At 68.0% G+C, this 56,541-nt stretch carries 52 protein-coding genes (1 of these 52 cut by a window edge); 25 read left to right on the forward strand and 27 right to left on the reverse strand.

What is annotated here, in order from left to right; translation table 11 throughout:
* Window positions 1–245 precede the first annotated feature (245 nt).
* Window positions 246–872 (forward strand): SDR family oxidoreductase, encoded by a 627-nt coding sequence (locus ACFYXF_RS47760; RefSeq protein ID WP_389359880.1) that lies wholly within the window; start codon window positions 246–248, stop codon window positions 870–872.
* A gap of 50 nt (window positions 873–922) precedes the next feature.
* Here ACFYXF_RS47760 and ACFYXF_RS47765 read toward each other — a convergent pair whose 3' ends face one another.
* The gene (locus ACFYXF_RS47765; RefSeq protein ID WP_389359882.1) at window positions 923–1,891 is read right to left on the reverse strand and encodes an NADPH:quinone oxidoreductase family protein; all 969 of its coding nucleotides are present in this window, start codon (window positions 1,889–1,891) and stop codon (window positions 923–925) included.
* Between the two features lie 12 nt (window positions 1,892–1,903).
* On the reverse strand, window positions 1,904–3,133 hold the full coding sequence (locus tag ACFYXF_RS47770) for an NAD(P)/FAD-dependent oxidoreductase (protein ID WP_389359884.1): 1,230 nt from the start codon (window positions 3,131–3,133) through the stop codon (window positions 1,904–1,906).
* An 844-nt stretch (window positions 3,134–3,977) separates the two neighbouring features.
* Here ACFYXF_RS47770 and ACFYXF_RS47775 point away from each other — a divergent pair.
* The 5 genes from ACFYXF_RS47775 (at window position 3,978) to ACFYXF_RS47795 (ending at window position 10,202) form a co-directional block, all read left to right on the forward strand.
* A complete protein-coding gene (locus tag ACFYXF_RS47775) occupies window positions 3,978–5,684 on the forward strand; it encodes a PucR family transcriptional regulator (protein WP_389359886.1) in 1,707 nt (568 codons plus the stop codon).
* Between the two features lie 206 nt (window positions 5,685–5,890).
* Entirely contained in the window at window positions 5,891–6,790 is a 900-nt protein-coding gene (locus tag ACFYXF_RS47780) for a nitrilase-related carbon-nitrogen hydrolase (RefSeq protein ID WP_389359888.1), read from the forward strand.
* A 1-nt stretch (window position 6,791) separates the two neighbouring features.
* Entirely contained in the window at window positions 6,792–7,580 is a 789-nt protein-coding gene (locus ACFYXF_RS47785; RefSeq protein WP_389359890.1) for a thioesterase family protein, read from the forward strand.
* A gap of 23 nt (window positions 7,581–7,603) precedes the next feature.
* Window positions 7,604–9,049, forward strand: coding sequence for an aldehyde dehydrogenase family protein (locus ACFYXF_RS47790; protein WP_389359892.1), 1,446 nt, complete (start codon window positions 7,604–7,606; stop codon window positions 9,047–9,049).
* 25 nt (window positions 9,050–9,074) lie between these two features.
* Window positions 9,075–10,202 carry an alcohol dehydrogenase family protein gene (locus ACFYXF_RS47795; protein ID WP_389359894.1) on the forward strand — a complete coding sequence of 376 codons (1,128 nt, stop codon included), beginning with the start codon at window positions 9,075–9,077 and terminating at the stop codon, window positions 10,200–10,202.
* A 513-nt stretch (window positions 10,203–10,715) separates the two neighbouring features.
* Here the strand turns inward: ACFYXF_RS47795 and ACFYXF_RS47800 are convergent.
* A complete protein-coding gene (locus tag ACFYXF_RS47800; RefSeq protein ID WP_389359896.1) occupies window positions 10,716–11,222 on the reverse strand; it encodes a MarR family winged helix-turn-helix transcriptional regulator in 507 nt (168 codons plus the stop codon).
* A 131-nt stretch (window positions 11,223–11,353) separates the two neighbouring features.
* On the opposite strand from ACFYXF_RS47800, the gene ACFYXF_RS47805 reads away from it, so the two are divergent.
* Both ACFYXF_RS47805 and ACFYXF_RS47810 read left to right on the forward strand, forming a co-directional pair.
* On the forward strand, window positions 11,354–11,884 hold the full coding sequence (locus ACFYXF_RS47805) for an ester cyclase (protein ID WP_389359898.1): 531 nt from the start codon (window positions 11,354–11,356) through the stop codon (window positions 11,882–11,884).
* Window positions 11,885–12,395: 511 nt separating this feature from the next.
* Window positions 12,396–13,367 (forward strand): SMP-30/gluconolactonase/LRE family protein, encoded by a 972-nt coding sequence (locus ACFYXF_RS47810; protein ID WP_389359900.1) that lies wholly within the window; start codon window positions 12,396–12,398, stop codon window positions 13,365–13,367.
* 1,084 nt (window positions 13,368–14,451) lie between these two features.
* On the opposite strand, the gene ACFYXF_RS47815 is transcribed toward ACFYXF_RS47810, so the two are convergent.
* Entirely contained in the window at window positions 14,452–14,976 is a 525-nt protein-coding gene (locus ACFYXF_RS47815) for a hypothetical protein (protein WP_389359902.1), read from the reverse strand.
* Between the two features lie 386 nt (window positions 14,977–15,362).
* On the opposite strand from ACFYXF_RS47815, the gene ACFYXF_RS47820 reads away from it, so the two are divergent.
* Window positions 15,363–15,692 carry an aldehyde dehydrogenase family protein gene (locus tag ACFYXF_RS47820; protein WP_389359904.1) on the forward strand — a complete coding sequence of 110 codons (330 nt, stop codon included), beginning with the start codon at window positions 15,363–15,365 and terminating at the stop codon, window positions 15,690–15,692.
* Between the two features lie 399 nt (window positions 15,693–16,091).
* Here ACFYXF_RS47820 and ACFYXF_RS47825 read toward each other — a convergent pair whose 3' ends face one another.
* Together ACFYXF_RS47825 and ACFYXF_RS47830 are read right to left on the reverse strand one after the other, a co-directional pair.
* On the reverse strand, window positions 16,092–17,018 hold the full coding sequence (locus ACFYXF_RS47825; RefSeq protein WP_389359906.1) for an alpha/beta fold hydrolase: 927 nt from the start codon (window positions 17,016–17,018) through the stop codon (window positions 16,092–16,094).
* A 378-nt stretch (window positions 17,019–17,396) separates the two neighbouring features.
* Window positions 17,397–17,537, reverse strand: coding sequence for a hypothetical protein (locus ACFYXF_RS47830; RefSeq protein ID WP_389359908.1), 141 nt, complete (start codon window positions 17,535–17,537; stop codon window positions 17,397–17,399).
* 735 nt (window positions 17,538–18,272) lie between these two features.
* Here ACFYXF_RS47830 and ACFYXF_RS47835 point away from each other — a divergent pair.
* Entirely contained in the window at window positions 18,273–18,689 is a 417-nt protein-coding gene (locus tag ACFYXF_RS47835) for a hypothetical protein (protein WP_389359910.1), read from the forward strand.
* Window positions 18,690–18,820: 131 nt separating this feature from the next.
* Here ACFYXF_RS47835 and ACFYXF_RS47840 read toward each other — a convergent pair whose 3' ends face one another.
* The 3 genes from ACFYXF_RS47840 to ACFYXF_RS47850 all read right to left on the reverse strand — a co-directional run bounded on the left by ACFYXF_RS47840 (window position 18,821) and on the right by ACFYXF_RS47850 (window position 21,471).
* A complete protein-coding gene (locus tag ACFYXF_RS47840) occupies window positions 18,821–19,663 on the reverse strand; it encodes a polysaccharide deacetylase (RefSeq protein WP_389359912.1) in 843 nt (280 codons plus the stop codon).
* A gap of 6 nt (window positions 19,664–19,669) precedes the next feature.
* Complete coding sequence (locus ACFYXF_RS47845) at window positions 19,670–20,167, reverse strand: MaoC/PaaZ C-terminal domain-containing protein (protein ID WP_389359914.1); 498 nt, start codon at window positions 20,165–20,167, stop codon at window positions 19,670–19,672.
* 77 nt (window positions 20,168–20,244) lie between these two features.
* Entirely contained in the window at window positions 20,245–21,471 is a 1,227-nt protein-coding gene (locus ACFYXF_RS47850) for an NAD(P)/FAD-dependent oxidoreductase (protein ID WP_389359916.1), read from the reverse strand.
* Window positions 21,472–21,802: 331 nt separating this feature from the next.
* Here ACFYXF_RS47850 and ACFYXF_RS47855 point away from each other — a divergent pair, with 331 nt between their 5' ends.
* Genes ACFYXF_RS47855 through ACFYXF_RS47870 form a run of 4 tightly spaced genes read left to right on the forward strand, consistent with a single transcriptional unit; the run spans window position 21,803 to window position 27,816 of the window.
* Window positions 21,803–23,332, forward strand: coding sequence for a class I adenylate-forming enzyme family protein (locus ACFYXF_RS47855; protein WP_389359918.1), 1,530 nt, complete (start codon window positions 21,803–21,805; stop codon window positions 23,330–23,332).
* Between the two features lie 37 nt (window positions 23,333–23,369).
* Window positions 23,370–25,031, forward strand: a complete 1,662-nt coding sequence (locus ACFYXF_RS47860) for a choline dehydrogenase (RefSeq protein ID WP_389359920.1) — start codon at window positions 23,370–23,372, stop codon at window positions 25,029–25,031.
* Window positions 25,031–26,149 (forward strand): nitronate monooxygenase, encoded by a 1,119-nt coding sequence (locus ACFYXF_RS47865; RefSeq protein WP_389359922.1) that lies wholly within the window; start codon window positions 25,031–25,033, stop codon window positions 26,147–26,149. The genes ACFYXF_RS47860 and ACFYXF_RS47865 overlap by 1 nt, the downstream gene beginning before the upstream one ends.
* 47 nt (window positions 26,150–26,196) lie before the next feature.
* Complete coding sequence (locus tag ACFYXF_RS47870) at window positions 26,197–27,816, forward strand: CocE/NonD family hydrolase (RefSeq protein WP_389359924.1); 1,620 nt, start codon at window positions 26,197–26,199, stop codon at window positions 27,814–27,816.
* 96 nt (window positions 27,817–27,912) lie between these two features.
* Here the strand turns inward: ACFYXF_RS47870 and ACFYXF_RS47875 are convergent, their stop codons facing one another.
* Window positions 27,913–30,210 carry a molybdopterin-dependent oxidoreductase gene (locus ACFYXF_RS47875; protein WP_389359926.1) on the reverse strand — a complete coding sequence of 766 codons (2,298 nt, stop codon included), beginning with the start codon at window positions 30,208–30,210 and terminating at the stop codon, window positions 27,913–27,915.
* A gap of 223 nt (window positions 30,211–30,433) precedes the next feature.
* On the opposite strand from ACFYXF_RS47875, the gene ACFYXF_RS47880 reads away from it, so the two are divergent.
* Complete coding sequence (locus ACFYXF_RS47880) at window positions 30,434–33,316, forward strand: FAD-binding and (Fe-S)-binding domain-containing protein (protein ID WP_389359928.1); 2,883 nt, start codon at window positions 30,434–30,436, stop codon at window positions 33,314–33,316.
* Between the two features lie 92 nt (window positions 33,317–33,408).
* On the opposite strand, the gene ACFYXF_RS47885 is transcribed toward ACFYXF_RS47880, so the two are convergent.
* The 7 genes from ACFYXF_RS47885 to ACFYXF_RS47915 form a co-directional block, all read right to left on the reverse strand.
* Window positions 33,409–33,534, reverse strand: a complete 126-nt coding sequence (locus ACFYXF_RS47885) for a hypothetical protein (protein WP_389359930.1) — start codon at window positions 33,532–33,534, stop codon at window positions 33,409–33,411.
* Window positions 33,535–33,579: 45 nt separating this feature from the next.
* Complete coding sequence (locus ACFYXF_RS47890; RefSeq protein ID WP_389359932.1) at window positions 33,580–33,786, reverse strand: enoyl-CoA hydratase-related protein; 207 nt, start codon at window positions 33,784–33,786, stop codon at window positions 33,580–33,582.
* Window positions 33,710–34,114 carry an enoyl-CoA hydratase/isomerase family protein gene (locus ACFYXF_RS47895; protein WP_389359934.1) on the reverse strand — a complete coding sequence of 135 codons (405 nt, stop codon included), beginning with the start codon at window positions 34,112–34,114 and terminating at the stop codon, window positions 33,710–33,712. The genes ACFYXF_RS47890 and ACFYXF_RS47895 overlap by 77 nt, the downstream gene beginning before the upstream one ends.
* 5 nt (window positions 34,115–34,119) lie before the next feature.
* The gene (locus tag ACFYXF_RS47900; RefSeq protein WP_389359937.1) at window positions 34,120–34,950 is read right to left on the reverse strand and encodes an SDR family NAD(P)-dependent oxidoreductase; all 831 of its coding nucleotides are present in this window, start codon (window positions 34,948–34,950) and stop codon (window positions 34,120–34,122) included.
* Window positions 34,951–34,966: 16 nt separating this feature from the next.
* Window positions 34,967–35,140: a hypothetical protein gene (locus ACFYXF_RS47905; RefSeq protein WP_389359939.1), complete on the reverse strand. Its 174-nt coding sequence runs from the start codon at window positions 35,138–35,140 to the stop codon at window positions 34,967–34,969.
* A 34-nt stretch (window positions 35,141–35,174) separates the two neighbouring features.
* Window positions 35,175–36,098 carry a VOC family protein gene (locus ACFYXF_RS47910; RefSeq protein ID WP_389359941.1) on the reverse strand — a complete coding sequence of 308 codons (924 nt, stop codon included), beginning with the start codon at window positions 36,096–36,098 and terminating at the stop codon, window positions 35,175–35,177.
* Between the two features lie 78 nt (window positions 36,099–36,176).
* On the reverse strand, window positions 36,177–37,028 hold the full coding sequence (locus ACFYXF_RS47915; RefSeq protein WP_389359943.1) for a fumarylacetoacetate hydrolase family protein: 852 nt from the start codon (window positions 37,026–37,028) through the stop codon (window positions 36,177–36,179).
* A gap of 130 nt (window positions 37,029–37,158) precedes the next feature.
* Between ACFYXF_RS47915 and ACFYXF_RS47920 the strand changes: the two genes are divergently transcribed.
* The 7 genes from ACFYXF_RS47920 (at window position 37,159) to ACFYXF_RS47950 (ending at window position 43,220) form a co-directional block, all read left to right on the forward strand.
* Entirely contained in the window at window positions 37,159–37,890 is a 732-nt protein-coding gene (locus ACFYXF_RS47920; RefSeq protein ID WP_389359945.1) for a GntR family transcriptional regulator, read from the forward strand.
* An 18-nt stretch (window positions 37,891–37,908) separates the two neighbouring features.
* Window positions 37,909–38,298 (forward strand): hypothetical protein, encoded by a 390-nt coding sequence (locus tag ACFYXF_RS47925; protein ID WP_389359947.1) that lies wholly within the window; start codon window positions 37,909–37,911, stop codon window positions 38,296–38,298.
* Window positions 38,299–38,443: 145 nt separating this feature from the next.
* Window positions 38,444–39,400, forward strand: coding sequence for an alpha/beta hydrolase (locus ACFYXF_RS47930; RefSeq protein WP_389359949.1), 957 nt, complete (start codon window positions 38,444–38,446; stop codon window positions 39,398–39,400).
* 297 nt (window positions 39,401–39,697) lie between these two features.
* Window positions 39,698–40,603: an NADP-dependent oxidoreductase gene (locus ACFYXF_RS47935; protein WP_389359951.1), complete on the forward strand. Its 906-nt coding sequence runs from the start codon at window positions 39,698–39,700 to the stop codon at window positions 40,601–40,603.
* A 143-nt stretch (window positions 40,604–40,746) separates the two neighbouring features.
* Window positions 40,747–41,223 (forward strand): MarR family winged helix-turn-helix transcriptional regulator, encoded by a 477-nt coding sequence (locus ACFYXF_RS47940; protein ID WP_389359953.1) that lies wholly within the window; start codon window positions 40,747–40,749, stop codon window positions 41,221–41,223.
* 251 nt (window positions 41,224–41,474) lie between these two features.
* Window positions 41,475–42,386, forward strand: a complete 912-nt coding sequence (locus ACFYXF_RS47945) for an SDR family oxidoreductase (RefSeq protein WP_389359955.1) — start codon at window positions 41,475–41,477, stop codon at window positions 42,384–42,386.
* 246 nt (window positions 42,387–42,632) lie between these two features.
* Window positions 42,633–43,220 (forward strand): hypothetical protein, encoded by a 588-nt coding sequence (locus ACFYXF_RS47950; protein WP_389359957.1) that lies wholly within the window; start codon window positions 42,633–42,635, stop codon window positions 43,218–43,220.
* A gap of 14 nt (window positions 43,221–43,234) precedes the next feature.
* Here ACFYXF_RS47950 and ACFYXF_RS47955 read toward each other — a convergent pair whose 3' ends face one another.
* From ACFYXF_RS47955 to ACFYXF_RS47975, 5 genes are all read right to left on the reverse strand, one after another.
* Complete coding sequence (locus ACFYXF_RS47955; protein ID WP_389359959.1) at window positions 43,235–44,122, reverse strand: SDR family oxidoreductase; 888 nt, start codon at window positions 44,120–44,122, stop codon at window positions 43,235–43,237.
* A 259-nt stretch (window positions 44,123–44,381) separates the two neighbouring features.
* Complete coding sequence (locus ACFYXF_RS47960) at window positions 44,382–45,491, reverse strand: LLM class flavin-dependent oxidoreductase (RefSeq protein WP_389359961.1); 1,110 nt, start codon at window positions 45,489–45,491, stop codon at window positions 44,382–44,384.
* A gap of 36 nt (window positions 45,492–45,527) precedes the next feature.
* Window positions 45,528–47,252: a CocE/NonD family hydrolase gene (locus ACFYXF_RS47965; protein ID WP_389359963.1), complete on the reverse strand. Its 1,725-nt coding sequence runs from the start codon at window positions 47,250–47,252 to the stop codon at window positions 45,528–45,530.
* A gap of 2 nt (window positions 47,253–47,254) precedes the next feature.
* A complete protein-coding gene (locus ACFYXF_RS47970) occupies window positions 47,255–47,692 on the reverse strand; it encodes a heme-binding protein (RefSeq protein ID WP_389359965.1) in 438 nt (145 codons plus the stop codon).
* Window positions 47,689–48,450 (reverse strand): GntR family transcriptional regulator, encoded by a 762-nt coding sequence (locus ACFYXF_RS47975; protein WP_389359967.1) that lies wholly within the window; start codon window positions 48,448–48,450, stop codon window positions 47,689–47,691. The genes ACFYXF_RS47970 and ACFYXF_RS47975 overlap by 4 nt, the downstream gene beginning before the upstream one ends.
* Before the next feature lie 160 nt (window positions 48,451–48,610).
* Between ACFYXF_RS47975 and ACFYXF_RS47980 the strand changes: the two genes are divergently transcribed.
* Entirely contained in the window at window positions 48,611–49,126 is a 516-nt protein-coding gene (locus tag ACFYXF_RS47980; RefSeq protein ID WP_389359969.1) for a flavin reductase family protein, read from the forward strand.
* Window positions 49,127–49,656: 530 nt separating this feature from the next.
* Here the strand turns inward: ACFYXF_RS47980 and ACFYXF_RS47985 are convergent.
* A complete protein-coding gene (locus ACFYXF_RS47985; protein ID WP_389359971.1) occupies window positions 49,657–50,730 on the reverse strand; it encodes an alkene reductase in 1,074 nt (357 codons plus the stop codon).
* A gap of 259 nt (window positions 50,731–50,989) precedes the next feature.
* Here ACFYXF_RS47985 and ACFYXF_RS47990 point away from each other — a divergent pair, with 259 nt between their 5' ends.
* Window positions 50,990–51,517, forward strand: a complete 528-nt coding sequence (locus ACFYXF_RS47990; RefSeq protein ID WP_389359973.1) for a MarR family winged helix-turn-helix transcriptional regulator — start codon at window positions 50,990–50,992, stop codon at window positions 51,515–51,517.
* Between the two features lie 47 nt (window positions 51,518–51,564).
* On the opposite strand, the gene ACFYXF_RS47995 is transcribed toward ACFYXF_RS47990, so the two are convergent.
* The 4 genes from ACFYXF_RS47995 to ACFYXF_RS48010 form a co-directional block, all read right to left on the reverse strand.
* Window positions 51,565–51,747, reverse strand: coding sequence for a hypothetical protein (locus ACFYXF_RS47995; RefSeq protein WP_389359975.1), 183 nt, complete (start codon window positions 51,745–51,747; stop codon window positions 51,565–51,567).
* Window positions 51,748–51,907: 160 nt separating this feature from the next.
* Entirely contained in the window at window positions 51,908–52,375 is a 468-nt protein-coding gene (locus ACFYXF_RS48000) for a MarR family winged helix-turn-helix transcriptional regulator (protein ID WP_389359977.1), read from the reverse strand.
* Between the two features lie 93 nt (window positions 52,376–52,468).
* Window positions 52,469–54,127, reverse strand: coding sequence for an NAD-dependent malic enzyme (locus ACFYXF_RS48005; protein ID WP_389359979.1), 1,659 nt, complete (start codon window positions 54,125–54,127; stop codon window positions 52,469–52,471).
* A 32-nt stretch (window positions 54,128–54,159) separates the two neighbouring features.
* Window positions 54,160–55,899: a pyruvate dehydrogenase gene (locus ACFYXF_RS48010; protein WP_389359981.1), complete on the reverse strand. Its 1,740-nt coding sequence runs from the start codon at window positions 55,897–55,899 to the stop codon at window positions 54,160–54,162.
* A 155-nt stretch (window positions 55,900–56,054) separates the two neighbouring features.
* Here ACFYXF_RS48010 and ACFYXF_RS48015 point away from each other — a divergent pair, with 155 nt between their 5' ends.
* On the forward strand, window positions 56,055–56,541 hold the 5' portion of the coding sequence (locus tag ACFYXF_RS48015) for a LysR family transcriptional regulator (RefSeq protein ID WP_389359983.1). It continues 431 nt past the right edge of the window; 487 of the gene's 918 nt are visible here — the first part of the coding sequence; the start codon lies at window positions 56,055–56,057; its stop codon lies beyond the right edge, outside the window.

The following is a 56,541-nucleotide window of genomic DNA, read 5'->3' on the forward strand; positions in this document are numbered from 1 at the left end:
CGGGCGGCGACGGAATGCGTCGTTGCACCGACCGTTGGGTCGGCTGGGGAATCCATCGCGGGCGTGGTGAATCAAATGAGATGGGGATCACCCGGCGAGTTGCGCACAGTTAAGAGCCGACGGCGTCCACGAACCATTGGAAGTGTTACGAAAATCCGGCATGATCCTTGGCCGTGGAACCCAGTGACGAGGCAGCGAGATTCCACGTGCGAAGGCAGCGGGACAGCGACTGAAGCGTCTGACGCATGCAGCACCACCGGCATCTGCACTTTTCAACAGATCGAGGAGCAGCGAAGGAAGGTTCGCGGCATCCGCTCGGAATCCCGCCTACGAGCACGGGGCGCATCACTTCGACGGGCCGAGGCGTGGCGACACGGTCGACTCCCGTCAGTGTTTCGCTGAGCCCGGGAATTGAGGCGGCCCCAAGCCCCCCAGCTCGCTCCACACGCCCAGGACGCCAAGCTGTGCCAGGCGGCCTCCGGTGCGCAGCGCCACGGTGGCCTGGCGGAACGAGTCGCCGGCGGCGACGCCGCGACAGGCGGCACCGACTCCACGCCCACTTCGGTCAGGCCAACTACGTCGCAGCGAAGGCCGGCGTGGTGGGCCTGACCCGGGCCATCCCCTTGGAGACCGCGGGGCAACGAATCACCGTCAACGCCATCGCGCCGGGTCTGATCGAGACCCCCATGCCGGCCTCGATGAACGACAAGGCCCGGGAAAAGCTCATCGGCAAGGGCCCCATGCGGCACACGGGGGGACCCACCGACATCTCGGAGGCGGCCGCCTTCCTGCGCTCGCCGACGGCCCGCTACATCACCAGTGTCGTCCTCGATGTCGATGGCGGTATCGGCATCGGCTCCTCCATCCGCTGAGCCATGGGACTTGGGACACGCGCGTGCTCGACGACACCTCGGGGGTGTCGTCAGGCACGCACTATCAACAGGGTCCGGCCGAGAGCTGTGCGCTCGTCCAGGTGCCGCAGGGCGGCCGCCGCCTGTTCGAGGGGGAAGACGGCCGAGATGGGCGGGTCCAGCCGACCGGACTTCAGCAGCGGCAGCAGCTCGTGCCACTGGGCCCGGGCGGCCTGCGGATCCTGCCGCCAGTACTCTGCGACTCCGACGCCGAGCACTGCCGTGTTGGTCAGCAGGAGACGATTTACTCTGACTGTCGGAATGCCCCCGCCCGCGAATCCCAGAACGAGCAGGCGCCCCACACCGCGCCGCAGCGAACGCAGCGAGTCAAGGAAGCGATCCCCGCCGACGGGATCGACCACGACGTCGACCCCCTGGCCGTCAGTGAGGGTCCTGACCTCGTCGAGGAATCCACCGGCCGCCACAACCTCGTGTGCACCCAGGGACCTGGCCAGTTCGGCCTTCTCCTCGTTGGACACGACCGCAATGACGCGCGCCCCGTACGCCGCGGCCACCTGACAGGCCGCGCTCCCCACCCCGCCCGCGGCTCCGTGGACAAGGACGACGTCACCGGCCCGCAGAGCACCACGGCGCAGGAGTGCGAAGTGCGCCGTCAGGTAGTTCAGCGGCAGGGCCGCCCCGCTGCGGGTGTCGACGTTCTCCGGAAGGCGGAAGACCATCGGCGCGTCGACCGCGACCGTCCGGGCGAAGCCACCAGTGACCGACACAGCCGCCACGCGGTCACCGGCCCGGAATCCGCCGGCGTCCGCGCGGACCGTCCCGGACACCTCCCAGCCGGGGATGAAGGGCAGTTGCGGACGGGACTGGTACTCCCCGCGCGTCTGCAGGAGGTCCGCGAAGGTCACACCCGCCCATTCGACGTCGATGAGGACCTGGTCCTCCTTGGCCGCCGGTTCCGGAAGCTCTCGTACGGCCAGGGCATCGGGGCCCTCGAACGCGGTGAGCACCACACCCTTCATCAGTGCCTCCGGCTACCAGGACGGGGCCGCGGCATGCCCGGCCTGGAGTCCGGGACGGTCGACGGCGAGCGCGGCGCGCAGGGGACTCGGCTCGTCGACGATCAGCTGGGCGAGGATCTCGCCACAGGCCGGGCCGCTCGCCACCCCGTAGGAGTGACCGGTGTTGACGTAGATGCCCTCGACGCGGTCCACGATGGGCAGGTTGTCGCGCGTTCGGCCGACCAGTCCCGCCCACAGTCCCGTGACTCCCAGCTCACCGCGCCTGGTGCCGCGGTCCAGCGTCGTGTTGATCAAGGCATGAGTGGCGGACATGCTGATGTGCGGGTTGAGGGAGCCCGTGCCGTCGATGCTGTTGCCGACCACCAGGGCGCCTTCGGTGTTCTGGACGAGCGTGTCGTCGTAGCCGAAGTCGCCGTCCGCGCCGGGCGGTTGGGGCGCGGCAAAGAGCCGGGGGTCGTAGCCGGTGAGGTCGGTCAGCGCCCCGCACCAGGCCACGCCACGCGGGCCGCGCAGGATGGGCCCCGGGGTGTAGGCGATCGGCTGGGTGACCAGCTGGCCCACCCGCGAGGTCTCGATCGGCAGGTCGATGCCTTCCGACCGCAGGTTCACCGACCATGCGCCGGACGCCCACACCACCCCGCCCGCGTGGATGTCGCCGCGCACCGTACGGACGCCGATGACCGAGTCGCCGCGCCGCAGCGTGCCCAGCACGGCGGTGTTCTCGTAGACCCGCACGCCGCGGCGCAGGCAGGCGGCCCCCAGACCGCGGGCGAACGCCTGGGCGTCGATCTGCGCGTCGTCGGCGCAGTGGACGGCGCCGATGGCGGACTCCGGGAGCACCGGGGAGTGTTTCAGGGCCTCGCGCGCGCCGAGCAGTGAGATGTCGAGACCGGCGGCGGCACGGTCCTCGACGTACTCCTTCAGCACGGTCTTCTGCTCTTCCGTCTCGTAGAAGAACAGCCCGCCATGACGGCGGAACTCGAAGGTGGGTCCGAGTTCCCGCTCGTACTCCGCGTAGCGTTCCAGGCCGCTTCGGGCCAGCTGGAGTTCCGTGCCGGAGCGGCGCGTCTGGAGCCACATCGCCCCGGAGTTGCGACCGGAGGCACCGAAGGCGAACATCCGCTGCTCGGCGATGATGACGTCGTATCCGCGCTTGTTGAGCTCGAACGCGGTGCACAGGCCCACGATGCCGCCACCGACGACGACGATGTCGGCGGTGTCGAGGGCTCGAAGCTGGTCCATGCTGTCTCCCTGCACGCCTTTGGTCCGGTGGATCATACGAAGTGCCGTGGGCAGTGGCCACTGCCCGGCGGGCCGCCCTGCTTCCTTCAGCTCGGTGGCGAAGTCCTTGTTTCCCGGGATCTCCTAGGCCACGTCGTGGTCGGCAACGATCCGGGGGCGCCTGGCCGAGGCCGACAAGCAACGATGCCCTGACGCCCACGTCGTTTACGGGGACGTCGCACTTGCCGGGCCAGGCGGTGAACGCGCGATGGATCGCCCCGGACAGCCGCACCAGCTCGGTCCACAGCCGCTCCTCTACAGCGAGGGAACGCAGGATCGCCGCACGCGGGTCCACCTTCTTGAAGGCCGGGTGTCAGAGGCCTGGAATGCGCTGCCGGCGCTCGACCATCGATGCAGCCTCGTCGACGGCGTCCATGTCCTTGCCCGACTCCTCGAAGCGGGCGGGGGCGGAGGTGATGGACCGGGGCGTGTCCTCGGTCGCCGAGGTGTGCTTGGCTACCGCGATGGGCGCCGCGGCCAGGCCGACGACCAGGTTCCGGCTCGTAGCCCCGGACGAAGACCTTCTCAGGTGTCACCTGGCTGACGGCCGACCGCCGACAAGGCTCGAACGCTCCGGGGTGCTGCGGCTCCATCTACGTAGCCATCCCTTTCGGGCGTCTGGGTATTTCACGCCCGACGGTAGCCGGGATCGCGTCTCCGCCCCATTGGAATTCTCATCACTGCACAACAGGTTCTTGAGATATATCCTGATACCACCTGACCGGTCATTGCCTAGCCTGTCCGGAACACCATGGTCCGCTGGTAGGTGGCTGAACGTTCCACACTGACGTAGGGAACCTTCCAAATGACGCATGACGGGACTGGTTGCACGCTCGGCGACCTCCTCGGCAACGAGCGGCTGCGGCTGACCCTGCTCGTGGACCGGGCGGGAGCGGAATCCCGGCCGGTGCACGGAGCACGGCTGGCCTTGGGAGGCGCCGGTCTGACCGAGGTCGGTGAAGACGTCGTCCTTGTAGCCGCGACCCGTCCCGCCACCGGTAGCGATCTGCTCGGCGGTGTCGCCGACGCCCTCGAGCTGCCCGGTTCCAGGGTCATCGCCGTACGGCTGCCGCCGGGCGCCCCGCCCAAGGGCCTGGAGCGCGCTGTGGGCCGCCATATCCTGCTGGGCCTTCCTGATGACGTCGATCCCACGGAACTCATCGCCGAGATCGCCCGCTCGACCGCGCGAGCCGACGAGACACCGACCAGGCGCCTGACGTCACTGCAGCGCTCGCTGACCCAGGCGCTGACCGAACCCGATCCGCTGCGGGCACTGACCGCGCGGGTCGCCAAGATCTGCAACGCGGTCGTCACACTCGTCGACAGCCACGGCGGCGTTGAACACGCCTCGGGGCCCTTGCCCCTGTCGCTGCTCTTCCCGGAGATCGCACGTACCCAGAGCGAGGCCCAGAGGTTCACCGTCGAGGGCTGGTACGGCATGGCGGTCAGGATCGCCACCAGCGCCTCTGCCGGTGAGCGGACCGGCTGGCTCGTCGCGGCCGGCCGTCGACCGGCCTTCCCGGACCAGTATTCCGAGGCCGCGTTGTACATCGCCGCCTCGCTCGCCGAGACCAGCCTCCAGATCGAACTCGCCGCCCAGCGCCAGGAACGGGCGGTGCGCAGCGCCGTACTCGAAGAGGCCCTGGCGCTGCGTCTGGAGCGCCACGACGCCGAGTTGGCGGGACGCATCGCCTCTCTGGGGCTGTCCTTCGAACAGGAGACCCGGGTGGTCGTCGCGGAGCCTGCCCTCGGCGTGACCACCGCCCGGGACGTGGCCGCCCTGGAGTCGCTGCATGCCGGTCTGCAACGCACGCTGGTCGGCGAAGGTCTCCCCCATCTTCTTGTCCTGCGGGAATCCGCCCTGGTCGGCCTCGTGCAGGCTTCTTCGTCCGCCGTCAGACGTGCCTTCGTCAAGGCGGGCACACCGACGGAGGGCCTGGTGCTGGGTATCGGACGGGACACGGCCGGCGTCGGGCACGTGGTCGACTCCTACCACGACGCCCAACTCGCCCTCCGCGTGCTGCGCCGCGACGGCACGGGGCGGCGTCTGATGGCTTACGAGGAATTCGACTTCGCCACCCGTCTGTTCTCAGACGTCGGCCTCGACCGGATGGGCGAGTGGGCGAGGGAACTTCTCCGCCCGCTGGAGGACAACCAGACCATGTTGGCCACCCTCTCCACCTACTTCGAGCACCGGCAGAACATCATGACTGCGGCCGACGCGTTGGCCGTACATCACAACTCACTGCGCTACCGCCTTTCGAAGATCGAATCTGCCCTCGACCTGAGCCTGCGGGATCCATCTGCGGTCTCGTCCCTGTTCCTCGCGCTGACCGCGCTTTCCATGGTGGAGGCGGAGTCCTGGGATCAGCGCCCGATCAGACCTTCCGACCGGGAGGAACAGACCGGAGAGATCCGCGGCGCCGGCGCGACGGGCAGCGTGCTCGCCGACCCGCAACGGGGGCTGGCCCTCTCAGCAGGTTTCGGGGCGGCGCTCGGGCCGGAACGCTGACCACGTCTCCTCATCCGCAACCGCCGAAACCGGCGCAAGGCGGCTTGGAAGGATTCCAGGGAACGTACTCGGCCCTTGTCATAAGTGACGAGTGAGCAGCCGCGACAGAGCCGATACGGTCGGCTTTACGGGCGGCAACGGAGCCTTTTAGGGCAGAGGCCATCGCCCAGCCTCCGGTCATCCCCGGAAAAGGAGTCCCAGAAATCATGGTGTCGCTGAACGTCGCCGTCACCCAATTCGAACTGCGCCCCGAGAGGGATCTCGATCAATTCCTCGCCCACACCGAGGATCTCGTGCGCCGCGCAGCCCACCAGAACGCGGAGGTCGTGCTCTTCCCCGAACTCGCCAGTACCGGGCTCCTCGGATCCATCACCGACCACGACGTGACCACCGCGACGATCCGGTCCGACTACTGGGACGTCCTGCCCACCTTCACCGACGGAATCGTCGACGGCCTCCGAAGCATGGCCAAGAACCACAACATCGTGGTGGCGGGCGGCAGCCACAACCGCGTGCACAGCGACGGCTCGCTGCGCAACACCGCCTTCGTCGTCCACCCCGACGGCCGCGTCGAGTCCCAGGACAAGACCCACCTGACGCCACAGGAACACGCGCTCGGCACCCGCGGCGGCGACGAACTGCTGGTCACCAGGATCGGGCCGTTCACCGCGGGGGTGCTCATCTGTGCCGACATCCAGTTCCCGGAGCTGTCCCGGTACCTCGTGCGCAAGGGGGTCGACCTGATCCTGTGCCCCTCGCTCACCTGGAACCGACGAGGCGTGCATCGAGTCCGCACCGGATGCCAGGCACGCGCCATCGAGAACCAGCTCTACGTCGCGATGTCGCCCCTTATCGGCCACAACGGCCTACCGGCGGACGCGCCTATGCACGCCGCCGGCAACGCCCTGGTCACCGGACCCGTCGACAGGACCGTCGGGATCAACGACGGGGTGCTGGCCAAGGCCGAGTCCTCCGAGGAGGACCTGGTGGTGGTGTCCCTGGACCACGACCTCCTACAGGCCTCGCGGGCGAACCCCGAAGCGCCCGGGCTCGCGCTCCAGCGGCCCGACCTGTACGCGAAGCTCCTGGCGGAAGCGGGAGCCTGACGTGTTCACCCACACGCACCGGGTGCGCAACCACGAGGTCGACACGCAGGGCTTCCTCTTCAACAGCCGCTATCTGGAGCTGGCCGACGTCGCCATGACCGAGTTCTTCCGCGAACTCGGCTGGCCCTACGCGAAGCTGGTCGAGGGCGGAACCGACCCGTCGGTGGTGAGCGCGCGGCAGACCTTCCAGTCACCGGCCCGCTTCGACAACGTCCTCGACGTGGACGTCGCGTGCCGGCGGGTGGGGACGTCCAGCTTCCAGCTCGACATGGCCGTCACGTGTGACGGAACGAAGATCGCGGAGATCGAGCTGGTCTACGTCAATGTCGAAGCCACAGCCGCGCGGTCGCGCCCGCTGCCCGAGGACGTCGCGCAGGCGCTCCGTGACTCCATCGCCGCAGAGCCTTCACAGTCGAGGAGACAGACAGAAATGACCCGCCCCAACGCTTCCAAGCCGGCCTTCGCGCCGGCCGAGGTCAAGCGCTTCGGCCCCGCCGAGATCGAGCATCGCACCGCGGACTCCGGCCTCGACCAACTCGGCACCTACTTCATGACCTTCGACGAGCCGGGGCACAGCGACCCGTGGACGCTCCAGTACGAGGAGACGGTCTATGTCCTCGACGGGCGGGCGGAGTTCCTCGTCGTGGAGGACGGCGTCGACGTCGCGCTGACCGGGGAGGCAGGAGAGCTGATCGTCCTGCCCCGAGGCACCACCGTCCGCTACGGAGCGGTTCCGGGCACGCGTCTCCTCCTGTCGATCACACCGGTCAACTGGCGAAACCAGGCATAACCAATTCACGAGGAGCGGCAACGATGAGCAATCCGATGGCCGAACACCGGAGCGCCGCGGCGGCGTTCGCAGCAGACATCACCGACACCGACGCCGCGGTCGTCGTCGACCCGGCCACCGAGAAGGCGATCGCCGCCTATCGGACAGCGACGGAGGCAGATGTCGACGAGGCCGTGCAGCGGGCAGCGGCGGCCGCGAAGGCGTGGGGGAACACCCCTCCTGCCGAACGCGCTGAAATCCTCCTCAAGATCGCTGACGTGATCCAGGAACGAGCAGAGGAATTCGCCCAGCTCGAGAGCGAGAACGTCGGCCAGCCGATCACGGTCGCCCAGGGGGCCATGCCCTGGGTGTGGGACATCATCCGCTTCAACGCCGGCGCGGCGCGCACGTCTGCCGTTCCCGCCACCGGCGAGTACGCGAACAACAGCACCTCGTGGGTGCGCCGCGAGCCCATCGGTGTCGTCGGCCTGATCACCCCGTGGAACTATCCCCTCCTGATGGCGGCCTGGAAGATCTCTGCCGCCGTCGCCGCCGGCAACACGGTGATCATCAAGCCGTCGGAGCTGACTCCCACCAGCACCATCCTCTTCGTCGACATCGCGAATCAGTTCCTCCCCCTGGGCGTGCTCAACCTCGTACTGGGAGACTCCTCCACCGGCAAGTCCATGGTCGCGCACCCCGCCATCCGGATGATCTCGCTCACGGGAGACGTCGCGACCGGAAAGGCCGTCGCGGAGTCGGGCGCACGGACTCTGAAGCGGATCGGCCTCGAACTCGGGGGCAAGGCTCCGGTCCTGGTCTTCGCCGACAGCCCGATCCGTGAGACCGCGCGTGACCTCGTGGAGTTCGGATACTCCAACAGCGGCCAGGACTGCACGGCCGCCTGCCGCATCATCGTCGAGGACGCGGCGTACGACGAGTTCGTCGACGCCTACTGCGAAGCTGCAGCGAAGCTCCGCGTCGGGGACCCCTCCGACCCGGAGACGGAGCTGGGTCCGCTTATCTCCGAGCGTCAGCTGAACCGGGTCGCCGGCTTCGTGGACCGCGCACGCGACAACGGCGCGACCGTGCGGATCGGCGGACAGCGGCTCGACCGCCCGGGCTGGTTCTACGCCCCCACGGTCATCACCGACGCCGACCAGTCGGACGAGATCATCCAGCGCGAGGTCTTCGGGCCGGTGATCACGATTCAGCGCGGGCACAGCGACGACGAGATGCTCGACATGGCCAACGGGGTCGAATACGGCCTGTCGGCGAGTGTCTGGACCACCAACCTCGCCAGGACCATGCGCTTCACGCGGGAGCTCGACTTCGGAACCGTGTGGGTGAACCAGCAGATCTTCGTCGCTTCGGAAATGCCGTTCGGCGGCTTCCGGAACTCGGGATACGGCAAGGAGCTGTCCCCGCACGGGATCGACGAGTACTCCAAGTTCAAGCACGTGATGGTCAATCCCGAGCTCGCGAAGTAGCCGAGAAATGGACGTCAATCATTCCATGAGTTCCAGTACACAGGTGAACACACCTGCCGTCCCCGCGACCATGCGGGCCACTGTACTGACCGGCCACGGCGGTATCGACAAGCTCGTTTTCCGCGACGACTACCCCGCCCCGGCACCGGCGGAGGGGGAGGTGCTGGTCCGGGTGGGTGCCTGCGGCATGAACAACACGGACATCAACACGCGGACGGGCTGGTACGACGCGGTCGTCGAGTCCGCGGTCTCCGAGGAACTGGGCATACAGGGGAGGTCGGACGGAGCGGCATCCTCGTGGAACAGCTCCACGGTCGACTTTCCGCGGATCCAGGGCGCCGCGGTGGTGGGTCACATCGCCGGCGTGGGGCCGGGGGGAGACCCCGCACGCATCGGTGAGCGGGTGATCGTGGACCCCTCGGTCCGCGACGCCGAACTGCCACTGCACGCACAGCTGGTGCAGTACCTGGGCAGCGAGCGCGACGGCGGCTACGCGGACTATGTGGCAGTGCCCGAGGGCAACGCCCACCGCATCGACTCACGTTTGTCCGACGCCGAGTTGGCCACATTCCCGTGCTCGTACGACACGGCGGAGGAGATGCTGCAACGCGCCCGGCTGGCGGACGGCGAGACCATCGTCGTCACCGGTGCCGCCGGCGGTGTCGGAACGGCGCTCATCCAGTTGGCGAGCCTGCGCGGCGCACGCGTCGTGGCCATCGCCGGCGCCGCCAAGGAAAAGCGGCTTCGCGCGCTGGGGGCCCACGAGTTCGTCGCCCGGGAGAGCGACGACATACTGCGGGAGATCGAGGGCGTCATCGGTGAACGAGGCGCCCACGTCGCCGCGGACGTCGTCGGCGGGCCGGTGTTCGACGTGCTGCTGAAAGCGCTCCGCCGCGGCGGCCGGTACACCACCGCCGGTGCGATCGCGGGGCCCGTCACGAGGATCGACCTGCGCGACCTGATCTACAAGGACCTCGAGATGTTTGGCATCACCAATCCGACCGCGGCGACGTTCTCCCGGCTGGTGGATCTCATCCAGAGCGGCCGACTTCAGCCGCTCCTGGAGGAGGCGTTCCCGTTGCAGGACCTCGCTCGAGGCCAGGCAAGGCTGCTGAAGCGCACGCACATCGGCAAGCTCGTGGTCACGACGTGAGCTGACAGCCGCCGCAGCCGACTGGCCCATGCATGACTCCCCATCAGTCCAGCAACCCCGTTGGCCGCCAGCCCGGTCCATCCCGCCCGCTGACAACACGAGCATCACCGGACTCGTAGCGTGCGGCTTGACAGCCCCAGCCCTCATGGGCGCGGTTGCGGTCCCGACCTTTGAGGTCATCTCCATCGGCGAGTCGGCGGCAGCAGATGGGGGTGCAGGCGGTGGCATCCGCCGGCACCGGGGCGGCTGACTCGCTGCTTAGGCCGGGCCGGAGGTCACTGCCAGCGTGCCGCGCCTGCAGCGATCATGCGAATGAGATGCTTCTTCATGGGATACACACGCCCCTCCTCCGACTTCGACATCGCGGGCACACGTGAGGCGCGCTTCCTCCAGCGAGACACGCTGAACCAGAGCTGATACATCAACTTCCCGTTTGCGTCTCGACGTGCGGCCCAGGCGGGTTGACGACTCGCGTTCTGCCTTGCCCCACAAAATGCGGCGTCTGATCGGATGTCAACCTTGCCGACGCGTGGGGCGGCGGCCGCGGGCGGTGGGCTGTTCCCGGTCCGCAGCGAAGCTGCCAACCGCGCGGGCGAACGCGGCGAGGTCGAGGCCGGCGAGGTGGTCCATGACGTTGCTCCTCACGCTGGCCAGCGCGTGCGGGTAAGCCTCCTTGAGCCGACGCAGCCCAGCGTCGGTGAGGACGGCCATCAGCCCACGACCGTCGGTCTCGGCCGACCGGCGCTCCACGAGTCCCTGCCGGGCCATACGTTCGACCACGCGGGTCGTGCCACTGGTGGACAGGACCGACTCGGCTGCGAGTTCGTTCATGCGCAGGGCCCGTCCGGGGGCCTCGGAGAGGTTCACCAGAACGACGTATTCGACCAGGCTCAGCCCGCACCCGGTGAGCAGGTCGGCCTCCAGGACTCGTGGCACGACCAGCACGGCCCGGGCAAAGGCCCGCCAGGCGGCCTCTTCGTCGACATCGAGGGGGGTTGTCCGGTCCGGCAGCTCAGTCACTGACACATCCTACGGACACGCCGGAAGTAGTTGACGTAACAACCGAGCGGGACTATTTTGTTGCTGCGACAATAAAATCACTGTGAGTAACGACTCGCATGTGACTTCATGTTCGGCATCAGGAGGAAGTCATGGTCAGTCGCCGTTCGCTCCTCGGCACCGGCGCCGCCGTCGGCGCCGCATCGGTCTCCGGGGCCACCACCAGTCACGCCGCCACGCCCCCCAAGCGCCACGGGAAGAAGACAGAGGCCAACAAGCAACTCGTGCGGGACTACACGGCACAGGTGTTCAACGGTCACCGGCCTGAGCTGGCGGCCAAGTTCATGACGCCGGACTTCGTCTGGCACGGCGGCTTCATGGGCACTGTCTCGGGGGTGGAGGGCCTGGTGGGCTTGATCGGTTCGTTCGTCGACTCGATGCCCGACCTGAACGCCGAGGAGCTCGACATCCTCGCCGAAGGTGATCTCGTCACGGTGCGGTACCTCGTGACCGCGACGGTGCGTGGCTCCCTGCTGGGCGTTCCCGCCGACGGCAAGCAACTGAGCTGGGAGTCCGCGACCATCTGGCGGATCACCGACGGGAAGATCAGCGAGGAGTGGGCCTTCGACGACACCGCCTCGGCCCTGGTCCAGCTCGGCGTCCTGGCCTCTCCCACCGCGTGACCGGGCCAAGGCGTCTGCGGCGGCGGGTTGGGATCATGCGGCGTGCCGGTGAACGGTGCCGACGTGGGAGGCGGTCCTCACCTTCGCCGCCGACCCGGCGAACAGCGGCGCGGGTTGACACATGGTCAGGTCGGTGCGGCAGCGGACCGCAACCAGCAGCGCCACTTCCACCAGCAGCAGGCTCCCTGGCCCCGCTCACCGCCGGGGCGGTTGCCGCTCCGCTCCAGCATCACCCGTAACCAGCATTCGAACTGCCACATCCGCGGTTACGTCATCGACGGTGGCCCACTCCGGGCCACTTGCCCCCCCCTCGCAGCCCTTGGCCGCTTCCCGGTCCACGGCGACCGTCGGCCTGATCGGACCTGGGGAGTGGCTTGCCCCGGTGCCGGCCTGTACGCCCGCCACCGTGTCCCTCTCCGCCGACGCGGGGCATGGCCTGTCCCTGCAGATCCCTGTCGACGTGCGCCGGAACACCGGCACACGCCAGTCCAATGTCAACGGAGAAGAATCCATGCAAAACCGTCGAGCATTCCTGGCGACCCTCGCAGGCGCCGGTGCGGCTCTGACCGCAGTCGGCGTGGGCACCTCGCCGGCAGCCGCCACACCGTCCCAGCCGCCGAAGGGCTCCAGCCTCTTTCCCGAAACCATCACGCTGCCGACCGGCTTCTTCCCCGAGGGCATCGCGATCGGCAGCGATCCCACCGCGTACATCACCTCCCTGGCCAACGGCGATGTGTACCGCCTCAACCTGGTAACCGGCGCAGGTCGGGTCCTCACCCCCGGACCGGGGACGGGTGCGGTCGGCATCACCTTCGACGCCTTCGGGCGCCTGTTCGTCGCGGGCGGGCAGGCAGGCACCGCCAGGGTGATCAACCCGGCCACGGGGCGAGTCGTCACCACCTACCGGCTCGGAGCCGAAGGCTCCTCGATGATCAACGACGCGGTCATCACCCGCGACGCGGCCTATTTCACCGACTCGTTCATTCCCGTGCTCTACAGGCTTCCCCTCGGCCGCCGAGGCGCCCTGCCCTCGCAGGCGGACGTGGTCCCCATACCCCTCAGTGGTGACATCGCGTTCCAGAGTGGGTTCAACGCCAACGGCATCGCGCGAACCCCGGACGGCAAGGCGCTGCTCGTCGTGCAGAGCAACACCGGGCTGCTCTTCCGCATCGACCCCCTCACCGGCATCGCCACGAGAGTCGACCTCAGCGGCGACGACCTGACCTTCGGCGACGGGATGCGCCGCGAAGGAAGCACCCTTTACGTGGTGCAGAACCTGAGCAACACCGTCGCCGTGGTCCAGCTCAACAAGGCAGGCAGCGCAGGCCGTGTCACCGCGCACCGAACCGACCCGCGCTTCGACACTCCGACCGCCATCGCGCGCTTCGGCGACCGCTTCTACCTGCCCAACGCCCGCTTCACGATCCCCTCGCCGGTGAACGCCGAATACACCGTGGTATCCATCCCCGCCCAGTCCCGGTAAGAGGGCATTCAACGTAGGCGACCCGCCGTCTATTTCCAGCTGGTTCTTCGCCATCCAGGAGTTGCCGGGGAATACGGCGCCTGTCGCATCGCGTCTACTCCTGCCGCGGGATTCAACCGGACAGCGCATGGGATGACGTGTATGAAAGGCGCGGACCGGCGCCTTCGCACATCTGCTTGGGGGTAGCGGAGAACCAGCGGCGGCAGGCGCGGGTCAGTGCCGACTGGTCGGAATTGCCGACCGCGCCCCGCGGACAGCACGGCGACCCGGGCCACGGGGATGTCGGTCTCGCGCAGGAACCCGGTCCGCCGCCCCTCGGTACGCCTCGCCGCGGACGGTCTCGAAGGTCGTTCCCTCGTCCTGCAGTCTGCGTTGCAAAGCCCGCGGATAACGCACGAGAAACGAGGCGATCTGCCCCGCGGTGCCGTGGTGGGCTCCCGCCGTGGTGACGAGCGCGCGGGCAATTCGATCCGACAGCGACGGGGTATGCGGCCCGCCTCGGAAGATGCGGTCGACGGCGGCCGGCCGCGGCAGCGGCGTCATGAGCACGAGGTCCATGTCCAGGTCGGCCTCGGGGAAGTGAAATCCGGCGTAGGGCTGTCGGCCCATTGCAGTGCCCGATCCGTCTTGCCACGGGCTCCGAGTCTGCGGAGGGTCAGGTGGCAGGCACCCGCTGGAACACCTGGCGCTTGGGACCTGTTTCTGCCCCACTTCCGACTCTTGAATGTCGACTCCCACCAGTAGCGCGTGCGGCCGCCCGGCGGTGGTAGTAAGGCCGCCTACTCCATCCTTGGTCGGCGCCCCCTGCAAGGGCCCCGCCGGCCCGGCTCCGCGGAACGGCAAGTGTGCCGAGGAGATGATGCTGGACCGCGCCCCGCTCTCGCCTCGCCGCTTCGGCTTCCAGTACCGACATGATCCACCGGTAGTCCAGCGCGAGGACCACGCCGGTGAGTCGCAGACCCAGCACCGACGGCATCGGCCACGCCCCCGAATGACGGCGGATTCCTGCGTGGGTCCGGTAACGGAAACGGAACGTCAGGCACCAGGCCGGTCCCCGGTCTTCGCGGCTTGGCCGGCGCAACGGTCAGGCGGCGCGGAGGAGCATCGCGAGGGCGGCCGGGGCCGAGGCACGGGCCACAGTCGCGTGCACGGGACGAGCCGTACGGACGGGGACCACGGCCTGCGAGCGGTTCCGCGCAAAAACGACCAGGCGCAGCACCGCGAACCGCGCGACACCGGCGAGTGCGGAGGCGGAGAGGTAGACAATCTGTTGGAGTACCGCACCAGGTGCCGCCACCAGCAGTTGCAGGACGAGCATCGCCACGGAGGTCACCGAATACGCGGCCACCGCGGACCCGGCCGACTGCAGATGCTGGCGCCGGGTCGCGCGCCCGCCCGCGCCGAAGGTGAAGCGCGCGTGCAACTCGGTGGCGAGGAGCGTGGAAACCACCGTGATCAGGGCGTTGGCCAGGGCCCAGGAAATCCAGGAGGCGAGGGCCGCCACGGCGAAGCTGGAGCCGAGTCCCACCCCGCCGCCGAAGAGCACGAAGCGGGCGAAGGCGATGAAGGCACTGGGTGCCGCCTGTTGCCGACTCTGCACTGTCTCCATGACCCACGCCCCTTGGTTGATGCATCATCTTTATATGTGATGCATCAACTAGTTGTCAATCGGCGCCCGGCTCATGTGCAGATCCAAGGTGTGTGTTCAAGGACCTGTCCAGTGACTGTTGCCGGCGCTGAGCCCGATGGGACCAAGGTGTGCGAACTGTCGCTCGCGCCCCGGCGGCGGAAACCCGGGCGGACAGCCGCGGGGCATACCGGCCCGGGAGAGGCTGCTGCTGGACTACGTGTACGTCTTCCGAGCCCTGTCGATGTCGCGTCTGGGGCGGAAGGCCGCTCTCTGGCACCTGCGGCTCTTGTCGCGTGGCGGGCGGACCTCGACTCCTGACGGGCTCCGCGATCCACAGGGCGGCCTGGGCGGGAGTGAGGTGCGGGGTGTCGCCGACCTCCCGCACGTTGCAGGAGTGCGCGCCGGAGGACTCCAGGGTCTGCACGCGACGGGCGGTACGGGCAGTGCTCCAGCCGGTGAGTTCGACGAGCCGCGAGTGGGGCGTGCGGCCGTCCTCGGCCGGCGCGCCGAGGAGTGGGGTGTCCTCGGCGGCGGGCGGGAGGAACGGTCCGGCGGGCAGGGCATGGACTGGCGACATCAAACGCGGCACGGCACTTGACCGGCGCATCCGCACCGGCACCGTCGACATCAACAGCTCCCGCATGGGCAGCGCCACACCGTTCGGCGGCTGCAAAGACAGCGGCCTGGGCCGCTAGAACGGTCTCGAGGCCTGATGACCTACTTCCGGTTGAAGTCCCTCCTCCCGCCCGTCGCCGGACAGGTCCTGACGCGCGCAGCCAGGCACCCGGCGGCCTTCCTTCGGATTCCGCCGCCACGCACGGCGAAATCCGAAGGAAGGTCATCGCCCTCGCAGGGCGGCACAGCAGCGACTACCCGGCGCTATGGTGGACAACCGTCCAGTGGACCCTGGGACGAGAGGAAACCGCGTGTCGAGTAGAACCCGGGGCCGAGGCAGGAGGCATGGAGCAGACACGCGAGCGGATGCTGCGCTGAGCGCTGGAGCTGTTCACAGAGCGCGGCTACCACTGCGCGTCGAGCTGCTCTCAGACGGCGCACAGTGGATCACGCCGAGACGCCCCCGCCGAGTGAGCTGTTCAGCGGAGGAAGTCGAGCAGCGCCTTCACGACGGCGTCCGGCGCTTCTTCGGTCACGAAGTGTCCCGAGCCGGGAACGACCAGTCCGGTCACGTCGGTGGCGACCTCCCGCATGACCTCTTCGACGCCGGCGCCGGTCGAGAACTCTGAGCCGATCGCCAGCACCGGGATGTTCAGTGGCCCGTCCTTCTGCCAACCCGAGATCAGCGGTCCGTTGTCAGCACGGTAGAACTCGAAACTCGCGCGCAGCGCGGCCGGGTCGCGGAGAGCCTCGACGTACAGGTCTACGGCGTGCGGCGGAATAGCATCGAGTGAGGCGGCCTTCGAGGCGAACTGGTGGCCGAAGTAGATCTCCTCGCGACCGGCGACCATGCGTTCGTTGATGTCCTCCAGACGGTTGAAGGCGAAGTGCCACAGGAACTCGTTGGTGGCCGCGTCCGAGAACAGCGGCGGGGACGGTGAGATGCCCGGCAGGATCGCCTCGGCAACCGCGAGGCGGGTCACGCGCTCACGATGTCTGGCGGCGAGTGCGTAGCCGCTAACCATGCCCACGTCATAGCCGGCGACGTCGTAGCGGCTGTGGCCCAGGGCGGCCATCAGTCCCGCCAGTTCGTCGGCCAGGGTGGCCATGTCGTAGCCGGTGGCGGGCTTGTCGCTGGCGCCGGTCCCGCGGTGGTCTGCGGCGATCACGGTGAAGTGCTCGGCGAGCGCCGGCATCACCAGTCGCCAGGCGTACCAGAACTGCGGCCAACCAGGGAGCAGGAGCAGCGGCGGGCCGTCTCCGCCGACGACGGCGTGCACCGCGATGCCGTTGACGTCAACGATGCGGCTGGTGAAGGTGTCGGTGAAACCTGCGGGCAGGTGCGGCACGGCGTCGACGGTGTTCGGCAGGGCGTCTTTGCGGGGGTGCGTCTGCTGGCTGGGCATGGGTCCTCTCTCTGTTGACGTGGTCCTCACATGACGAGGGCCTGTTGATCGTGGTTGTTTCCGTGCCGTCGGGATCAGCGGTGGCCAGGCGCGTGGTGATGTCCAACCCGCCTCTCGCATGGCCCCCTCGCCAGCCGCGACAGGGGGCAGTCAGTGTCGGTTCGTCGGGGCCAGGTCGCTGCTGAGGTCGGCGCCCGGGGTGCGGCTCCGCATGGACGGGTGCAGGCCCCGCCCGCACCTCGGCCGTGATCGGCTGCACCACACGACGGAACGCCATCGACGGCACGTCGGCGGCAGGCGTTCAACGACGCCCGAGGTCTGGCACGCCCCCCACTCTGGCGCCGCGCGTTCACGGGAGGAGTCAGGATGGCGCAGGTGTCAGATGGCGTAGACGCACGGCAGCGGTCTGCCCTTCTGCACGTCGGACGGGATCCAGAAGTTCGGCGTGACCGGTGAGCCTGTCCGGAAGTCGAGTGTGATCTTCAGGTTCTGGCCGCCCTTCTGTTGGCGAAGTTGCACACACGATCCAGTCGAGGGGTACCCGGCTTGGGCCTGTCCCGACGTGACCGGGCCGCCAAGGGAGGCCGCTCGCGGTGCGGCCGCTGCCGCGGTGCTCTTACGGAAGGCCTTCATGCTGATGTTGTCGCTCTCGTGGTCGGAGAGAGGGATTGCGATGGGAGCTTCCGCTGTGAAGCGCATGCGTGATGGGTGTCAGCTGAGATGAAGATGATACATCAATGGTTGACGCATCAATCCACCTCCTGACTATTCAACGCTTGGCGCACCGGGGACAGGGCTTGGCCAGGTTCACCTGTCGGATGTGATCGAGCCGTTCGCACGGAAGGATCAGTTCGGCGGGGTGGGGTGCATCTGCGGAGACTGCCGCTGGACGGACATCGCAAACCGGTGGAGCCGCCGGCCACCCGGCCGGGCGGGAACGGCAACGGCCACACCCTGGCCACTTGTCATCACCAGCCCGTGGGGCGCGGGGTATCTGGGGGCCCGGCCCGCATGGAAGATGATCGCGGCAATCAGACCCACCGCACTGATCAATAACGATGCGGGCCCCCAAAAGAGGCCATGACTGCGAGCGTTTGCACCCTCGCGGCGTCACGCTGTTCTCGCACCCGGGAGACAGTCAAGGAGCCGAGAACTTGACACGTCAATCGTTGACGTGTCATCTTTATCTCGAACTTCCCCCGCAGAACTGAGGAGACTTCAGAGGGGGCCCTATTCCCGTGGAGGAGCGACCCCATGTCCCACAAGAACTCGCAAGTGAAGCCTCCGGTCAATGAGCGCGTGCTCGCCATCGGCATCCGCGCTGATGCGTTTTCGCCGGACGATCTGCCGCCGCAGTTCGCGACGGTCGAGGAGCTGGCCACCGAGATCGAGCGTGGCTGGGCAGCGCTCCAGGCGGCAGGCATCGACGGCGAGATGTGCGGCATCGGCATGGACCCCGACGAGGCTGAGGCCGAGCTGCGCCGCCAGTTCGACGGGAGCTCGTTCGGCGTGGCGCTCATCGGCGGCGGCATCCGGAATGTCCCGGAGAACACCGTCCTGTTCGAGCGGATCGTCAACGTGCTCATCGACCTCCAGCCGGGCATCCGGTTGAGCTTCAACACACATCCGAAGAACGGGCTCGAGGCGCTGCAGCGCTGGCTCGACCGATAGAAGGTCGATGACGATCTCGGTGAGGGGCTGTCCGGTCGTCAGGCCGGACAGCCCCTCCGGCCGTGCACCGGCTGGTGCGATGTGCCAAGTGCCACTGGTGTGAGGGAGACCGAGGCACCCGCGTCGGTTGCTCAGCCGTCTTCCCAGCAGTCGAAGAGCTCCGAGAGCGTGGGGAACCAGACGTCGTCGTAGGACGTGACGTGGTCGAGGAATTTCTCGAGCATCAGTAGGTTGTGAGCCCTGCCGATGGTCTGCGGATGCAGCGTCCAGGTCGCGACCCCGCCCGGGCAGCGCTCGTGGGCGAAGTCGAAGCTGTCCTTCCAGCGGGCGAGGACGACTTCGTTGGCCTGCATCAGGGCGTTGCCCTTGAAGGACTCCAGCTCCGGGAAGTCGTCGAGGAACCAGGAGACGGGGAACTCCAGGACCCGGCTCTCGGGCCCGAAGGTGTTGCCGTTCTCCTGGTCGAGTTCCGCGACCATCCGTGGCCGGTAGGGCGTGAAGTCACGTCCCATCAGGGACGAGTCCCAGTCGAATCCGAACTCGGCCAGCAGATCGAGCGTGTCGTCCGTGACGTCCAGGGCCGGCGAACGGTAGCCCCGCGGCCGGGTGCCCAGCAGCTTCTCGTGCTGATGCAGCTGAAGTTCGAGCAGCCGCCGTTCCTCGTCCCGGTGCAGTGCGGGGACGTATTCGTGATACACCCCGTGCGCTCCGATCTCGTGGCCGTCCTCGATGATCGCGTCGACGGCAGAGCGGAACGTCTGGATCGTGTGTGTCGGCACGCACCACGTGGTGGTGATCCCGTAGCGGCGGAACACGTCCAGCAGACGCGGAGCCCCTACCACGGCACCGAACTCGCCTCGTGACAGGGCTGTCTGGGACGTGGACCGGAACGTCCCCATCCATACGCTCTGGGCGTCGAAATCCGGGCTGAGACATACGGCGAGCCGCTTTCCCTCGGGCAGTCGTAGCGTCACGGCAGATCACTCCGATCGGTCGGGACGGCGCGACAGCAGCACGACCCACCTGCCCTCCTGGCACACGTCCCCCTTCTGGTTCAGGACCCGGACGTGTGTGGTCACGACGCCGCGATCGGGCTTGCTCGCGGAGGGCCGGATCTCGACGATCTCCTCGCTCACCTTGATGGTGTCCCCGATGCGCACCGGCGCGAGGAGATTCCAGTCCCGGATGCCGAGGAAGGCGATCGCCGACGGGTTCTTCCACCCCAGGCCCATCTCCAGGCCGAACGCGATGGCCAGGACTCCCGGGCCGTGAAAGAGACGGCCACCGAACTCAGTCTGCTTCGCGAACTCCTCATTCATGTGGAGCGGATGCATGTCACCCGACCAGGTGCCGAACGTGACGACATCGGTCTCGGTGATCGTCCGGCCGTGCGTCACCCAGGTCTGCCCGAGCTCGATCTCGTCGAGGTATCGAACGGACTCCGAAGTGTTCGCAGCGCCGAGAGTGTTGGTGGTCAATTCATGCTCCTCAGAAGCTGATGGGGACAACGGGACGTTTTCCGCCCTCGTCGGGATGTTCTCTGCTCTCGGCGAGTTCACCAGCGGATCACGCCGTCGGAGTCCTCGCGAAGTGCCGGGCGGTCCAAGGCCATTTCTTCGATCGGCAGGCCGAGTTCCTCGCCCGAGATCAGCTCGGCCACGAGCTGTCCGGTGATCGGCCCGGCCAGGTTCCCGTACACGTGTCCGGTGGCGAGGACCAGGCCCGGTGCTTCGTCGACCTCGTCCACGATCGGCAGTGAATCGGCGGTGGCCGGGAGGAGGCCCGTCCAGAAACCCTCGACGCCGAGCCCCCGGTAGTGCGGGAAGGTCTCCAGAACGGCGTCGATGGTCATCTTCAGTCCGCCGAGCGGCATACGGTCGTCCAGTTGCTCGGGGTAGTCCATCGGACACCCGACGAACAGGTTGCCGTCCTCCGTCTTGGCGACACACTCCAGATGCTCGATCCCGAGTGCCGAGTCCTCGTAGGGCGCCGTGAAGTACTCGTCGCGATAGCTCGGGAGACTCCGAATGTGCCCGTACTGCTTGGCGGCCAGCGGACCGTTGAGGATCTTGTCGAGGTGCTCCTCGACCGGAGCGAACAGCACCGCGCCGAGCCGCTCGGGCTTGATCGGCACGCGGATGCCCTCTGCTTCGAGCATCCGCGACCAGACCCCCGTACCCCAGACCACCCGGTCCGCGTGCACGTCTCCGCCGACGGCCCTGACCCCAGTGACCTTCGCCCCGTCGCGCGTCAGTCCGAGCACGGGCGTGTGCTCATGGATGCGTACGCCGAGGCGGCGGCATTCCTGGGCCAGGGCGCGGACGAACTTGGGGGTGCGGATCTGGCCGTCCTCCGGACAGAACGTGGCGCCGATGACGGTGGGCGGCAGGATCGGCGCGGCCTCACGGGCCGTCGGTCCGTCCAGCAGCTCCATGGTGAAGCCGTGCTTGTTGCGGTCCTCGACGAATTCCTTGTAGACCCGGCGCTGGTCGTCGGTGAAGAAATACGTCATCGCGCCGTTCGCGCGGTACTCGAACGCCGGGCCGAGCAATTGAGAAAAGTCGTCGTACAGAGCGCGGCCAGCCCGGGAGAGCGCCAGAGAGAAATCTCCGTTCCGGTTGTGCATGTGGAGAAATCCCATGTTCCGGCCCGAAGCGCCATACGCGATTTCCCGCTGCTCCAAGAGGACGACGTCATGTCCCTTGGTCGCGAGGAAGTACGCTGTCGACACGCCGACGATGCCCCCGCCGACCACGACCACATCCGCCTGGTCCAGTTTCACGTTGCGATCTCCCTGCCGTCGGTCCGTCGGTTCGGCATGTAACCGGTTGTCCGAACATCCCTCGGAACTATCTCTCCGCCGACCTCCGGACCGCATTGGAACTTCCCAGAGGATCGGCACGGTCCATCAGAAGCTCCACAATGGGTGGCCGCCGCGGAACGGCGGACGTGATCCCGCCGGAGTTTCTACGGTACGGAGCGCGGGAGCCAGTGAGGATTTCCAATTACCACCGGTGGCCCTACCGCCTACGTTGTGGCCCATCGCCTGGCGCCCGACCACTCACTGGGCAGGCTCTTGCACAGCCTCACCCGATCAAGGAACTGGAGCTTTGATGGCGTTCCCGCCGGCCACCGTGCGTGGCGACTGCGTGTCGGCCTTCGAGCACATGGCTCGTGAGCACCCCGACCGCACCGCCGTGATCGACAACAATGCGACGATCACCTACCGCGATCTGCAAACGGCGGTCGAGCTCCGCACGACAACGTTGCTCGAAGCCGGGCTCCGCCCCGGATACCGGGTGACCCTGGTCGCCGAGAGCTCGGCGGAGTACCTGATGACCGCCCTCGCCGTGTGGCGCGCCGGTGGCGTCCTCGTCACCGTCTACCCCTCATCGGGCTCGGGCGACATGCGGTACGCCATCGAGACGAGCGACCCCTCGCTGATCGTCGTCTCCGCAGGAGTCGATCGCGAGGCCGTCGAGGCCGGAGCGCCCGGAACGCCCGTCGTGGACATCGTGTCCTTCGGCGTCGGCGGAGTCCGTCACGACCGCTCCCCCAACCCCGAGAACCTGCGGGAGCCACTGTCCCTGATCTGCTTCTCCTCGGGCACGACCAGCCGACCGAAAGCGATCATGGTGTCCGCCACCGCGGTCTTCAACTGCGCGGACACCTACGGTGAGGTCTGGCACCTCTCCCCCGACGACAGGGCGATCATCTGCCTGCCGATGGCATGGCTGTACGGCCTCGCGAGCACCTCGCTCGCGGTGCTCCTCCGCGGCGGCACCGTCATCGTCGTACGGCGGGCACGTCCGGAGTTCATCGCTCCGGCGATCGAGCGACACCGGGCCACGTTCGTGGCCGGCGTCACAGCCACGTTCGCCAAGCTCGTCCAGCATGCGGGAGATCCGGCCCCGGGTACGCGCACGTTCGGGTCGCTCCGTCTGTGCATCTCGGGGGGCGAACCGCGCAACGAGGCGGTGTTCGACCGCTGGACGGCCCTGACCGGCGTCTCGGTGCTCGACGCGTACTGCGCATCGGAGTGCCTTCCCCTCGTCACCTACGACCCCTCCACGGACCCGGCCCCCAGGCCTGGCTCGGCCGGGAAGCTGGTTCCCCGCGCCCGGCTCAGGATCCTCGGCCCCGAGGGAGCCGAAGTCCCGCCCGGCGAGGTCGGCGAGGCGTATTCGAGCGGCCCCGGCCTGATGCTGGGGTACTGGCGGGACGAGCAGCTGACACGCGAGGCGCTCACCGACGACGGCTGGTACCGGACGAAGGACCTGGTCAGGGTCGACGAGGACGGTTACGTGTACGTCGTCGGGCGGCTGTCGGACCTCATCATCCGCGGGGGCACCAACATCTCCCCCTCGGAGATCGAGCGCGTCCTCAACGAGCACGAGGCGGTCGGCGAGGCCGCCGTCGTGGGCCTGCCCGACGAGATCTACGGCCAGCGCGTGGTCGCCGCGATCGTGCCCAGTACCGCCTCGGGCGTGGACGAGGCCGAACTCAGGGCGTACTGCAAGACGCGGCTGTCCTCCTACAAGGTGCCCAGCGCGTTCGTCGTGGTCGACGCCCTCCCGGTCAACGCGACCACCGGAAAGCTCAACCGGAAAGACGTCGCCGCGTTGCTCGCTGACGTGAGCTGAACAGCATGACACAGGAGCCTCGGAAGAAGGATCTTTCATGAAGCACGACGGCTACGACTACATCATCGTCGGCGGCGGTTCGGCCGGTTGTGTGCTCGCCAACCGTCTGACCGCCGACGGCCAGCACCGGGTCCTGGTCCTGGAGGCCGGTCGGCGGCACTCCAGATTCGACTACCCCGTGCGGGTACCGGCCGCTTTCCTCTTCGTCATGGGCCACAAGCTCTACGACTGGCAGTACGAGTCCGAGCCCGAGCCCGAGCTCGGCAACAGGAGGATCGCGCACTACCGGGGCAAGCTCATGGGCGGCTCCAGCTCCATGAACGGCATGTTCTTCCAGCGCGCCAACCCCCTGGTCTACGAGGGCTGGGCTGCGGCTCCGGGCATGGAGACCTGGAGCTATGCCCACACCCTGCCCTACTTCAAGCGTCTCGAACGCCTCGTCGGCAGTGATCCGCGCGATGTCTACCGCGGCCATTCCGGCCCCATTCCGGTCCACCGGCACCAGGCCCAGAACCCGCTGTTCGGCGCGCTCTTCGAAGCCGCGCGCCAGGCCGGTCACGAAGTGGTCGACGACGTCAACGGCTACCGCCAGGAGGGGTTCGCGCCCTTCGACTGCAACATCGAGAACGGCGAGCGTTACGACGCGGCCCGCACGTACTTCGCGCCGGTCCGCGACCGGAAGAACCTGGACGTGATGACCGGCGCGCTCGTCAGCCGTGTCGTCTTCAAAGGCAAGCGCGCGGTGGGCGTCGAACTCGCCTCGCGGCGGGACGGCAGGACGGTCGTCCACGGCAAGGAGATCATCCTCTGCGGCGGAGCGTTCAACTCGCCCCAGCTCCTGCAGCTCTCCGGTGTGGGAAACGGCAAGGAGCTGAGCCGACTCGGCATCGACGTGGTCGAGGACCTGCCCGGGGTCGGCGAGAACATGCAGGACCACCTCGAGGCGTTCGTCATGTACGCCTGTAGGCAGCCGGTCTCGATGGCCGGCATCCTCAAGATGAAGTCATGGCCGGGCATCGGGGCCAAGTGGCTGCTCAAGCGTGAGGGCCCTGCCGCCACCAACCACTTCGAGGCCGGCGGATTCGTCCGCTCCAACGACGACGTGCCGATGCCGAACCAGATGCTGACGATGCTCGCCCTGGGCGTGCGCAATGACGGTACGCCCGCGCCGACGGAGCACGCCTACCAGATCAACCTCGGACCGCAGACGCCCCAGTCGAAGGGCCATGTGAAGCTGCGCGCCAACGACCCCCTCCAGGCCCCGGTCCTCACCTTCAACTATCTGTCGACCGAACAGGACCGCCAAGACTGGGTCGACGGTGTCCGCGTCACGCGCGATCTGCTGAACCAGCCGGCGTTCGCGCCGTTCAACGGCGGCGAACTCTCACCAGGACCCGACGTCAGGACCGACAAGGAGATCCTCGCCTGGGTGGCCCGCGACGCCGAAACGACGTACCACCCCTGCGGCACGGCCAAGATGGGCACCGACGACCAGGCCGTGGTCGATCCGCAGACCATGCGGGTGCACGGTCTGGACGGGATCCGCGTCGTGGACGCCTCGGTGATGCCCATCATTCCCAACGCGAATCTCTACGCCCCGGTCATGATGATCGCCGAGAAGGCCGCGGACCTGATCCTGGGCAAGGAGCCGCTGGCTCCCGAACACGTCGACTTCTACCGCCACGAGAAGGTTTCCTGATGCAGACCGATGTGACCGAAAGCCTCGGCATCGAACTCCCCCTCTTCGCCTTCTCCCACTGCCGTGACGTCGTCGCGGCCGTCACGAAGGCCGGAGGCATGGGCGTGCTCGGCGCCGCATGGATGACTCCCGAAGAACTCGACATGTCGATCGAGTGGCTGGAGAGGGAGGTCGACGGCAAGCCCTTCGGCGTGGACCTGGTCTTCCCCGGCACGGCGATGGACGACGAGAGGACTCCCGAGGAGTACCTGGCCTCGATCCCGGACCGCTACCTGGCGTTCGTGAAGGACATGCTGGACGGCGGCGGGCTGAACGACCTCACTCCCGAGGACCGCGACGCCTACATGGTCGAGAACGCCAGGAAGATGGCGATGACCAACAGGAAGAGCCGTGACCAGCTCGATGTGACGCTGGCCCGCAGCTCGGTGAGCCTGGTCGTCGGCGCCCTCGGTGTCACACCAGACTGGGTGGTGAAGGCGGCGCACGCCCGGAACGTCCAGGTCGGGGCCCTCGTCGGCACCGCCCGGCACGCGGTCAAGCAGCGCGAGGCGGGGGTCGACCTCATCGTCGCGCAGGGCACGGAAGCGGGCGGCAGCGTCGGCACCGTGGCGTCGATGGTGCTGTGGCCGCAGGTCGTGGAGGCGGCGGCGGGCGTTCCGGTGCTGGCCGCCGGCGGTGTGTCCCGCGGCTCGCACCTCCTCGCCGCGCTGTCCCTGGGCTGTCAGGGCGTGTGGACCGGGTCGCTGTGGCTCGGCACCGCGGAGAGCGAACTCAGCCTGGAGATGCGGGAGAAGCTCTTCGCCGCCGAGTCGGAGGACGCCCTTCTGGCCCGCGTCATGACCGGCAAGCCGGGGCGGATGCTGCGTACGAAATACATCGACGCCTGGCAGGCTCCGACCGCTCCCGCCCCACTGTCCTGGCCGATGCAGTCGATCCTGAACGGCTACTCCTACAAGCGGGCCGAGCACGCACGCGACCTCGACTACTGGACCTACGCCGTCGGCCAGGTGGTCGGCGACATGAAGGGCCACACCACCGTCAAGTCCGAGATCACACGGCTGCTCAACGAGTACGTCGACGCACTCGATCGTCTCCAGCAGGTCACGGACGTCAGCTAGTCCGACGCGACTACCGCCGCATACGACAGAGGCAGCAGGAGGAAGCAATGGCAGGCGTGACGATCGAGTACGACGTGCCGGTCCCGATGCGCGACGGTGTCGTGCTGAGGGCGGACGTCTACCGTCCGGAAGGACCGGGACCGTGGCCTGTCATCGTCTCTCGGACGCCGTACGACAAGACGGACAACTACGAGCTGCAATTCCTGGACCCCCTGCTGGCGGCGCGGCGCGGGCTCATCGCCGTAGTCCAGGACGTACGAGGGCGGTTCGCCTCCGAGGGGGAGTTCGTGCCGCTCGTGAACGAGGCCGCCGACGGCGCCGACACCATCGAGTGGGCCGCGCAACTGCCCGGCTCCAGCGGCGCGGTGGGCATGTGGGGCATCAGCTATCTGGGCAACGTGCAGTGGCAGGCGGCGGGCCTCGATCCCACGGCGCTCAAGGCGATCGCACCCTCGCTGACCTTCCGCGAAACCGACAACGGCCTGGCGTTCCGTGGTGGTGCTCATGAGCTCGGCCTCGTGCGCAGCTGGGCGCTGATGATGGGCTTCGACGTCCTGACTCGTCGCCATGCCGGCAACGACGAGGAACTGAAGAAGCAGGTGGCCGCGCTCGCCGCCGCCTTCGACGGCATCCCCGGGCCGACGTATCAGGAACTCCCCACCGGCAAGGACCCCCTCGTCGCCCGATGGGACCTGCCAAACCTCGCGGACCAGGCGACCATGGCCGCCGGTGACGTGCCTGCGCACCAGGAGAATGTCACGGTGCCCAGCCTGCATGTGGCCGGCTGGTACGACGTTTTCGTCCAGGCCACGATCGACAACTACACGGCCGCGGCGCGACGGCCGGGGGCCAGACTGGTGGTCGGGCCCTGGAACCACCTCGCCCTGACCGGGATGCAGGGCGACATCAACTTCGGCATCGAGGGGAGCGGCGCCGCCATCGACGTTCTCGGCCTGACCTTCGACTGGCTGCGCACGTGTCTGACCACGGGCGAGGCCCCGGACGACGACCTGCCCGTGCAGCTCTACGTCATGGGCGCGGGCGAATGGCGTTCCGAGCCGGAGTGGCCGCTCAGCCGCGCCGTCGACACCCGCTTCCACCTCGGCCCCGATGCCAGGCTGACCACCGACGGCCAGCCCGCCCCGGCAACGCTCACCTTCACGTACGACCCACGGAACCCCGTGCCGACCGTCGGCGGCGCCACCGTCATGCCGTATCCGCCGCCGGGTTCCTTCGACCAGCGCGTGGCGGAGAAGCGCGACGACGTCCTCGTCTTCACCACGGACGTACTCGCCGAGGACATCGAGGTGACGGGGCGGATCACCGCGTCCCTGACGGTGGCCACCGACGGCCCCACGACCGACTGGGTCGTGCGCCTGTGCGACGTCCACCCGGACGGCCGCTCCTACAACGTCGTCGACGGCATCACCCGCGTCGAGGCCGTCCCCGGCGAGGCGTCCGCCGTCGAGGTCGACCTGTGGTCAACGAGCATGCTGTTCAAGAGGGGACATCGCATCCGCGTGCAGGTGACCTCCAGTTGCTTCCCGCGCTGGGACCGCAACCTGAACACCGCCGACGGTCTGCGCACCGGCGAGATGCGGGTGGCGTCCCAGACGCTCCATGTCGGCGGAGATGCCCGGTCGTTCGTCACGCTTCCCATCGTCTGACGGGGTCGGCAGACACGACACAATCGAGGCTCCCGAGCCGTTGAGTAGGGCGTTGACGTTGACGTCTCAACTCATCGGCGCGGGAGCCTCGTCGGTTCACCGGGACAGATCGTCCAGAAGCCGGGGCGGCCGGGTTGTCACGCTCACCTCCGGGACCTCATCCGTCCACTTCTCGACCTGCACCAGCGCGTGCTGTGCCGTCGTGGCCTGGGACAGGCTCGACGCCGGCCGGTCCGCGGTCAGCACGTTCGGGTTGCCATGGCGGCAGAATGACGGGTCGTCACGATCAGGGTCGTACCAGGCGCCCGCCGAGAGCTGGACCACGCCGCGCCGGACCGCGTCCGACACCACCAGGCCCGCCAGGCAACTCCCGCGCTCGTTGTGGAGCCGCACGACATCGCCGTCCGCCAAGCCACGAGCTGCCGCGTCCTCCGGATGCATCCGGAGCGGCTCCCGCCCCGCGACCTTCGCCTTCTGGCTCGTGTCGCCGACGTCGAGCTGACTGTGCAACCGGGTCTTGGGCTGATTCGCGATCAGGTGCAAGTGGTGGGCCCCGGCACTGCCGAGCCATTCGTCCGGCGCGATCCAGACGGGGTGGCCGGGGCAGTCGGCGTATCCGAACCCGGCGATGGTCGACGAGTAGATCTCAATCTTTCCGCTGGCCGTGGGCAGCGGGCTCGAGTCGGGGTCACGACGGAACTCCGAGAACAACACCTGATCCTTGTCGATGACGGGGATCGGGATGTTCTCGCTCCCCCAGAACGTGCCGAAGTCGACGACCTCGATGTCGCGCGCCGCGAGCCTGCTCCGCCACCCGTCGTACAGGTGCCGGAGCCATCCCATGACATCTCGGCCTTCGGTGAAGCTCTCTCCTCGGCCGAGCCTTTCCGCGAGGGCGGAGAAGATCGCGTAGTCGTCCCGGGCCTCACCGGCCGGCTCCGTGAGGGCCGGCATCGGGAAGAAGGCCGGGTCGTTGCGGCCGGCACCGTAGTCGTCGCGCTCCATGGTCATTGTGGCGGGAAGCACGATGTCGGCATGCCGTGCCGTGCTGGTCCAGAACTGCTCGTGGACGACGACGGTGGCGGGCTTCGTGAACGCCCGGCGCAGGCGAGCGAGGTCCTGGTGATGGTGGAAGGGGTTTCCTCCCGCCCAGTAGATCAACTCGATCTTCGGAAGAGTGATGCGCCGCCCGTCGAAATCGATCTCGCGGCCCGGCGTCAGCAACATGTCCGAGATCCTCGCCACCGGGATCCCCGAGATCTCGGCATTGCGTCCCTGCGGGAGCGAGGGAGCACTGGCCACCCGCTTGGGGAGCCCCACCTCGGCCGTCGCGCCGTAGCCGTGCTGGAAGCCACCGCCCGGTAGTCCGATCTGTCCGAGCATCGCCGCCAGGGTCACCCCGAGCCAGATGGGCTGCTCTCCGTGCTGCTGGCGCTGAAGGGACCAGCTCAGGTTGATCATTGTCCGCGACGCCGCCATTTCACGGGCGAGGCGGACGATCCGATCGGCGGGGACGGTGGTCAGACGCTCCGCCCAGGAGGGATTCTTCGGGACGCCGTCTACCGTTCCGCGCAGGTACGGCAGGAACTGATCGAAGCCGACGCAGTGTGTGGAGAGGAAAGCACGGTCAGCGAGGTCCTCGGCGTCCAGAACGAACGCGAGGGCCAGCATCAGGGCGGCGTCGCTGCCGGGCAGGGGCGCGATCCACTCGGCCTTGGCCTCGGCGTACGTGTCGTCCGCGATCGGCGAGATGTCGATGAAGCGGCATCCTCGGGCCACCGCCCGCCGGATCGCATCCCGGGCAGGATGCCGGCCGATCCCGCCGGAGTTGATGCCGCTGTTCTTCTCGGACAGGCCACCGAAGGAGAGGAACAGGTCGGTGGTTCGGCTGATCACGTCCCAGGAAGTGGCACCCGCCATGATGGCGCCGGCGTTGCCCACCACGTGCGGGAGCAGGATCCCGGAGGCGCCGTAGCTGTAGTCGCTCCATCCGGCGACGTATCCGCCGAGGGTGTTGAGGAACCGGTGGATCTGGCTCTGAGCGTGATGGAACCGGCCCGCACTGGCCCAGCCGTACGATCCCCCGTACACCGCGGACGGACCGTGCTCGGCATAGACGCGCCCGAGTTCGCCGCTCAGCAGGTCGATGGCCCGTTCCCACGACACCTCGACGAAGGCTTCGGTGCCGCGGCCCGCGCCGCTGCCGGGGCCGTTCTCCAGCCAGCCGAGTCGGACGGCGGGCCGGAGCACCCGCGTCGGGTGGTGCTGGGAGGACGCCACGTTGTGGATGAGGTCGCGCGGATCAGGATCGCCTGACCACGGCCGGACGGAGCTCAGCGACCGTCCGTCCGTCTCCGCTTCGAAAGCTCCCCAGTGGGTCAGATGCGTCGGCATGATCACGCTCCGTTGTCACGGCCTCTGGCCCTTCAGCCTAGGCGTGCGCGCGAGGCGGCTGACACTGGTGAAAAGCCGAGGGCCAGGCTCATGGCTGGTGCACCTTCCGAGAGCATGTTGACACGTCATCCAGTAGTGTTCGGGTGAGTGACCTTCGGTATTTCCGGATGTGGGACGACCGGCTTCCACCTCGGCCCCGCGGGCAGAAAGGACGGGCTCTGACGTGACTGCCCTCATGGACGTCTTGTCGAGGATCGAGGCGGCCGGCGTGTCCGTGGAGACCTCGGGGCACCAGCTCGCCGCGTATTCCTACGACGCGTCCAATTACCGCGTTCCACCGCTGGCCGTCGTCTTCCCGAGTAGCGTCGACGAAGTCGTCGCTGTCGTGCAGGCATGTGCGGCCACCGGTACGCCGTTGGTCGGCCGGGGCGGGGGTACGTCCATGGCCGGCAACGCGATCGGTCCGGGCGTCGTGCTGGACTTCTCCCGCCACATGAACCAGATCCACACGATCGACGAGACGTCCGGCACCGCCGATGTCGATGCCGGCGTCGTGCTCTCGGTACTCAGCCGCGCGGTGGAGCGCGCCACCGAAGGTGCGCTGACCTTCGCACCCGACCCCTCGTCGAAGACCCGTGCAACCGTCGGGGGCGCGGTCGGGAACGACGCGTGCGGAAACCACTCCGTGCGGTATGGGCGGACGTCGGACCATGTGGTCGAACTCGACGTTGTCACCTCGGACGGCGTGCGGCTCACGGCCGTGGCCGGCGGACTGCGTGCGACTGACCCCGAGGACGCGCAAGCGGTGGCCAGAGCCTTCGAGCTGAGCGAACAGCTCAAGGAACTCGCGCAGGCCAACCTCGCCCCCTTCCGCACGGAGCTGGGGCGCATCCAGCGGCAGGTGTCCGGCTACCACCTCTCCCACCTGCTGCCCGAAAAGGGCTTCGACATCGCCCGGGCACTCGTCGGCTCGGAGGGAACCTGCGCCCTCGTGGTACGGGCTCGGATGAGGCTCGTACCGAAGGCTCCGAGCGCGCTCCTGGTGTGCCTGGGCTATGCGGACATCGTCGACGCCGCACGGGACATCCCCACCATCCTGGAGTTCTCGCCCGCCGCCGTGGAAGGCATCGACGAGGTCATCGTGGACACGATGCGGCTACGCCGCGGCGCGGACTCCGTCCTCGGCATGCCCAAGGGCAAGGCGTTCCTCTACGTCGACCTCGACGGCGAACGGCCGGAGGCCGTGGCCGCCAATGCCGCTGCGCTGCTCGAACGGCTGAAGGCGGGCGGACGCCTGGTCGACGGACGCGCGGTTCCTGATCCTCACGAGCGGGCCACGCTGTGGCGAGTGCGCGAGGACGGCGCCGGCCTGTCCTCGCGACCGGCGTCCGGCGGGGAGTCCTGGCCCGGGTGGGAGGACTCCGCCGTAGCGCCGGAACATCTCGCCGACTATCTGACCGACTTCCGCCGGCTCCTGGACGAGCGCGGGCTGAAGGGCATCATGTACGGGCACTTCGGCGCCGGGTGCATGCACATCCGCATCACCTACGACCTGCGCACCGACGCTGGCCGGAAGGTGTATCGGGACTTCACCGCGGCCGCGGCCGAACTGGTCGTACGACACGGCGGGTCGCTCTCCGGCGAACACGGCGACGGGCGGGCCAGGTCCGAGTTCCTCCCGATCATGTACAGCCCGTCCGTGCTCACCGCCTTCGAGGCCTACCGCGGCATCTGGGACGGCTCGGGACTGCTCAACCCCGGGTCGATCACCGCGCCTGACCCGATCGACGCGAACCTCGCGCTCGCCGGCGTCCCCGACCGCGAGTGGCGCACCCACTTCACGCTCAGCCCCGTCGACGCCGAGGAGGCCGGGACGGACCCCTGGGTCCACGCGGTGCAGGGTTGCATCGGCGTGGGACGGTGCCGTGCGGACTCCGGCGGCGTCATGTGCCCGAGCTTCCGGGCCACGGGTGACGAGAAGGACTCCACCCGCGGCCGTGCCCGCGTGCTGCAGGACATGGTCCGGGGCGCGCGGAGCGTGGGGGAGGGATGGCGGTCGGAGGATGTCCGCGCGGCTCTCGACCTCTGTCTGGCGTGCAAGGCGTGCTCGCACGACTGCCCCGCGGGCGTCGACATGGCAACGTACAAGGCCGAGTTCTACTCCCACTACTACGCGGGGCGTCTGCGGCCCATGTCGCACTTCTCGCTCGGCTGGCTGCCGCGCTGGCTCAGGCTCACGGGACTGGTCAGCCCTCTGGTCAACGGGGTGCTCGCCTCACCGCTCGGCAAGGTCGTGGCCCGGGCCGGGGGCATGACGACCGAACGGGCGCTGCCCCGGTTCTCCTCGCGGCGCAGGCTCCGCAAGGAGTTGGCGGGCTTCGCCGGCGACGCGAAGGGTGCCGATGCCGTCCTGTTCGTCGACTCCTTCACGAAGGGGTTCCGGCCGGAAGTGGCCGGTGCCGCCGCCCGGGTCGCGGCCGGCGCCGGCCGCCAGGTCACCTGCGAGACCGACGCGTGCTGCGGGCTGACCTGGATCTCGACGGGCCAGCTCGACACCGCCAAGAAGGTGCTGTCGAGGACCGTCTCGAAGCTCGACGACGGTACGGACACGCCCATCGTCGTCATCGAGCCGAGCTGCGCGGCCGCGCTGAAGCAAGAGGCCCCGGAACTCCTGGGCACACAGGCGGCCGAGCGGGTGTCGTCCCGGATCCGCAGCTTCGCGGAAGCCGTGCTGGAGTGGGTCGACGACGGTTGGCAGCCGCCGACCGTGCCGTCGACGGTCACCGTGCAGACCCACTGCCACGAGTACTCGGCCTTCGGTGCCGCCGTCCAGCGCAAGACGCTCGCGGCACTGGGCGTCGCCCAGGTCGACGAGGCCACGGGATGCTGCGGCGTCGCGGGCACCTTCGGTTTCGAGTCCGAGCACTACGACGTCTCCATGAAGGTCGCCCAACAGGCTCTCGCCCCTGCCCTGAAACGGGCCGCACCGGGCACACCGGTCCTCGCCGACGGGTTCAGCTGTTCCATGCAGGTCAGTCAACTCGCCCCCGACCGGCAGAGCTTGCATCTGGCCGAACTCCTCGATCCGAGGGCGGTTGGAGACTGAAGTGAATTCCGGGCCGCGTCTGCCTGACGGGGCAGCGAACCTGGCGCTCGCCGCCGCCCAGTATTTCCTGCGCAGCGCTTCTTCTTGCAGGATCATGTCGTGGAGGAAGTCCGATCCTGGCTCCACCGAACGCTTCGGACATGGCAGATGCCCAGCCCACTGAGGTCGGTGAAGAGTTCGCGCGGCTTCGGGCTCTCGTCGAACGAGATCTGTTTCATGGCGCACCTCCTTACGGAAGCGCTCGTCGTCCACGCAGCTCCAGATCAGCCCCAGTCGCGGGCTTGCTCTGCGGTGATCCGGTCGCCGAGGAGCGACATACCCATCGCTCGCGCCCGACCGGCGTGCCGAGCCAGCGCCCAGGTGACACCTATATCGGGCACGATTCCAGCGATGTCATCTGCGGTACCAGGAAGTAGGCCGAGCGGGTGGCCACGGTGACGTCCGCGAGCAGGGCCAGCCCGACCGGGCACCGCCCGCGCAGAGACCGCTGACGGCGGCCACCACCGGCACAGGCGTCTCCTGGATCGACGCGCACATGAGGTCGACGCTGCGGGCCATACAATCGGCCACCTCCCCGGCCAGGTCCTTCCCCTGGGAATCGAGGTCGGCAAGGTCGAGGCCAGCAGAGAACGCACGGCCGGTGCGGGTGATGACCAGCACCCTGGTCGCCGGATCGTGGCCGAGCGACTCGATCGCATCCCGGACCCGGTCCATCAGCTCCCAGCTCAACGCATTGAGCCGCTCGGGGCGGTCGAGCGTGATGGTGGCGACACCGTCGTCGAGGCTGGTGCGGAGCATGGCCGTCAGATCACGAACCCGCCGCCGCAGACCAGGGTCTGTCCGCTGACGTAGTCCGACTCTGGGATGCAGAACAGGTACACCGCGTTGGAGGCGTCCGCGGTAGTACCGGCGCGCCCGAGCGGAATCGTGCGCTCCATGGCGTCCAGCAGCTGGGCATTGACACCGACCTTGATCTTCCGGCCCTGTACGTCGATCGTACCGTCACCGTCCGCCGGGGTGTCCGTGAGTCGGGTCTTGATCAGCCCGAACGCCACTGCGTTGACCGTGACGTTGTAGCGGCCCCACTCCTTGGCCATGGTCCTGGTCAGGCCGGTGACACCGGCCTTCGCCGCCGCGTAATTCGCCTGACCGGCGTTGCCGCCGAGCCCAGCGATCGACGAGATGTTGACGACCTTGCGACACGGCACCGGCTCACCGGCCTCACGGGCCCGCTTGACAGCGGCTGAGATCACCGGCTGCGCGGCCCGCAGGATCCGGAACGGCGCCTTGAGGTGCACGTCGAGGATCGCGTCCCACTGCTCGTCGGTCATCTTCTGGATGACGGAATCCCAGGTGTAGCCAGCGTTGTTCACGATGACGTCCAGTCCGCCGAAGTTCCCCACGGCCGTCTGCACGAAATGCTCGGCGAAGCCCTCGTCGGTGACGCTGCCGATGCAGGCGATGGCCCGCCCGCCGCCGGCCTCGATCGCGGCCACCGTCTCCTTGGCGGGCTCCGCGTCGAGGTCGTTGACGACCACGGACGCACCGTCACCAGCCAGCTTGAGGGCGGTCTCCCGCCCGATACCCCGGCCCGATCCGGACACTACGGCGACTTTGCCCTCCAGCTTTCCCATGGGGGTCACGTTCCTTTCAGTCGAGTGCGACGACAGCGTCGCCGAGGAGGGTGATGGTGCCGTCGTCGAGTGCGACGGTCAGCGCGAGCGTGGCGAGGCCGTCCTCGACCGACGCCACGCTCGCGGTGCGGGTCGGGCGGCCGAGCACGGGGGTGACGGCGGCGAAGCCACCTGGTAACAGCGGCCTCAACCGGCGGGGACTGGCAACGGTCGTCTCGATCGCCTCACGGCGCGCTGTGGGAGCCGGTCATCAGGGCGGCGAGGTCCTCCGGCTGGAGGAACGACGGCGGGGGAGGCGGCCCCCAGCTGTAGAGACCCTTGAGTCCTTCGAACATCCCCGGCTTCCAGACCTGGTCGTCGAGGACGCAGTCGAGGTCGCTGTAGTACTCGGAGAAGTTGCCCGCGGGGTCCCTCAGGTACCAGAAGAAGTTCGACCCGACGTGATGACGGCCCAGGCCCCAGATGTGCCGTTCGGGATTGTCTTCCAGCATGGCCGTGGCCCCGCGGCCCACCTCGTCGACGTCGTCGACCTGCCACGCGGTGTGGTGCAGGAAGTTCAGCGGGGACTGCTGGACGAGGAAGTTGTGGTGGTCGGTCGAGCAGCGCAGAAAGGCGGCGAGGCCCTTGGCCTCGTCGGTGACCTTGAAGCCGAGTCCCTCGGTGAAGAACCGCTGGGTGCCCTCCTTGTCCACGGAACCGACCACGATGTGCCCGAGCTTGCGCGGCCGGACCGGTCCCTCCCGCAGGATGCCGGGGGCCCGGGTGTTGGGGCGTTCCGCTCGACCGGTCCAGTTGTACGGGGTCGGAGGCTGTTCCGATTGGACGAGCCGCGGCATGACCCGCAGCGTGACGTCGAAGCCGCCGACGGGCTCCCGGACCGAAAGCGTGTCTGCGCTCTTGGAGACCGTGAGGTCGAGCTTCGTCAGGGACTCCGTCGTGCGGCCGAGGTCGTCCTCGTCGTCAATGCCGACTTCGATGGCGAGGAGTTGGCGGGTGGGTGTGTGGCGCAGGATGAGCTGTTCACCGCCGTCCTGGGTGGCGAACCGGCCGGGTGCGATCTCGGTGAGACCGAAGTCCGCGTAGTAGGCGGTGGTTTCGGCGACGTTGGGCACCCCTATGGTGACCGACGCCATGCGGTGAAGGGCCATGTTCCGTTCCTCGTGGACTCGTCGTTGAGCAGAGAGGTAGCACGATTGAGTGGGAGCGCGGAGGATTGAGCGCCCGGGTCAGGCGAAGCAGCGCTGGCGAATCTCTCCGATCCCCTCGATGCGGCTGACCACCATGTCGCCGGCCGACAGGAACCTGGGAGGGGTCCGGGCCATGCCGACGCCGCTGGGAGTGCCGGTGAAGATCAGGTCTCCGGGGAGCAGCGGGCATACCGCGGACAGCCGGGCTATCAGCTCGCGAACCGGGAAGATCATCGAAGAGGTGCGGGCCTTCTGGACCTCTTCGCCGTTGATCGTGCAGCTGATCTCCAGATCGTCCGGGTCGTCGAATTCGTCCGGAGTGACCAGCCACGGACCGATGGGGCCGAAGCCCGGGAAGGATTTACCCAGCGAGAACTGCGGGACCGGACCCGTGAGCTGCACCTTCCGCTCGGAAAAGTCCTGCCCGACGGTCAGCCCGGCGACGTAGTCCCAGGCCTCCTCCTCCTTGACGTGATGTGCCGGCCGACCGATAACCACGACTAGCTCCACCTCCCAGTCCACTGAGCCGCTCGGCAGCAGGAGCTCCCCGTGCGGGCCGGTGATGCAGGTCGGAAACTTCGTGAACGTCGGCGGTGCCTCGGGGAGCGCCACCCCCGACTCCTTGGCGTGATCGTTGTAGTTCAGCCCGATCGCGAAGACCTGCCGGGGCGCCGGAACGGGAGGCCCGAGGGTGTCGGGAGCGACGACGGCGTCGGCCGTTCCCCCGGACACGGGGACCCTGTCGGCGGCCCACTCGCGGAACTCGTCCCATCGCTCGTAGACGGCTTGAGGATCGGGCAAGAACCGATGATCACTGAGTTGGGCGACGTCGGCCGCGTTGCCGTCCGCGGTGAGGACGGTAAGACGTTGAGCCACGGATGCCACGCGCATGTTTGCTCCTGGAGCCACATCGACCGGTGCTGTCTACCATCAACATCCGCTGAGCTTTTCGGCATGTCAATACGTTTTCGAAATTCCATTGGGGTTTCGACATCGCCTGGACTCTGCTTTACTTCAGCACATGCTCAGTGACGCACCGACGAAGGCCGGCCGGTCCGGAGCGCCGACGAGGGCGGAGAAGGTCTACGCCGAGCTCCGCAGCGACATACTCAACGGCCGCATCGGTCCCGGAGACCGGTTGCCATTCGCCCAGCTCGGCGAGCGGTACCAGGCAAGCACCGGCGTACTCCGGGAGGTCCTTCCCAGACTCGTCGAGCAGGGCCTGGTGACTTCCGAACGACAGTTCGGATTCCGTGTCATGCCGGTGTCCGAGGTGGACCTGCGCCATCTCACCGAGCTCAGGGTCACCATCGAGTCCCAGGCCCTGCGACAGTCCGTCGAACAGGGCGACCTCGCGTGGCAGTCACGCCTTGTGGCGGCCCATCACACCCTTGCCGCCACTCCGATGGCCGACCTGTCAGGCGCCATCAACGAGAACTGGCTGGAAGTCCACGCCCGGTTCCACGCGACGCTCAACGAGGCATGCCCGAACGGCCGACTCCGTGGGCTCGCCGACTCCCTACGGGCCGTCTCCGAGGTCTACCGCTGCTGGTCGGGCGTCGCCACCGGCGGTGCGGGCCGGGACGTCACGGGCGAACACGGCCGGATTCTTGACGCCGCCCTCGCCGGCGACGCCGATCGAGCCGTAGCGGAACTCACCGCGCACATCCAGCGCACGACGGACGCGCTGCTGGCATCCCGCGGTGCGACTGCTCCCGACGGGAGCACGATCCCTGGAGAAAATGGCCCCTAGAGAAACACGAGGAGCGTCATGGCAGATGTGCGAGCTCCGCCCAGCGCCATAGTCACCGACCGGGTCATACCCCCGGTGCCGCCCGATTCCCCAGCCCGGCTCGACTACGTCGAACACGCCGTCCGGGCAGCCGGCCCGAGCGTCGGCCACCAGCCGACCGTCCGCAACGGCGTCACCGCCCCCCTCGCCGCGGCCGGCGCCAGCTCCGTCCGGACCTCCTCCGGCCAGCATTTCGCCGGAGCCGGTCGCACTGATCACTGCGGGCTGCGCTCAGGGGCGAGGAACCACACCACCTACAGCGCGTTCCGCGAGGTCGCCCGCGTGACCCGCACTGTGCAGCTGCTGCGCCATCTCTCGGATGCCCCGCTGCACGAGCGTTCGCCACAGAGATCGCCTGCGGCGTCCTGAAGCTCTCGGACAGCAACGCACCGAGATAGTTGGCCAACCACAGACCTACTGCAACGCTCTAGGTGAGTCATCACCTAATGCAGCGAAAAATAATGATTTATCACCATCAGGTCGCGACACGCGACCCTCACCCAAGGAGCCCCCTATGAGCCATGCCTTCGATCCAGAGCTCGTCCCGATCACGGAGATGCTCCCCCACCTCCCGTACAACGACCCCCCGGCGTTCCGCCAGCAGGCCGCCGAGTTCTCCGCGAGCATGCTGCCGCGCCCCGAGACGGCCGTTCCCGTGGAGGTACGGGATGTGGCGGTGCCGGGCCCCGCGGGCGCACCGGACGTACCGGTAAGGATCTACATCCCCAAGAGTGGCCAGGGAGCATCCGGCGCGTTCATCTATATCCATGGCGGCGGCTGGATCGGTGGCGACGTCGCCGGCAATGACGGCCTCACGTACACCCTGGCCGCAGAGACGGGGGCCGTCGTACTGTCCGTGGAGTACCGCCTGGCCCCAGAGAACCCCTTCCCTGCCGCCCCCGAGGACTGCTACGCGGCCTTCCTCTGGACGGTCGAGAACGCCGCGGAACTGGGCATCGACCCCGAGCGGATCGCGATCGGCGGCGACAGCGCTGGCGCCAACCTCTCAGCCGGCGTGAGCCTGATGGCCCGCGATCGGGGCGGGCCGACACCATGCTTCCAGCTCCTGCGCGTTCCAGCCTTCGACGACCGCCTCGACACCCGGTCCGTCGCCGAACTCAACGACACGCCGATCCTCGGCGGGACCGACCTGCCGTTCGTCTGGGACTTCTACCTGGGCGGCCCCGGGCGTCGCGGTGGCCCCGATGTCTCCCCCTACGCTGCACCGGCCCGCGCCGAGGACCTGACCGGCCTCCCGCCCGCCTACATCTGCGTCGCCGAGTTCGACCCGCTGCGCGACGAAGCCATCGCATACGCCCAGCGACTCCTCAACGCCGGCGTACCCACCGAACTCCACCTCGTCCCCGGCACCTTCCACGGTTCCCACGCCATCCCCGGGCCGAAGATCAACGCGCTGGTGAACGCCGAGGCGGTCACTGTCATCCAACGCGCCCTGAAGATCGAGCAATAACCGCGGCAAGCGCGGAGGTCAGGCGGCTTCCCCAGGTTCGACGGCGCCGCTCCGACGGCGGCGCCGTCCACCGCCGCCTCGCGGCCCGCACCGTCTGGGTACGCCGCATTCCCGGCACCTGAGTGCAAGGCTCGCTCCGGCAGGCACCGCCCACGCCGACCGCCTCCCGAGGCGACGCGACCGCGACCGATCTTGCGCAGCCCGAGCGCAGGCGAATACTTGGCTAGCCACCTGTTTCCTGTTAAGTTAGTTATGTGTCCAGCCACCTAAATGGGTGGCGCCATGAGAGGAGCCATCATGAAAGCCATCCTGTTCGACCGTTTCGGAGGCCCGGAAGTGCTGCACGAGGCGGACATCGAGGTCCCGCAGCCCGGCCCCGGGCAGATCCGCGTCCGCGTCAAGGCGGCCGGGCTGAACGCGCTGGACGGCAAGGTCCGCTCCGGAGCCATGGAGGCCGTGTTCCCCACCACGCTCCCCTCCGTCCCCGGTCACGAGCTCGCCGGCGTGGTGGACGCCTTGGGTGAAGGAGTGCGGGACGTGCAGGTGGGCGATGAGGTGGTGGGCTGGTCGGACACCGGTTCGTACGCCCAGTACGCGCTGGCCACCACCGTGGCCCCCAAGCCCGCCGGCCTCGACTGGCAGCACGCGGTCGCGCTGCCGGTGGCCGCCGAGACGGCCGAGCGGGTCCTGGACCTGCTGGACGTCGCGGCCGGGGAGACCGTGCTGATGCACGGCGCGGCCGGAGCGGTCGGCACCCTGGCGGTCCAGCTCGCCACGGCCCGCGGAGCACGCGTCATCGGCACCGCCGGCCCCGCCAACCAGGACTACCTCACCTCGCTCGGCGCCACCGCGACCCTCTACGGCGAGGGCCTGGTCGAGCGGGTCCGGGCACTCGCCCCCGACGGCGTGGACGCCGTGTTCGACCTGGCCGGAAAGGGCGCCCTGGAGGACTCCATCACCCTGCGCGGCGGCACCGAGCGCATCGTCACCATCGCCGACCTCAGCGCGCACCAGCTCGGCATCACCTTCTCCAGCGGTGGCCAGGACCGCTCCGCCGCCCGCCTGGCCGCGCTGGCCCAGGACGCCGCGACCGGCAAGCTCGTCACCACCGTCAACGCCTACCCGCTCGATCAGGCCGCCACGGCCCAGCAGGTCAGCGGCGCCGGGCATGTCCGAGGCAAGATCGTCCTCACCGTCGACTGATCACGCCCCGCTCGCCAACCCGGAACTGGTCGAGCGGCTACGCCCTGACGCGCCGCCGAACACCCGCGACCCGGCGACCTTCTACGGCGGCGGAGTGGCCGGCTACACCGACTCCCCACACGAACCATCTGAGGAACCGAACCATGCCCGCCACACACCGCACCCCGTCTACGGCCAGCGAGGGGCCGATGAGTTACGCGATCTTCCAGCTCGCCCGCGCCCACCGCGCCCGCGCCGGCGTCATGCTCCGCGAGATGGACCTGCATCCCGGACAGGAACTGCTGCTCATGCAACTCCTCGACCGGGACGGCCAGACCCAGTCCGAACTGCTCGAAAGCGTCGGCCTGGACCACTCCACCGTGTCCAAGTCCCTGCGCCGCATGCAGGACGCCGGCCTGCTCGTCCGCGAGCCGGCCGAACACGACCGGCGGGTCATGGTCGTCCACCTCACCGACAAGGGCCGTGCCATGCGCGAGCCCATCGCGGCCATGTGGCGGGCCCTGGAGGAATCCTCCGCGCAGAACCTGTCGGCGCAGCAGGCAGAGTCCTTCGTCCGCATGGCCTACGCCATAGCCGACGCGATCAACAGCCCCGCTCTTCCTCAGGAAGAGTCCAGCTAACTCCCCTGTTTACCCCCGTCTTGGCGCCCTCTATGTGACATACAGGCGAGCATGCGGACATAGTATTGCAAATTGCTTCAGGTAGGCCGAAATCATTCAGGGAAAGGCAACAGTCTGGCGGTGACCCGCGCGAGCTGATCCGCCTACCACGGGCCCCCCTTTGAGAGACCCAGACCGACGACGCCCACATCGCGGCCCCTGCCCCACCCACCCAATCCCCCCACCACTGACCTGATGGAAGTGAGACCTCCATGACCACCACCCCGCCGCCCGTCCTCGTCGTCGGCGCGACCGGCTCCCTCGGCGGCAAGGTCGTCGACGAACTACTCAAGCGCGGCAAGAACGTCCGCGCCTTGGTCCGGCCGACCACCGACGCGAGCAGGCTCGAAAGCCGGGGTGTCGAGATCGCCCGCGGCGACATGCTCGACGTCGACTCGCTCGTCGCCGCCATGAACGGCGCCGATGCCGTCATCACCACCGCTGCCGGCTATACCCGCGGCGGCAAGAACGCGCACGACATCGACACCGTCGGCAACGCCAACCTCGCCGAGGCCGCCCACCGCTCCGGCATTCGGCGGTTCGTCCTGACCAGCATCCTCACCAGTGACCAGACGCCCCAGGTTCCGCACTTCTGGCACAAGAAGATCGCCGAGGACAAGCTCGAACAGCTCGGCGTCCCGTTCGTCGCCCTGCGCCCGGGGGCGTTTTTCGACCAGATCGCGAGCATGGCGGGTGACCCGGTCGACAAGGGCCGCCTGATCTGGATGAGCAAGGCCGCCGTCCCGCTGACCTGGGTCCACACCTCGGATCTCGCGGCGTGCCTGGCGGCGGCGGTCGACGCCGAGGCCGACGACGGCGAGCGCATCGACATCGGATGGGACCGTCCGGTCAGCATGCGCGAGGTGGCCGACCTGATGGGCAGCCGGGCCGGAAAGAAGATCAAGGTGTGGGCCGTCCCTTCGACCGTCACACGCGCATCAGGAGCCATCGTGGGCCGCTTCTCGCCGGTGGTCAAGGACATGGCCGCGATGTTCGGCTGGTTCGACACGGGCCGCTATGTCGCCGACACCCGCCGGCAGGAGCAGCTGTTCGGCCCCGTCCCCACGGCCGAGGACGCCATCGCCCGGTACACCGACGAGCTGAGCACGGCACGGCACCAGTGATGGGCGCCCGCGTCCCGGTCCAGTTGCCCGGGCAGGGGTCCCATCGATGTGTGGCGAACCGCCACGACGGATTCATCAGCGTGGACAAGCTCGTCGTCAAGGACGTCCCGTGCCCGCGATAAAGCCGGGCTGGGCACGGGATCCGAGTGCAGGCGTTCGGGGTGAACGAGGCGGAGGTGACGACCGGCAAGGGGCTCGCCGACTCAGATGTGACCTGTCGCGCATCCCGGGACCGAGGGTGCCGACGTGGTGATCGAGGCCCCGCAGGACAGCGGTCTGACTCTGGCGGCCAGGCGATCTACTGGTACGGACCTGCCGTGGTCGACGCTGGGCGCACTCCCGGAAATGCCCAGACAGCCCTCGGCTCCTCACCACGGCCTGGACCCCAAGTCCAGACAGACCCCGCTGATCCGGCGGGACGTCCACGGCCGGCCCGAACGGGGCGCGCTGGCAAAGGGCACGTACGCCACCGCAATCGCCACCACCCGCAGGCCGGCTCGCGCCGACATGCTGCGGTGGCTCGGTGTCGATCACCCGGTGATGGACGACGGCAAGATCGCCGCCACGCCCACACCGTCTGCCCAAACGGTGTGGGCGTGGCGCTGGTGCTGGTCGGCTGCGGAGCCCTGTCGGACACGCAAGGTCCGCGTCCACGGCACCGCCCATTTCACCGGCGCTGTTGGACGACCAGCGGACGATCCGGGACTTCGGCTTCGTCCCCTCCTGCGGCGACGCGTCCGGCACCCGCGCGTGGAGCAGCACAGCCGACTCGACACTCGAGGGCTGACCAACCGTATGACGACGGGCGACGAGGACTGTGTGTCGAGCCCTTGAGCGCGATGATGCGATCAGGCTGGAAGAGTGTCCGAGCCCGTTGGCTCGGGGTGGTTGCCGAGCAGTTGGAGAAGTCCGTCCGGGACGAAGAAGTCAACTGCCGGCGTGGTGCCGGGTTGGGCGGAGTAGCGATCGAGGTCGCGCACCCCTTCCGCGCGGAGGACCTCCTCGTCGATGAAGAAGTTCCCAGTGCAGTGCTCCGCCGGCTTGACCAGGATTGCGTGGGCGGCGTCGGCGACGATGGCGGGCTTTCGGCCGACTGCCGGGCCTGTAGCAGCGGCGACCACATTGCGCACAGCTGCAGTGTCGATCAACGTGAGCGGCCAGAGCGAGTTGACTCCGATCCCGGCATCTCGGACTTCTTCCGCCAGGCCGAGAGTGCACATACTCATCCCCATCTTGGACATCGTGTACGCGAGGTGCATACCGAACCATCCGGACACCATCCCCAACGGAGGCGACAGGTTCAGGATGTGCGGGTTGTCCGCGGCCTCGAGATGGGGCAGGCAGGTTTTTGACACCAGGAAAGTGCCACGCATGTTTACCTGATGCATCAGGTCGAAACGCTTCATTTCAGTATCCACGGTATTCGTGAGACTGATCGCGCTCGCATTATTGACACAGATATCGATGCCGCCGAACCGTTTCACGGTTTCCGATACGGCAGCGCTGACCTGGTCATCGGACCGAACGTCACAGGTGAGCGGCAACGCCTGGCCGCCAACAGATTCGATCTCGCGGGCGGCCGTGTAGATCGTGCCGGGTAGCCGCGGGTGGAGCTCCGTCGTCTTTGCAGCGATAGCCACATTTGCCCCGTCACGGGCCGCACGCAATGCGATCGCGAGACCGATACCGCGGCTGCCGCCTGTTATGAAAAGCGTCTTACCGGCCAACGTCGTCATGTCATCTCCTTCAAGGCCGTTGTGCCGACCGCGCAAAACCCTCGGGCCGCACGAATCGGGCGGTGTCAGGCCATCCGGTGCGCGGGAGGGTCGACCAGGCCGTCGCGCTGGAGTACCACCATGGCGACCACGCAGGCACTCGTCGCAGCACAGACGTCACCGATCGGTGAGTGCTCCCAAGCGGCTCAGGTCCGCGGGCGGGGGCCGTGCGGGAAATCACTGCCCGCACGGCCCGCGCCACGGTCACGTTGAGACCGTGCTAGTCGACGGTCTCCTCACGCAGCGCGGGGAAGACTTCGCGCCCGAGCAGTTCGAAGGAGTTCATCGTCTCTTCCTTCGACAAGGTCCCGAAGGCGCCCCACAGCAGGAGGTTCGAGGTCCCCAGCTCGTGTGCCTGCTTCAACAGCGTGTCGCGGACGGTGCTCGGTGACCCGACAATGAAGATCCCGAGATCTACGAGGGTCTCCCAGTTCATCGGACCGGATCCGGCGAAGGGACGGAAGAACGACTGGTAGAACTCGGTGTCGTACCCCTCGGGGACGGTGTTCTCGATGTCCTTCCAGACGACGGACTCCTTGTACAGCCCGAACATGTGGTTGAGAGCGGGCTCGGCGATGGCGCGGGCTTCCTCATCGGTTTCCGCGACGTAGACGTTCCTGAGCACCATCACGGAGTCCGGCCCTGCAGGGTTCCCCGCCTTTCGTGCCGCAGCACGGTACCTGTCGTGTGTGGCACGCAGCTTCTCGGTGGGCTGGAAAGCCGTGGAGATGTTGTAGCCCTTCTCGCCACACCAGTCGACGGTCTCCGGGCTGAGTGCGGTGACCCAGATCGGAGGCCGCTCCGACATGGACTGCCGCGGTTGCGGCCACATCGACGTCTCCGCGAAGTTCGAGTACTCGCCGGTATGCGTGAAGACCGGCTTCGAGAGCATCTCTTCGATCAGACGCAGACCGTCTTGAAACCGGGCTCGCGTTTCCTTCAGCGGGATGCCTTCGCGCTCGAACTCCCTTTCATCGACACCCCGGCCGAGGCCGATCTCGAGCCGCCCGTGGGTGAGATAGTCCAGCATCGCGTACTCTTCGGCCAGCCGACGCGGGTTGTGCATCGGCAGGATGTTCGCCATGACGCCGAGCTTCAGCCGCTGGGTGCGCTGAGCGAGCGCGGCGACCAGAAGATTGGCGGACGGGCTCAAGGCGTAGGGAGTGTAGTGGTGTTCGCTGAAGAACACGCCCTCGAAGCCGACACGCTCGGCCAGCTCCCACGCATCGAGGTGCCAGTCGAAGAGGTCCTGGGTGGCCTCGGTGTCGAACTTCGTGGGGTCGGGGGACCACGGGTAGTTGAAGTTGTCGAACAGCCAGGGCTTGATCATTTTTTGCCTCCGTCGTCGTTGGCGGATTGCTGGGGGTCAGGAGATCGGTGCGGAAAGGGCGGCATCGGCGGACATGTAGGTACCGATGCGGTTGCCATTGGTGATGGGAAGCTTCAGTTCTGACGGGTGTTCGGCATCGTGCAGGATGCTGACCCAGGAGGGACTGCGCCTGAGCAGATGGCCCGAGGCGACCACATCGACGAACCTCTCGGGCGGTTCGAGGTCGGAGGAGCTGACCTGAAGCTGGATACGCTGACCGGGAGTGAACACGTAGGCGGTCGGGGACAGCGAAATCTCGTACCGGTGCACCGCGTCAGGTGTCACGGGTTTGGGATTGGTGTAGGTGTGCTCGGGGAGCCAGGGTTCGGATCGAGCCTCGTCCACCTCCCGCAGAGTTCCGCGGAGCCAGCCACGAGTGAGCAGGTGGCGGCTGCCGTCGACATCGACCACCCACAACGAGAGGAACAGCAGCAACTCGTCGTCTGTGGTGGCCGCGTAAACCGTCGCGGTCGCCGGCCCGACCACTTCGGTGCGTTCGACCAGCGGGGGCGTGGTGAAGGTGACGGCGTCACGGCCGTTGTAAATGTTGTCCTCGTAGCCGGACGCGCCTTCGAAGGGCCAGTGCTCGTGTTCCGACAGCAGTCCTTCGCGGTGAAGGTAGAAGCTGTGCCACGCGGTCTGCGGCAATGGCCACTCGTGGGCGTCGAGCCAGGAGCCCTTACCGTCGTCGCCCTGCACGAACAACTGCACGGGCGGCTCGTCGAGGTAACCCGTGTCATTGCCCTTGAGCCAGTGGTCGAACCAGCGCAGTGACTCCTCCGCATACTGGTAGACCGGTCGGTTGAGGTAGATCGGCGGCCCGACGATCAACTTCTTGGGCGCGTCGATCTGCTTCCACGCCCGGAACTCGCCGGGCAGGTGCAGTCCGTACATGCCCCAGCAGGCGCCCAGCACGATGGGCACACGGATGGCCGTGAGGTCGGGGTTGCGTTCGTGCCAGTAGGGGCCGTCCACCGAGTTCATCAGCACGTCGACGATCAACGGGTGCGCGTTCACGTCCGGCGCGGCGAGCGCGGCCGCGAGCCCGGGCACCGCTGTGATGTCCGGGTCGGCGCGCAACTGCTCCAAGCGGCGGGCGTACTCCTCCTCGCCGAGCGCCTTCTTGCTCCATCCCTCGACCTGGACGTTGGCCAACTGCTTGGTCCACGACGTGACGAAGTTCCGGGCGAGGATGCCCCCGTGGTAGAACTTGTCGCGATAGAAATCGGTGTATCCGAACGGCGCGAACACGGCCTTGAGCGGTTCCGGGTTGCGGGCCGCGACCTGCTTCGCCGCTACGGCGAAGTAGGACACGCCGAACATCCCGACACCGCCCGTGCACCACGGCTGGGCCGCCATCCACTCGATGACGCCGACCATGTCGTCGACATCGCGCGGTCCGTAGTGGGAGTAGCGGCCGCCCGAGGTGCCGGTACCACGCGCGTTGACGATCACATGGACGTATCCGCGCCGTGCGTAGAAGTACGGGTCGCCGGCCTCGGCCTGAGCGTTCGCCAGGTTCATCGCACGAGGGCGTGAATGCGCGGTCTGCATGGCGGCGTCGTAGGCGTGCACCCCGAGCAGGCCAGGGAACTGGCCGTCGGAGTCCGGCCGGTACACCTGCGCGTCGAGCTCGACGCCGTCGTCCATCACGATGCGCACATGGCGCTCGACCCGCACGTCGTACTGTCGTGGCGAGGTGCGCCAGTTGACCCCGAACATCTCTACAGCTCCCCGAGGGCATCAAGCGCGGCGCGGGCCACGACCGCATCCTGAGCGCTGGCGCCGCCGCTCACGCCGATCGCACCGATCACGCGACCGCCGCCGGTGATCGGAAGCCCGCCGGCGACCGAGCAGAACCTGGGCACTGCCGGCATGTACGCCAGCGCCGCCGGGTCCATAGTGACGAAGGCGTGCACCTGCTCGGTGGGAGCACCGGCATTGGCAGCCGTCCAGGCTTTGTCGGATGCCACCTTCAGGGGCAGCAGGCCGGCGCCGTCCGTGCGCGCGATCGCGATCGGCTCACCGGCGACATCGCTGACGACGACCGCCGCCGGAATACCGGCCTCGCGTGCGCTCCCGACAGCGGCCTCGATCAGTCGGCGAGCCGTCTCGTAGCTCACCGTCGACCGCTCGAGGGTGGTCGGTTCCGAATCACTCATCTCGTTCCTTCCTCACTGTGACAGGCTTGGTGCAGCGCGGCACGGAGCAGGCGTGGGTCGTGCAGCGGATCCATCAGCGCCATCATCGACAGCGCTGTGGCAGCCAGATGCCGGGCCAGCTCCGCACCAGCGGCAACGGCATCCCCTCGGGACACCGCTTGCAGGATTCTGATGTCGTGCCCTATGACCACGTCCCAGGCGCTCGGTGTCTGAGTCATGTAGACGCGGCGATACCGGCTCGCGTGATCGGACAACTGCTTGATCTGCCGCAGCAACCGGCCATCGATGTCCGAGTACAGAACCGAGTGGTACCGCTCGTGCGGAGTCGTGAACCGGTCGTAGTCGCGCTGCTCGGCGCTTTGCCGCATCTCCTCGAGCGCCGCGGCCATCTCATCCCGTTCCCTCTCTGTCAGAGACGGGACACGCACGGTCAGCGCCAGCGGCTCCAGCACCAGCCGTGAGGCGTAGAGCTCCTCCAGGTCCTTCATTGAGAAGTCGGCAACCTGGACGCGGCGGTTGTGCCGCGAGACCACGAGCCCTTCCCGCTCCAACAACCGGCAGGCCTCGCGGATCGGGGAGCGGGACACCCCCAGGTCGCGCGACAGATCAGCTTGGGACACGACCGCTCCTGGCGGGAGTTCGCCGTGCAGGATCCGGTTGCGCAGCAATTCGTGAACCGCGTCGAGGGTGACGGTTCCCTGACCCGCCTCGCTCCCGGGCTCCGCTGCAGTCAGCGCGTCTGGTGATCGTTCGACCATCGTCGTAGCCCCTGCGTGTCTCGGTCCATGTGGCGACACTCAGCATTCTGTCGACAGATTCACCTACCGTCAAGATGATTCAGCACGAATATGGCCTTGTGAACACGCGATTAAGGGGTCATTCTGTAGACAGAACTGATACCAGCACTCAGGAGGCGTCATGGTCGAACCCGATCTGTTTCGTGCTGCCATGTCCCAGGTCGCTACTCCGGTCGTCGTCGTGACAGCGCTATCGGAGGAGCGCCCGCACGGCACCACCGTCGGCGCGTTCACTTCTCTGTCACTTGATCCGCCGATGATCTCCGTCGCCCTGGACCGGCAATCGGAGCTGCTGGCCAAACTGCGGGACGCCGAGCACTTCGGCGTCAACGTGCTGGCCAGTGACCAGAAGGTGCTCGCGGCCAACTTCAGCAAGAAGAGTCCCGACAAGTTCGCGTCGGTGGATTGGCGTCCCGACGCGGGACTGCCGCGGCTGCCCGGCGTTGCCGTGTGGTTGGCATGCCGGACAAGCGGACTTCTCGACGGTGGCGACCATGTGGTCGTGCTGGGAACCGTCGAGCACGCCGAGATAGGCCAGCGCTCGCCGCTCGTCTACCACGATCATGTGTTCTCGACCGTCGGGGCCATCACGGATGACGTGGTCGTCGGCGGCGCTCGCAGGGCGGCCGAAGCGTGATCACAGCACAGAGGCGCGAAGAGGCGCTGCGGTAGCAGCCTGACGTCCCTCATGGACGTCAATGACAGCCGTACCCAAGGCAGCGTGACCTTCGCCGCGAGCCTTGCCACAACACGGCTTGTCGCGTTCACAGTCCGGCGCACCTCCGGCTGCGGTCACGGCCCGGGCTGTTCGAACCGAACTAAACACTTGCGGGTCAAAGTAGAGCTGCTGGGCTCCCGAACCGGGACAATCGGTCGAGACCGCGCCCCAGGTGAGGCTTTCGGCGGTGGGCGCCATCTGCGAACTTGTGCCGGAGGAGCGAGCGGTCGAGTCGGCCCTTGACAAAGAACTTGCCCGTTCCGCCGCCAAGTGTGAACTCCCGCTCGTCGCGCACCGAAATCCGACCTCCGTCGTGGCGCTCGACTCCTCGTACTTGCCCTCCGGTCGGCCCATGAGTTGTCCGGACAGGAAAAGCTGCGCGCCTGCACATGTGCCCCCGGCCGGGTGGATCCGGCCGGGGGCACATGTGCAGGCTTGACGCCCGAAGGTCAGGCGTGGGTCGGGTAGTCGGTGTAACCGGTGTGGTCACCGCCGTAGAAGGTCGCGGGGTCCGGGGTGCTGAAGGGGCCGCCGGCAGCAAGCCGCTTGGGCAGGTCGGGGTTGGCCAGGAACAGGGCGCCGTAGGCGATCAGGTCGGCGGTGCCGTCCTCGATCAGCTGCAGCTCCTCCGGACCGGTGGGCCGCGGGGCGGTGAAGGGGTTGAGGATGTAGGTGCCCGGGAACTGCTTGCGCAGCCGGAGGGTCAGATCGCGGGCCTCGGGGGCCTCCATCTGGTGGAGGTAGGCCAGGCCGAGCGGGGCGAGCGCGTCGACCAGCGCAGTGTAGGTCGCCTCCACGTCGGTCCGGTCGGACTCGTCGATGTCGTTGAAGGGGTTTCCGGGAGAGATCCGGAAGCCGAGCTTGTCCGCGCCGATGGCTTCGGCGACGGCCTTGGCGGTCTCGACGGCGAAGCGGATGCGGGCCTGCGGCGAACCGCCCCAGCCGTCTGTGCGCTGGTTGGAGTTCGGGGCCAGGAACTGGTGGATCAGGTAGCCGTTGGCGCCATGCAGCTCCACGCCGTCGAAGCCGGCCTCGATCGCGTTGCGCGCGGCGGAGGCATAGTCGGCGATCGTCTCGCGGATCTCGGCTTCGGTGAGTTCCTTCGGCTCCACGAAGTCCTGCGGGCCGGTCTGCGTGTAGACCTGCCCCTTGGCCGTGACGGCGGACGGGCCGACCGGCTGAAGGCCCATCAGGCTCGGATGGCCGACCCGGCCGGTGTGCATCAGCTGCAGGTAGATCACACCGCCTTCGGCGTGCACGGCGTCGGTGACCTTGCGCCAGGCGGCGACCTGCTCGTCCGAGTGAATGCCCGGGGTGGCGGGGTAGCCCTGGCCGACCACCGACGGCTGAGTGCCCTCGGTGATGATCAGACCGGCGCTCGCCCGCTGCGCGTAGTAGGTGGCCGACAGGTCGGTCACGCACTGCCCGTCACCGTATGCGCGGCTGCGGGTCATCGGAGCCATCACGATGCGGTTGGCCAGCTGCTTGCCATTGAGGTCGTAGGACTGGAAGGCCGTTGCCATGGATCGTTTTCCTTGTCTCACAGGCGGGCCGCCGTTTACTGCAGCCCATGACGTACCAGCGCCGATCGCGCCGTTTACTGTCTGAACAAGTAAACCTCACCGAGCCATCCCCTCGCACTCGTGAGCCATGTCACCTCGACCGTTTTCGCGCAGCAGGGTCGGTCGAAAGCGGCGGTCTTGCCGGATCCACGGAGACTCAGCGACTCGGGTAGCGTCTACTTGTTCAAGCAAGTTCCGACACCCGCCCAGCGAGGAAGAAATGACCCAGCCGGAGAGAGCGGACGAAAGTCGCTCGAGCGCAGCCCGGACGACGCCGTCGGCTGACGGCCCCTTACCGCTGCCGCCTTCCGTCGCGGCCGGCCCCCTCAGTCACGCGATCTTTCGCGTGGGCCGCGTGCACCGCATGCTCGCGGGGCAGCTATTGCGCCGCGTCGGCCTCCACCCCGGCCAAGAACTGGTCATGATGCAGCTGTGGGACCGCGGCCCTCAGCGCCAGACCGACCTCGTCCGCCTGCTCGGGTCCGACGCCGCCACCATGACCCGCACCGTTCAACGCCTGGAGAACGCGGGCTTCGTACGTCGCCGCCCCTCACCCAGCGACAAGCGGGCCACCATCGTGGAACCCACGGCCGCCAGCAACGCCCTGCGGCAGGAGGTGGAGCGCGCGTGGCTCGATCTCGAGGCCAGCACCGTCAACGGCCTCACCCCCGAGGAGCAGGCCGAAGCCCTCGAAGTCCTGGGCCGGATCGAGGACAGCCTCACGCGGGCCGCGGCACAACTCGGCTGAGGGACCGGACCACACGACGGGCCGGAAGCCGCCATCCGGACCTGGGCTCAACCCGCCGCCTCGGTCCGGGGCCCCGGGCACTGCCGGGGCAGGGAGACAGGCAGGATCAGTTCGACGGCCAGGGCGGGTGTCGCGATCAGAAAGGAGAAGCGGAAGCCGTGCCTGCCCGGGATCTCGACCCGCCCGCCGTGTCCGCGGTGTTGGCCAGGAGCGGAGGGTCTGCCGAGCATGCTTGCGGCCCACAAGTCATCGCCGCAAGCGATGCCACAGTGACTTCACGGCGCCCTCTACGACTCCACGCCATGACCGCCGGCAGCAACCGACTACCTCTGCGAGTCACAAGAACCGTGTACCGGCCCAGCTGACGCGACCGAAGGTCCGTACAGTCGATCAGGCGGGGTCCTCGTCCAGCTTCGCCACCACCCGGTCGGAAATGTCAGCCAGCGTCCGCAGCTCCGCCGGGGTGACATGGTCCAGGAACAGCTCCCGCACCGCCTCCACATGCCGCGGAGCCGCCGCCTCGATCGCCGCACGCCCGACGTCCGTGATCACCACAAACGCTCCCCGCGCGTCTTCGGGGCACTCCTCCCGGATCACCAGCCCCCGTCCGGCCATCCGCGCGATGTGGTGGGACATCCGGCTCTTCTCCCACTCGAGCACCCGGGCCAGATCCTGGTAACGCTGCCGGCCTTCCGGCACGTCCGTCAGATTGACCAGCACGGCGAAATCCGCGGCCGATAGCTTCGACTCACTCTGCAGCATGCGTGACAGACGGCCCCCCAGCCGCTCATGCAACCGAACAAAGCTCCGCCAGGCGTGCTGCTCCTCCGCCGTCAACCACCGCACTTCGTCATCCATACAAGCGAGTGTAAAGGAGTTGACGGGTCACCCAGCTGAGAGAGGGCGTCCCATCAGCACACCATCCCGTGCACGGCGTGCGAGGCCCAGCGGTCAGGACGCGTATCGCGGTGTCCACTGCGCCGCCGAGATCGCGTCGCGCAGCTCGGCTTCCGTGGCCTCGGGTGCCACCCCGTCCTCCACCGCGGCCTTGGCCACGGCCAGCGCGATCTCGCGGGCCGCCTCCCGCATGCCCGCCAGCGGCGGCAGCAACGGGGTCGCCCCGTCCGCGCCCGCTCGTACCGCGCACTCCCCCACAGCCCGCGCCGCGGCCACCATCATGCGGTCGGTCACCCGGGAGGCCCGGCAGGCGGCCGCGGCCAGTCCGACGGCCGGGAAGACGTAGACGTTGTTGGCCTGCGCCACCGGCACTTCGCGCCCGTCCAGCTTCAGCGGCGGGAAGGGGGAACCGGCGGCGATCAGCGCCCGGCCGTCGGTCCAGCGGGCGAGGTCGGCGGGGTCTGCCTCGGCGTGCGAGGTGGGGTTGGACAGCGGAAGGACCACCGGCCGGTCGCAGGCCGCGGCCATCGTCCGCACGATCTCCTCGGTGAACGCGCCATGCGCAGTGGACAGCCCGATCAGCGCCGTCGGCTTCACCTCCGCGACCACCTCCGCGAGGTCGAGCGCACCGGCATCCCAGTCCCGTACCTCCGTGTCGTCGCGCGCGTAGACCCGCTGCTCGGGCGTGAGGTCGGTGCGGGAGCGCACCAGCAGACCGTCGATGTCGACGAACCAGAAGCGGTCGGCCGCCTGCTGCTCGGAGAGCCCTTCCTCGACGAGGGCAGTGCGGATCATGTCGGCGACCCCGATCGCCGCCGATCCCGCGCCGAGGACCACGACGCGGTGGTTGGTCAGCCGCGCTCCGGCAACCTTCGTGGCGGTGCTCAGCGCGCCGAGGGCCACAGCCGCGGTGCCCTGGATGTCGTCGTTGAAGGTCAGCAGCCGGTCCTGGTAGCGGCCGAGGATCGGGCGGGCGTGCGTGGTGGCGAAGTCCTCCCACTGAAGGAGGGTCCCTGGCAGTTCGGCCTCCACGGCGCAGACGAACGCCTCGATCATTTCGTCGTACGCCGCTCCGGTGACGCGGTGCTGCGCGCGGCCGAGATAGTGCTTGCCGGCCAGCAGCTCCTCGTTGTCGGTGCCGACATCGAGCAGGATCGGGAGGGTACGCGCCGGGTGGATGCCGCCAATGGCCGTGTAGAGGCTGAGCTTGCCGATCGGGATGCCCATGCCCCCGACACCCTGGTCGCCCAGGCCCAGGATGCGCTGGCCGTCGGTGACGACGATGACGTCGATCTCCGGGTTCGGCCGATTGCGCAGGATCTCCCGGAAACGGTGGCGGTCCTCGTACGTCAGGAACAGACCGCGTGGCTTGCGGTAGATCTCGCTGAAGCGGCGGCAGGCGTCGCCGACCGTCGGGGTGTAGACGATCGGCAGCATCTCCTCCAGGTGACGAGTCAGCAGGTGGTAGAAGAGGACTTCGTTGGTGTCCTGCAGCTGCCGCAGATAGATGTGCCGGTTGAGCGGTTTGTCGTACGCGAGGAACGCCTCGTACGCACGGTTCGCCTGTTCTTCGAGGGTCTCCGTCGCCGGTGGCAGCAGCCCGTCCAGGCCGAGTTCGATGCGTTCTTGCGAGCTGAAGGCAGTGCCCTTGTTGAGCAGGGGGTCAGCGAGCAGGGCCGCCCCGTGGGCACTGGCCGGGCTGGTCGAAGTCATGACGTTTCCTCACAGGTACACGGTGGACGGGTTCAGGGGCGGGGGATGTTGCGCAGGTTGGCGCGTGCCAGGTCGAGCATCTTGCCGACGCCTCCGTCGAGCACGGTCCGGCCCGCCGCGAAGGCGAACCCCTTCACCTGGGCGGCCGAGATGTGCGGCGGAATCGACAGCGCGTTGGCATCGGTCACCAGGTCGACCAGGACCGGGCCGTCATGGGCGAGGGCCTGCTTGAGGCCGGCGACGACGTCCTCGGGGCGTTCGATGCGGATCGCCTCGATACCCGCGCCGCGGGCGATCGCAGCGAAGTCCACCGGCCCGTGGTCGGTCTCGTACTCGGGCAGCCCCTCGACCAGCATCTCCAACTTCACCATCCCGAGGGAGGAGTTGTTGAACACGATCGTCTTCACCGGCAGGTTGTGCAACTTCACGGTGAGCAGTTCGCCCATCAGCATGCCGAGCCCACCGTCGCCGGACATGGAGATAACTTGGCGGCCACCATCGGCGAACTGTGCGCCGATGGCGTGCGGCAGCGCGTTGGCCATCGTGCCGTGCAGGAACGAACCGATCACCCGGCGCCGCCCGTTGGGGGTCAGGTAGCGCGCCGCCCACACGTTGGACATCCCGGTGTCGACGGTGAACACGGCGTCGTCGGCGGCGAGTTCGTCCAGAACGGAGGCCGCGTACTCGGGGTGGATCGGGATGTGCCGCTCGACCTTGCGGGTGTAGGCGGCGACCACCGTCTCCAGGGACTTGGCGTGCTTGCGCAGCATGCGGTCCAGGTAGGAGCGGTCCCGCTTCGCCTCCACCAGCGGCAGCACCGCGCGCAGCGTCTCCCCTACGTCGCCGTGGACACCGAGATCCAGCACCGTCCGGCGGCCGAGGTTCCCCACCTCGTGGTCGATCTGCACGGTCCGCGCCTGCGGCAGGAAGTCGTTGTACGGGAAGTCGGTGCCCAGCAGGACGACCAGGTCGGCGTCATGCATCGCCTCGTAGCAGGCGCCGTAGCCCAGCAATCCGCTCATGCCGACGTCGTAGGCGTTGTCGAACTGGATCCACTCCTTGCCGCGCAGCGAGTGTCCGACCGGGGCGGCGGCCTTCTCGGCGAGTGCCATGACCTCGGCGTGCGCGTCCCGGACGCCGGCGCCGGCGAACAGCATCACCTTCCGTGCCGCGTTCAGCTTCTCCGCCAGCGCCCGCACCTGCGTGTCCGGCGGGACGACGCGGCCGCGTTCGGTGACAAGGTCACTCGTGCCGGTCGGGTGGGTCGCCTGGGCGTGCGCGACGTCGCCCGGGATGACGAGCACCGATACCCCGTTGTTGCCGAGGGCGCGCTGCAGGGCGATCCGCAGCACCCGGGGCATCTGCTCGGGCGTGCCGATCATCTCGCAGTAGTCACTGCACTCGATGAACAGCCGCTCCGGGTGGGTCTCCTGGAAGAAGCCGGTGCCGATCTGGCGGGAGGGGATGTGCGAAGCGATCGCCAGCACGGGTGCACCGGAGCGTTGGGCGTCGTACAGGCCCTGGATCAGGTGGGTGTTGCCGGGGCCGCAGCTTCCGGCGCACACCGCGAGCTTGCCGGTCAGTTGCGCCTCCGCCGCGGCGGCTAGAGCGGCGGCCTCCTCGTTGCGGACATGCACCCACTCGATGCCGTCGGTGCGCCGTACCGCGTCGACCACCGAGTTCAGGCTGTCGCCCACCACCCCGTAGATCCGCTCCACACCCGCCTGGCGCAGGATGTCCACCATCTGCTGGGCCACGGTCACATCTCGCATCGCCGCACTTCTTCCCTCGGGCGCACCCGTGTCGTGCGGCTCCCGGCCGCCTCCGATATAGTTGATGCATCCACGATAGAGCTGGGACGTCCATGCGTCCAATAACAGTCTTCCGTGTTATCCATGCCGCATAGACATGGATGGAGGATCACGGCATGGATCTGCAAGCCCTGCGCTGGTTCCAGGCGGTCGCCGACGGGGAGACCGTCACGGAGACCGCCCGCCTCGCCAACATCACCCAGCCCGTCGTCACCAGGACCCTGGCCCGCCTGGAGCAGGAGGTCGGCGCCACGCTCCTGCGCCGCAGCGGGAGACGACTGCACCCGACTCCCGCGGGACGGTTGTTCAAGGAGTACGCCGACACCGTGCTGGCCCGGTGGGACGACGGACTGCGGGCCATCTCCGAGTTCGTGGAGCCCGACACGGGCGTGGTGCCGCTGGGCTTCATGCACACGTTCGGCACCTGGCTGGTGCCCGAGCTGATCAGCGGCTACCTCCACGCCCACCCCGGCGCCCGCTTCGATCTGCGCCAGGACGCAGACCGCGCGCTCATCGACACGTTGCGCTCCGGCGCCGTGAACCTTGCCATCACGACCCCCAGCCCCGATGCACCCGATCACCTGCGGTGGCGACGGCTCCTGA

This window comes from Streptomyces sp. NPDC002680 (assembly GCF_042889145.1).
Classification (GTDB): Bacteria; Actinomycetota; Actinomycetes; order Streptomycetales; family Streptomycetaceae; genus Streptomyces; species Streptomyces adonidis.

Bases quoted from the DNA above. Each gene is read 5' to 3' on its own strand.
- ACFYXF_RS47860 (WP_389359920.1), top strand. From the start codon at position 23,370: ATGAAGCACGACGGCTACGACTACATCATCGTCGGCGGCGGTTCGGCC.
- ACFYXF_RS47975 (WP_389359967.1), bottom strand. From the start codon at position 48,450: ATGGTCGAACGATCACCAGACGCGCTGACTGCAGCGGAGCCCGGGAGC.
- ACFYXF_RS48005 (WP_389359979.1), bottom strand. From the start codon at position 54,127: ATGACTTCGACCAGCCCGGCCAGTGCCCACGGGGCGGCCCTGCTCGCT.
- ACFYXF_RS48000 (WP_389359977.1), bottom strand. From the start codon at position 52,375: ATGGATGACGAAGTGCGGTGGTTGACGGCGGAGGAGCAGCACGCCTGG.
- ACFYXF_RS47760 (WP_389359880.1), top strand. From the start codon at position 246: ATGCAGCACCACCGGCATCTGCACTTTTCAACAGATCGAGGAGCAGCG.
- ACFYXF_RS47900 (WP_389359937.1), bottom strand. From the start codon at position 34,950: ATGGGAAAGCTGGAGGGCAAAGTCGCCGTAGTGTCCGGATCGGGCCGG.
- ACFYXF_RS47815 (WP_389359902.1), bottom strand. From the start codon at position 14,976: ATGGAGACAGTGCAGAGTCGGCAACAGGCGGCACCCAGTGCCTTCATC.
- ACFYXF_RS47765 (WP_389359882.1), bottom strand. From the start codon at position 1,891: ATGAAGGGTGTGGTGCTCACCGCGTTCGAGGGCCCCGATGCCCTGGCC.
- ACFYXF_RS47795 (WP_389359894.1), top strand. From the start codon at position 9,075: ATGAGTTCCAGTACACAGGTGAACACACCTGCCGTCCCCGCGACCATG.
- ACFYXF_RS47775 (WP_389359886.1), top strand. From the start codon at position 3,978: ATGACGCATGACGGGACTGGTTGCACGCTCGGCGACCTCCTCGGCAAC.
- ACFYXF_RS47855 (WP_389359918.1), top strand. From the start codon at position 21,803: ATGGCGTTCCCGCCGGCCACCGTGCGTGGCGACTGCGTGTCGGCCTTC.
- ACFYXF_RS47945 (WP_389359955.1), top strand. From the start codon at position 41,475: ATGACCACCACCCCGCCGCCCGTCCTCGTCGTCGGCGCGACCGGCTCC.
- ACFYXF_RS47965 (WP_389359963.1), bottom strand. From the start codon at position 47,252: ATGTTCGGGGTCAACTGGCGCACCTCGCCACGACAGTACGACGTGCGG.
- ACFYXF_RS47870 (WP_389359924.1), top strand. From the start codon at position 26,197: ATGGCAGGCGTGACGATCGAGTACGACGTGCCGGTCCCGATGCGCGAC.
- ACFYXF_RS47915 (WP_389359943.1), bottom strand. From the start codon at position 37,028: ATGCGCGTGGCATCCGTGGCTCAACGTCTTACCGTCCTCACCGCGGAC.
- ACFYXF_RS47980 (WP_389359969.1), top strand. From the start codon at position 48,611: ATGGTCGAACCCGATCTGTTTCGTGCTGCCATGTCCCAGGTCGCTACT.
- ACFYXF_RS47920 (WP_389359945.1), top strand. From the start codon at position 37,159: ATGCTCAGTGACGCACCGACGAAGGCCGGCCGGTCCGGAGCGCCGACG.
- ACFYXF_RS47895 (WP_389359934.1), bottom strand. From the start codon at position 34,114: ATGCTCCGCACCAGCCTCGACGACGGTGTCGCCACCATCACGCTCGAC.
- ACFYXF_RS48010 (WP_389359981.1), bottom strand. From the start codon at position 55,899: ATGCGAGATGTGACCGTGGCCCAGCAGATGGTGGACATCCTGCGCCAG.
- ACFYXF_RS47780 (WP_389359888.1), top strand. From the start codon at position 5,891: ATGGTGTCGCTGAACGTCGCCGTCACCCAATTCGAACTGCGCCCCGAG.
- ACFYXF_RS47985 (WP_389359971.1), bottom strand. From the start codon at position 50,730: ATGGCAACGGCCTTCCAGTCCTACGACCTCAATGGCAAGCAGCTGGCC.
- ACFYXF_RS47995 (WP_389359975.1), bottom strand. From the start codon at position 51,747: ATGCTCGGCAGACCCTCCGCTCCTGGCCAACACCGCGGACACGGCGGG.
- ACFYXF_RS47960 (WP_389359961.1), bottom strand. From the start codon at position 45,491: ATGATCAAGCCCTGGCTGTTCGACAACTTCAACTACCCGTGGTCCCCC.
- ACFYXF_RS47955 (WP_389359959.1), bottom strand. From the start codon at position 44,122: ATGACGACGTTGGCCGGTAAGACGCTTTTCATAACAGGCGGCAGCCGC.
- ACFYXF_RS47810 (WP_389359900.1), top strand. From the start codon at position 12,396: ATGCAAAACCGTCGAGCATTCCTGGCGACCCTCGCAGGCGCCGGTGCG.
- ACFYXF_RS47990 (WP_389359973.1), top strand. From the start codon at position 50,990: ATGACCCAGCCGGAGAGAGCGGACGAAAGTCGCTCGAGCGCAGCCCGG.
- ACFYXF_RS47875 (WP_389359926.1), bottom strand. From the start codon at position 30,210: ATGCCGACGCATCTGACCCACTGGGGAGCTTTCGAAGCGGAGACGGAC.
- ACFYXF_RS47865 (WP_389359922.1), top strand. From the start codon at position 25,031: ATGCAGACCGATGTGACCGAAAGCCTCGGCATCGAACTCCCCCTCTTC.
- ACFYXF_RS47825 (WP_389359906.1), bottom strand. From the start codon at position 17,018: ATGCCCAGCCAGCAGACGCACCCCCGCAAAGACGCCCTGCCGAACACC.
- ACFYXF_RS47835 (WP_389359910.1), top strand. From the start codon at position 18,273: ATGTCCCACAAGAACTCGCAAGTGAAGCCTCCGGTCAATGAGCGCGTG.
- ACFYXF_RS47970 (WP_389359965.1), bottom strand. From the start codon at position 47,692: ATGAGTGATTCGGAACCGACCACCCTCGAGCGGTCGACGGTGAGCTAC.
- ACFYXF_RS47770 (WP_389359884.1), bottom strand. From the start codon at position 3,133: ATGGACCAGCTTCGAGCCCTCGACACCGCCGACATCGTCGTCGTCGGT.
- ACFYXF_RS47940 (WP_389359953.1), top strand. From the start codon at position 40,747: ATGCCCGCCACACACCGCACCCCGTCTACGGCCAGCGAGGGGCCGATG.
- ACFYXF_RS47935 (WP_389359951.1), top strand. From the start codon at position 39,698: ATGAAAGCCATCCTGTTCGACCGTTTCGGAGGCCCGGAAGTGCTGCAC.
- ACFYXF_RS47910 (WP_389359941.1), bottom strand. From the start codon at position 36,098: ATGGCCCTTCACCGCATGGCGTCGGTCACCATAGGGGTGCCCAACGTC.
- ACFYXF_RS47930 (WP_389359949.1), top strand. From the start codon at position 38,444: ATGAGCCATGCCTTCGATCCAGAGCTCGTCCCGATCACGGAGATGCTC.
- ACFYXF_RS47805 (WP_389359898.1), top strand. From the start codon at position 11,354: ATGGTCAGTCGCCGTTCGCTCCTCGGCACCGGCGCCGCCGTCGGCGCC.
- ACFYXF_RS47925 (WP_389359947.1), top strand. From the start codon at position 37,909: ATGGCAGATGTGCGAGCTCCGCCCAGCGCCATAGTCACCGACCGGGTC.
- ACFYXF_RS47790 (WP_389359892.1), top strand. From the start codon at position 7,604: ATGAGCAATCCGATGGCCGAACACCGGAGCGCCGCGGCGGCGTTCGCA.
- ACFYXF_RS47885 (WP_389359930.1), bottom strand. From the start codon at position 33,534: ATGAAACAGATCTCGTTCGACGAGAGCCCGAAGCCGCGCGAACTCTTC.